Below are 57671 nucleotides of genomic sequence, written 5' to 3'. Positions count from 1 at the left end.
ATGGGCTTGCGCTTGGGGCTCTCAATCGTACCAAGCTGGAATTGAAATATCGACCCGGTTCGGGGATATCGGGTGCAGAACGGTCTCTCAATCGTACCAAGCTGGAATTGAAATGGACATACGCCAGCTACTAAAAGAGCCTGACAGACCTCTCAATCGTACCAAGCTGGAATTGAAATATCTTCTTTAGTCATAACTTAACTGGGTTTAGCGCTCTCAATCGTACCAAGCTGGAATTGAAATAACATTGCCTTTTCGGAGATGAAGTCTTTGGGCGCTCTCAATCGTACCAAGCTGGAATTGAAATATATCAGCAAAATCCTTCTTGGTCCGTTGAGCATCTCTCTCAATCGTACCAAGCTGGAATTGAAATAACGTTCGACCTGTATGTCCTGTAAAGGGGTGCTGTCTCTCAATCGTACCAAGCTGGAATTGAAATGTCCACATAATCTTCTACACTATTTAATCCAATGTACTCTCAATCGTACCAAGCTGGAATTGAAATATATCAATGGCAACCTTACGGGCCATTTGCGGATCTCTCAATCGTACCAAGCTGGAATTGAAATATGGTTGCATGAGTTGTATCCATCTCGACATATTGCCTCTCAATCGTACCAAGCTGGAATTGAAATTTCCAGAAGGAACAAGAACATCAACGGCAGTGGACTCTCAATCGTACCAAGCTGGAATTGAAATCACTGTTACAGGCGATATAGTTACCTGGGCGAAAGCTCTCAATCGTACCAAGCTGGAATTGAAATGTGCGAGGGCAGCAATAATAACTAAGATTGTTTTTCCTCTCAATCGTACCAAGCTGGAATTGAAATGGCTTTGGCATCTAGTCAATAAAAAGAAAAGTTGATCCTCTCAATCGTACCAAGCTGGAATTGAAATTATTTAAAGTTGTTATCTGTTGCTAAATCATACCCTCTCAATCGTACCAAGCTGGAATTGAAATGATTTAGATCATAAATTCCAACCTGTAATTGGTAAACTCTCAATCGTACCAAGCTGGAATTGAAATAGCAAATAACGGGGCTTATTTGGCAATCATTACCCTCTCAATCGTACCAAGCTGGAATTGAAATTCTTTTGCGCTGATGCTGCGTATATTTTCAATCAACTCTCAATCGTACCAAGCTGGAATTGAAATTCGTTAACTCCGGTACTGCCTGAAATCGGAATTTCGACTCTCAATCGTACCAAGCTGGAATTGAAATTTTTTTTGAAAGGTCGCCGCCGGCGTCCCAAATCTCACTCTCAATCGTACCAAGCTGGAATTGAAATGTGCGATGACGTTACGGGTTCGAAGGCGCTGGGTGCTCTCAATCGTACCAAGCTGGAATTGAAATTGATTTCCTTTTCGCGGTCAGATAGCGAAGCGTTGCTCTCAATCGTACCAAGCTGGAATTGAAATTAATTTGCCGTCACAAAAAACCTTTTCACCTTTTACTCTCAATCGTACCAAGCTGGAATTGAAATAGATTATCAACATGCTCGTCGTGTGCTGCTTTCGCTCTCAATCGTACCAAGCTGGAATTGAAATATCATCGCAACGGTTAATATCGAAGTCGGAGAATTCTCTCAATCGTACCAAGCTGGAATTGAAATGTGTACGGGCTACTGCGCTTTGCGAGTAGAGTTTACTCTCAATCGTACCAAGCTGGAATTGAAATTTCAGATGAGCGATTATGCTGCACTCGAAAAATCGACTCTCAATCGTACCAAGCTGGAATTGAAATATTACCTGGACGTAGGCAAACGCAAAATTTTCAACTCTCAATCGTACCAAGCTGGAATTGAAATTTGTAGCAAACACCCCCGCATTGCTTTGCCAGCGGCTCTCAATCGTACCAAGCTGGAATTGAAATGTTGATCGATGCGCTCTTCCAGTTCGCGCTTTCGCTCGCAATCGTACCAAGCTGGAATTGAAATTCAAATACAAGTGCAAAGCATGATATTACAGGTAGAGACTCGCAATCGTACCAAGCTGGAATTGAAACTTATTAACTATCAATATTGCAACGCTTGATCCTACCTCGCAATCGTACCAAGCTGGAATTGAAACATTTTAACCCGGCTGAATTGCTTTGTTTCTTTTTCAACTCGCAATCGTACCAAGCTGGAATTGAAACTTGTAAAAAACAATCCGTTATCACATACGTGATCCTCGCAATCGTACCAAGCTGGAATTGAAACACGCAAAAAAGAAACAAAAAAACATTTACCAAAACTCGCAATCGTACCAAGCTGGAATTGAAATTTAATATGACTTTCTGTGTTGCATACTCATAGTCCTCGCAATCGTACCAAGCTGGAATTGAAATGCGGATAGCCGTTGTCACTTTGCTGAATGGTAGAACTCGCAATCGTACCAAGCTGGAATTGAAATGTCAGCGATAACCGGGAAGCGCTTTAGAAATTCCACTCGCAATCGTACCAAGCTGGAATTGAAATATTGAATTGCCTTTAAATCCTGTCAAAGTTACTTCGCCGTCCGGAAAAGTCAATGGCGGCTGAAATTGTCCATTTTTAGCCAGCCGCCCTTCGGGTGCGTTCAGTTTTGTGTTTCGTTAACTCCACAAAAAACAGACATGCACCATTGACAAGAATCCATCCGGCTCAATGGCCTGCGCCAAAATTTAATGGCGTGCCAGTAGCTGAAAAAAATCCCAAGGGCATGGGTGGATTCAATGAGTAAATTTGATATTTACGAAACAGTAACTAATCTGATTGTAGAACGCCTGGAAGCAGGTGTTGTACCGTGGCATATGCCTTGGAAAACAGCAAGTGCTATTCCTCGTAACATGGTCTCTAAAAAGCCTTACCGGGGATTTAACTTCTGGTACCTGCTTAGCTTTGGTTTCGAACGTCCCTATTTCCTTACTTTCAAACAGGTTCAGGATCTTGGTGGAAAGATCAAGAAAGGAGCTTCCTCGTTCATGGTTGTATTCTGGAAAATGGTGGAATACGAAAAAGATGATGAAACCAAGGAAATTCCTATGCTTCGTTATTACCGGATATTCCATATTGATGATGTGGAAGGTATTGATCCAGATAAAATTCCTGCAAATACAGCTCATGATCAAGATTTTGATCCGATTGCTTCCTGTGAGCAAATCATTCGATTCTGGTCAGATTCACCTGTAATAAAGCTTGACCAGCAAAAAGCCTGTTATATTCCTTCCTTGGATGAAGTCCACATGCCTGGAGCAAGAACCTTTTTTCAGGATGAAGAATATTATTCCACGATTTTCCATGAGTTGGTTCATTCTACAGGCCACCGTAAACGTTTAAATCGACATGAACGGTTTTCTAACCTGAATTTCGCGAGTAACGATTATTCGCAAGAAGAGCTCGTAGCTGAAATGGGATCTGCTTTCCTATGTGGCTTCTGCGGAATCGAAAACGTGACGATTGATAACAGTGCTGCTTACATTCAGGGTTGGCTCAAAAAGCTAAAAAGCGATAATAAGTTTATTGTAATGGCTTCCGGATTGGCTCAGAAAGCTGTTGATTATATTCTGGATCATCAGGATTCAAATCTGAAACCGGTTCTTCCTGAACCTAAAAAGAAGAAAAGTAAATCAGCTTCTCTTTCAATGAAATTCTGATTATACAGCCAATGAAGCCCCCAGATTTATTTTATACTTTTCGCAGTTGATGCATATTGAAAGTTGCAAATATTTTACAAGAATAAAAACATAATAACACTCTACAATTCTGATCAAAAATACTTAAATTAGAGGATACATTATGGGAAATTTCAGAGAGTGACTAAATCGAGACCTGTAATACTTGGTGGTTATAAGTGGCAGTAAATGAATTGGTTGTCAAAAATATTCGAATCCCGTCCGGGGTACTAAAAGGTCTGTAAATACAGGCCTTTTTCTTTTTTGGGGTGGTTGGTCCCGGGTAATCAGAGAGTAAGCGGTTTTAAAATGAAACAAAAAGTAATGCCTCCAGTAAAGTAAAAACTTCCCGAAAAACTATTTCAATTTATCCTTAGAGTTTTGTTTTGAACTTGTCGGAGTTGGCTCTTGTCGTTTGTTTCTATCATCCAAAATATTCATTATATAAAACATTCGTATTTTCAATGTTTAAAAAAAGAATAGTTTTGTGTTTGGGGATTGGTTTTGAATAATATGCAAAAGAATTTCGATTATGAAATATGGCAACGGTTTAGAAAAGGGGATGAGAAAGCATTCTCATACATTTTCGATACTTATCACTTGCAGTTGTTTGAATATGGACAACGGTTTACGAGGAATGAAAACCTGGTTCGCGACAGTATCCAGGATTTGTTCTTCGAACTAGCCCGAAAAAAAGAGCGTCTTTCTCCCACGGATAATATTTCGTTTTACCTGCTGAAGTCACTTCGTATCCGAATTTTTGGAAATATGCGAAAAGAAAAAAATCGTGGAGAGGAAATAAAAGCAGAAATCCCAGACGAATTTTTTTTGACTTATTCAACTGATGTTGATGAGATTGAGAAAGAACTTAAGCTGGATTTATTGGCCGATGCCGTGAATAAACTGCCGGCTCGTCAAAAAGAGACTGTTTATTTGAAGTTCTACAAAAATCTTTCAAATACAGAAGTGGCTGAAATAATGCAGGTAAACTATCAGTCAGTAGGCAATAATATCCAAAAAGCTATCCACAAATTAAAGTCGATCCTTCAATCAGATTCAGACACTGTCATTTTGTTTCTTTTGGAAATGTCCTCCCGGAAACTCTAGTTGTGTTATACAGCATGTTTTTAAGGAGGGTATATTTTCCTGTTTTTTACTTTTAAGAGTAGAATGCAATATTCCAGGAAATGAAAAAGACAACTTCTGATTACTTATTCGATCCGAAATTCAAAAAGCGAATTTCGAAAGATTCCTTAAGCGGGATAAAGTCGGATAAGCATGAGCCCCAATTAAAATTAGCATGGATTATTGGATATGTGCTCAATTTCAAGAGAAATGAGTTTTTGGCAGGATCAAAACCTGATTTTGAAGAAATACGCGACGAATCGCTTGAAATATTCCGGCAGAACAAACCCGGTAAGTATTTAGACTTCAATGTTAAAAGAATGGCAGTTGCAGTATCTGTCTTAATACTCGTCGGATTGGGGGGATATTGGTTCGGACAGGCCGGTTTCTTTACAACTTCCGAAATGCAATCTGAGGTTATTGAATTTACGACACCCAGGGAACAACAGTCGGAATTGACTTTACCCGATGGAACTTTTGTTGCGCTGAATTACGATTCTAAACTGAGATATCGTCTAAGTAGTGATAAAAGCATACAGGAAGTTGAGCTGGAAGGTGAAGCATTTTTTCATGTTGCCAAGAATAAATCCCGAACGTTTCGTGTAATTACACGTGATATGAATGTGAATGTTTTAGGAACCCAGTTTGATGTTCGTGCCTATGCAAACGATTCGTACACCGAAACGACGTTGTTGGAAGGGAGTGTTGAAATCAGGGACAATCTCGGTCAGGAACAATCCGTTTTGTTGAAACCGGGACAGAAATGGTTGTATAGTAAAACTGACCGTCAGCAAAAGGTTGTTGCAGTTGACCCGAAGCTCTCAACATTATGGCGTTCAGGCGAATATTACTTTGATAAGCTACGGCTGGTCGAACTGTCTAAAACACTTGAACGTATGTACAACGTGAGCATTCATTTTCAGGATTCCAGTCTTGAAAATGAAGTGTATTCCGGAAGTGTATTCCAGAATGAGGAGATAGGTAAACTATTTGAAATCATCGCTTTGACAATTCCAATTGATGTCAGAACAGAAGGGCGGGATATTTGGATAACAAGAAAATAAAAGAAAAACCCGGGAAATGTTCCAGCATTGCCCGGGAATAATCAATGTAACGAATAGTTGACGCTATTCATTAGTAATTAATTAAGCATTACAAATTTATGAAAAAAAAGGTGAAATGTTATGACCTTCCATGGGAGGACATAAGTAAACTGTGGCGAATTATGCGACTAACTTTCTTCATTTTCCTGATAAGTTTGATAAACGTGTCGGGAAGCGTATTTTCTCAACAAAGTAAAATGAGTTTAAAGTACTCCAATCTGAAGATGAAAGAGGCTTTTCAGGTGATTGAAGACAACTCAAATTATGTTTTCTTTTACAACGCTCAGCAAATCAAACTGGATGAAAAAGTCAGTCTGAACATTGAAAACAAGGGTATCGAAGATATTCTGGATGAGTTGTTTTTGGATAAACCAATAAGCTATAAAGTTATTGATCGCAGGATTGTTCTCTATCCAAAGTCGAATGATGATGTTCCGGCTAGGCAACAAAAATTGCATCCGGTGAAAGGAAAAGTTACAAGTGATGCGGGAGAACCCATTCCCGGAACAACTGTACGGATAAAAGGAGAAATGATTGGTACGGTTACAGATATGGATGGGAATTATAACCTGACGGATGTTAATGAGAAATCAATTCTTGTGTTTTCATTCGTGGGAATGCGTACAGTGGAAATTCCGGTGAATGGCCGATTGAGTATCGATGTGAAAATGCAGATAGATGCGGTTGGTTTGGAAGAAGTAATCGCCATTGGTTATGGTTCGCAAAAAAAACGTGACCTAACAGGTTCGGTGGCGAGTATAAATGCTGATGATTTGCAGTCTGTGTCGGTTCCCAGTGTTGGCGATGCTTTGCAAGGGCGCGCTGCCGGTGTACAGGTTATTGCCAATGGAACCCCTGGAAGCGACCCTACTTTTAGGATTCGTGGGATGGGGACGGTTAACAACAATGACCCGCTTTTAGTTATTGATGGAGTCCCAACAGAATCAGGGCTGAATCAATTGAACATGGATGATGTGGAGAATATACAGGTTCTAAAAGATGCGTCAGCCACAGCTATTTATGGTTCGAGGGGTGCAAACGGTGTGGTAATTATTACCACAAAAAAAGGAACCACAGGTAAAGGACAGATTAATTTCAGTGCTTATTATGGGGTTCAGGAAACAACTAGTTTAATCGATATGCTTGATGGCTCGCAGTTTGCCGCGATGCACAATGAGATGATGGATAACGCTGGTATGGTCAAAAATCCGGCATACGGCGACCCAGAATCTTTAGGACGAGGGACAGATTGGGTCGGAGCTTTGCTCTCAACCGCACCAATGCAGAATTATTCACTGTCTTATTCGGGAGGAACAGAAAAGAACACCTATTATGTATCAGCCAATTATTTCGATCAGGAGGGGATTGTATTAAATACGGGGTTCAAACGTTACGCCTTGAAATTCAACGCTGAAACACAGGTTTTAGACAAAGTGAAGTTTGGAAATATGATTACCCTTAATCACGACGATAAGTACAGTGGCGATTATAGTATTTTGAATACCATGCGCGCACTACCTACTCAACCAGTGTATAATAGTGATGGAACTTATGCGGGACCAGAAGGAATTCCTTCGTGGGTGGGAGATGTGACTAACCCGATTGGTAAGGCCAGCCTGGTAGATAATTCCACTTTGGGATACAACCTTTTGGGGTCGGTTTATGTGGATGTTGAATTGATGAAGGGACTCTCGATTCGTTCCAGTGCCGGTTTGAAAGCCAACTTCTGGCAGCAACGTACTTGGTCGCCGAAATACGACTGGCAACCAACACCGCAGGAGCAATCGTATTTGGGACAGGCTTCTTATAAATCGATTACCTGGAACTGGGATAATTTGCTGACTTACCAAACAACGATTGGAGCAGATCATCGCTTAACGGTTATGGCTGGTACCAGCGCGCAAGAGAATAAATATGATTTAATAAGCGGATCGATACAGGAATTTGCCAGCGACCTTACCCAGCAACTGGACAATGGCTTAAGCCAGAAAAACGTTGGCGGAAATGGGAGTTCATGGGCATTGATGTCGTATATGGGCCGTATAAATTATTCGTATGCCGATAAGTACCTGGTAACAGCAACCGTACGTCGTGATGGTTCTTCACGCTTTGGGGCAAATAATAAATGGGGGATTTTTCCATCAGGTTCATTCGCGTGGCGAATCTCGGAGGAAGAATTTTTACAGAACGTTAGTTTCATCGACGATTTAAAAGTGCGTGCCGGGTTTGGTGTAACCGGTAATCAGGAGATTGGAAATTACTCGTTTGCGTCGGAATTAAGTACAATCAAGTATAATTTCAATAACAACCTGGTTAATGGAGTTGTGACATCGAAAATGCCAAACCCAAATGTACAGTGGGAATCGCAGCAACAAATGAATATTGGTTTTGATGCGACCATACTGGATCAGCGTATTAACCTGACCGTTGATGCCTATCAGAAAAATACCAAAGACATGCTTGTCCCCATGGCAGTTCCAATTACCACGGGATATTCTGATGTGGATGTTCCGTACATAAACGCAGGAGAAGTTGTGAATAAGGGAATTGAAATCAGTGTGAACTCGAGGAACCTGACCGGCGATTTTAAATGGGACACCAACTTCAATATTTCCTTTAACAAAAACGAGGTAAAAAGTTTGAACGACACCATTCCGATAAGCCGTGGCGATGTGGGGCTGAATCAAAAAATCGGACGTATCGAGACAGGAAAAGCAATTGATATTTTTTATGGTTATGTAACCGATGGTATTTTTCAAACTCAGGCCGAAGTTGATGCGCACGCATTGCAGGTGCCTGGCGAGGATATTTATGCCCGCACCTCGGCCGGAGACTTTCGCTTCAGAGACTTGAACAGCGATGGGGTGATTGATGACAGCGACCGCACTTACATTGGCAACCCGAATCCTGATTTCATTTTTGCATTGAGCAACCGGTTTGCTTACAAAGGGTTTGATATGACTCTTTTTATTCAAGGTGTTTACGGCAACGAAATTTACAACGCCAACCGCATATGGAGCGAAGGTATGGCTGTCGCCTACAATCAGAGTACAGCAACCTTGAATCGATGGAAAGGAGAAGGAACCAGCAATAACCTGCCTCGTGCAGTCTTTAATGATCCCAATAAAAATGTACGGCCATCGAACCGTTTTGTTGAAGATGGCTCATACCTACGCTTGAAAAACGTGATTTTGGGATATACATTCCCCAAACGCCTGGTCGAGAAAGTGAAAATGAGTTATGCCCGTTTGTATGTTTCCGGCACAAACCTGTTAACCTTTTCTGACTATTCCGGATTCGATCCGGAAGTTGGCGCAAGCGGGATCGATATCAACACCTATCCTGTAACAAGAACATACAGTGTTGGGGTAAACGTTAGTTTCTAATCGTTAAAATCTTTGATGAAAATGAAAATTTTGAATTATATACCGATACTTTTGATTGTTGTGGTGCTTACCTCTTGTGGCGAAGATTTTTTGGATAAATCGCCTCTGGATACAATCAATACCGAGAATTTTTACCAAACCGAATCGGATGCAATAGCGGCAATTAACGGTGCCTACCAGCCTTTACAATGGCCAAAATTGTATAACATGCGTATGTGGACTTCAGATATCATGGCTGGCAATAGCATAGTTGGCGCCGGTGGGGGTGACGATGGTCGTGAAACACAGGATATGGCCAACTTTGTAACCACTACCGACAATGAAGGTGTACTGGATCTTTTCCGCGGACCTTCTCCGGGTATTTTGAGATGCAATGTTGTTTTGCAGAAAGTTCCGGCCATTGTTATGAACGAAGATGTGAAAAACAGGGTGCTGGGTGAAGCTCATTTCCTGAGAGGATTGTACTATTTTATTTTGGTTCGCTATTTTGGTGATGTTCCTTTGATTATTGATCCCCAGGAACCCGGAGATGATTTAAAGCCGCAACGTGTGGATAAATCCAGGGTTTATGAGCTGATTATTGAAGATCTTAGTAAGGCTAAGGATATGTTGCCGGTTAAATCAACTTACTCGTCCTCCGATTTGGGGCGCGCAACAAAAGGAGCTGCAGCCGGACTGCTGGCTAAAGTTTATCTAACCCGGGGTGAATACGATAAGGTTATAACCCTGGCCAATGAAGTTGCCACATTAGGGTACGATTTAAATCCGAATTATGAGGATAACTTCGATGCAACGAATGAGAATTCGATCGAATCACTCTTTGAAATTCAATATGCCAGTGATGCAGGTGAAAACTTCTGGTCAAATGAAAACCAGGCTTCTTGGTTAAGTACTTTCACGGGCCCTCGTAATTCCGATATGGTTGCCGGAGGTTGGGGATGGAATCAACCAACGCAGGAATTTATTGACGCATACGAAGAGGGGGATTTGCGCAAAGATGTTACTGTATTTTACGATGGTTGCCCGTCGTTCGACGGAAAGGATTACGATCCGGCTTACTCAACAACTGGCTACAACCTTCGTAAATTTTTGGTGAGCAAAAATGTGTCGGCAACTTACGATAACAGCCCCTTAAACTTTCCGGTTTTACGTTATGCCGATGTGTTGCTGATGAAAGCTGAAGCACTTAATAGTTTGAACAGAACAACCGAGGCAGAGGCGCCCCTTAACCTGGTACGTGCCCGTGCCGGTTTGTTACCTGTAACCGGAAAGTCTCAACCCGAAATGAAAGAGATCATCCTGCACGAACGCCGCATGGAACTTGCTTTTGAAGGTCAGCGCTGGTTCGATCTGGTTCGTGTGGACAATGGGCAGTGGGGACTTGATTTTCTTCATTCAATAGGTAAGGTGAATGCTACCCAGAAGCATTTATTGTTTCCGATTCCGCTAAAGGAAATTGAATCAAACCCGAATTTATTGCCGAATAACCCGGGCTACTAAGCGGGTATTATTTCTCATTTTAATATAAATTATTAAACCGAAGAAAATGAAACACAATAGATTTCAACTGAAATACATCCAGGCAGCCAAGATGCTTGGAACAACAATTATGTTTATTACTTTGACTTTCTGCTTTGGGGGTTTCCTGAATTCCTGTCAGCAGGACGAAGATATTGTTATTTTGAAGGGCGACCCCGTAAGCTTATCGCTTTCTGCAAACGAGCTGGTGTTATCACAGGAAGCTTATGCCAACACATCGCTTGTTATTTCGTGGAGCAGGGGAAGTAACCAGGGGACAGGAAGTTCAATTTCGTATATTCTGGAGGTTGATAAAGCCGGAAACAACTTTGCCAGCGCCAAAACCTATGATTTAGGAAAAGGAGTTTATGAAAAAAGCTTCACCGTGTCAGGTTTAAACGACCTGATCCTAAACTTTTGGGACATTCAGGCCGGAACTACTGCTGAGTTTGAGGTAAAAGTAACAGCCAATGTTACCAACGAGGACGTTGAAGATGGCGTTACAGAAATAAAAAGCTTCACTGTAACTACTTATAAACCGGTAAGTCCGGAGTTATACATTGTAGGCGATGCAACGCCAAACGGTTGGGATATTACTGGTGCAACACCTTTAACTGCATCAACATCGAAGCCCTGGCTGTTTACTTACCAGGGGCAATTGACGACCGGGAATTTTAAATTTGCTGTGAGTCAGGATGAGTGCGGGTGCCAGGATTTTTACACACAAGATCCCGCATACGAAGGAAGGTTGGTATACAACGAAGGCGGAAGCGGGGATGATGTGCAATGGCAAATAAGCGAAAGTGGCAATTACAAGCTAACCGTTAACCTGGTTGATTTAACGATTGATGTTGAAAAACTGGCTGGTCCGGCTTTCTTAAATCTTTACATTATTGGCGATGCCTCTCCAAGTGGGTGGAATATTGGAAATCCCGAAGCTTTTACACGCGATGGTGATGACCCTTTTGTTTTTACCTATGAAGCAACACTAAGCCCCGGAGATTTTAAAATATCAACTTTTAAAGGGGATTGGTGCGATGGCGAATGGTTGAATGCCACGCAGAGCGATCAGGTTTTAACCGCCACCGATTATATTGTAACACAAGGTTGTGAAGGGCCGGATAACAAATGGCATGTTACAGAAGAAACCCAGGGGCGTTATAACATAACGGTCAACCTGTATTCGGGGACTATCGAAATAGAGCCTGTCATGCTTTATCTGATTGGCGACGGAGGACCGAATGGATGGGACATTGGGGCCCCCGAGCCGATGATCTATGCCAACGGCATTTATACTTTCACCGGGGCGTTGGGTGCTGACAATCCTACCGGCGAGTTTAAGTTCTCTAAATACCAGGGAGATTGGTGCGATGGCGATTGGCTGATTGCTGCAACACCAAATCAATCGGTAACCAATGGAAGTTACAAGATACGCCATGGGTGCGAAGGTGACGATAATAAATGGAAGCTGCAGGACGGCGATGCCGGAAATTACACAATTACGATTGACCTTGACAGTGAAAATATAACAATCATCAAACAATAGTTTAGTTAGATCAGTCCACGGGAAAGTCTTACTCTTCCCGTGGACTTCTAGGTCAAAAGAATTAACAGAGAAAAATTAATGAGGCAGTTTACGAAAATAGTAATCAGTTTAGTGTTTGCCGGATGGGTTATTGCTTGTGGAAAATCGGATGATGAGATAACTCTTGATCCCAATCTCGAAATCCCGGAAAATCCGGTAACTCCCAACTACTTAAATGTAAGTTTAGTAACAGATAAAGCAGCTTATGCCCCCGGAAGCATCGTGGTTTTTACAATTGACAATTCAAAATTACCAGGATCGGCACAGGTGCGTTATAAATACCTGGATGAGATTATTGATGAAACTTCGATATCAGGCTCCAGCTGGAATTGGCAAACTCCAACCATCGATTTTCGTGGTTATGCCGTTGAGGTTTACAGCAGAAGTGGGGAAGTAGAAACCATCTATGCCACTGTTGGCGTTGATGTATCATCTGATTGGACAAGATTTCCCCGTTATGGTTTCCTCTCCCGGTTTTCCCAGTTAACCGATGCTCAAATGGACGCTGTGATTGATAATCTTGCCAAGTATCATATCAACGGACTCCAGTTTTACGACTGGCAAAACAAGCATCACATGCCACTTCCAGTTGAGCAAGGAGTACCTGCCGGTAGTTGGAAAGACATTATTAACCGCGATATTTCATTCAGTACGGTAGAAAGCTACATTGAAAAAGCAAAGAGTAGAAACATAAAAACAATGTTCTACAACTTGGTCTACGGAGCGTGGGGCGAAGCAGAAGCCGATGGCGTTCAAAAAGAATGGTATGTATTTACAGATAATGGGCATCGCAATCGGGACTTTCATCCTTTATCGTCTCCTTTTTTAAGCAATATTTACCTGCTTGATCCTTCTAACACAGACTGGCAGCAGTACATTGCAGACGAGAATCAAACAGTTTACCAGTTTCTCGATTTCGATGGGTATCATATGGATCAACTGGGTGACCGGGGAACTCGCTATAAATACGATGGTTCTGTGTTGGATCTTTCACAAACTTACAAACCTTTTATTGAGGCGATGAAAGCCGGGCAACCTTCAAAAAATATTGTAATGAATGCGGTAAATCAATACGGACAGAAAGGAATTGCGCAATCTTCTGCTGATTTTCTGTACACTGAAGTTTGGTCGCCGAACGATACTTACAATGATCTGTCCTATATCATTCAGCAGAACAACACCTATAGCAATAACACCAAAAATACAGTGCTGGCAGCCTACATGAACTACAATTTGGCAAACAACCAGGGGTATTTTAATACGCCTGCTGTGTTAATGACTGATGCCGTTATTTTTGCTTTTGGGGGCTCGCATCTCGAATTGGGAGAACACATGTTGGGGAAAGAGTATTTTCCGAATAGTAATCTGCAAATGAAAGCTGATTTAATGGCAGCTTTGCCGGATTATTACGACTTTCTGGTGGCTTATCAAAACCTGCTGCGTGATGGCGGAATTTTTAATATGGCAACTGTAACGTCGGTTGATGGCAAAATGAAAATAGCCAATTGGCCGGCAAGCCAAGGGGAAGTGGCAACAGTTTGTAAGAAAGTTGATAACAGGCAGGTGGTTCACTTGATCAATTTTACAGATTCGAAAAGTCAGCAGTGGAGAGACAATGACGGAAACCAGGCAAGTCCAACCCTTATAAAAGATGCTCCTCTTTCTGTTGCATCGGCTCAAACAGTAAAAAAAGTGTGGGTGGCATCACCCGACATTATAGGGGGTGCTTCGCGTGCACTCGATTTTTTCCAAAGCAACGACCGTGTTGTTTTTACACTGCCTGAGCTGAAATACTGGACAACGATCGTGTTGGAGTTCGAATAGTCCCAAAAGTCATATTACTGTGTAAGCAGATAGAGCACTTTAGTGCTTTAGGCTCTAAATCAATAAGCTATGATTTTGTTTGTCAAAATCATTTAGCCGAACTCCTGTCCGTCTGGCAGGGATCTAGAGCTGTCTACTAACGGAGAGGAAACCCATTGGGTTGTATTCCTCGCACCTTGGTTTGAATAAAACAATGGTTGCCCAATTTGACAACCCGTCAGCTTGCTTCGAGGAGTTTAATTGGAGCCACTCCGACCTTCATTATAAAAGGTGAAATTTTAAAAATTAATGAATAGTACAAATACAAAGGCATGAAGAAATATTTTTTAAGACTAATTTTCCTTTCCCTTTTTGGGGGAATCATAATGCCGGTGCAGGCCGAAAATGTAAAGCCAGGCACCTGTCATTCTTATAAGATACAAGGCAATAAAGTAATCTTTGATTGTGAATATAATATTCAGGTTCAAATAGAAGATGTCGGTTCAGGCATTTTAAAAATATGGTACGATACCGATGGTTTTAAAAGAAACAATGAGTCATTTGCCGTGATAAAAAAAGGCGATGGGAACTCACACCTAAATATTTCGGAGCAACCGGGCAGTTACGAAATATATACCGGAGAACTGATCGTTCGGATTGAAAAATCACCTTTTCAAATAAGGGTTTACGACAAATACCAGAAATTGCTGATGGAGGATTTCCTGGACATGGGGTTTGTGGTCGATTCAACTCAAATGTCAAGTTATAAGACATTGAAGCCGGGAGAACATATTTATGGCTTGGGTGAAAAAAACGGACCGTTGGATCGTGTTGGAAGCCGGTTAAAAATGTGGAACAGTGACAAACCATGCTATTCTGTAAATGAAGATCCGCTCTACAAAAGCATTCCTTTTTTTATGAGTAGTTCCGGTTACGGGATTTTCTTCGATAATACCTATAAAACAACTTATGATTTTGGGGTAGAGTCGGATAACTATTATTCATTTTCTACTCCCGGAGGAGAAATGGAATATTACTTTATATATGGGCCAACCTATAAGCAAATTATCAGTGGTTATACAAAGCTGACTGGCCAGCCGATTATGCCGCCGGCCTGGGCACTGGGCTTTGCCCAATGCAGGGGAATGCTTACCAACGAACAGCTTACCCGTGAAATAGCAAAGGGATATCGCGACCGGGAGATTCCATGCGACATTATTTATCAGGATATTGGCTGGACACAGAACTTGCAGGATTTTGAATGGCGAGACGGAAATTACGAAAATCCGGCAAAAATGCTGTCCGATTTGGAGTCTGAAGGTTTTAAAGTAATTGTATCTCAAAACCCGATAATTTCGCAAACAAATAAAAGCCAGTGGCACGAAGCTGATTCTCTGGGTTATTTTGCAACTGATGTTCGGTCTGGTAAAACGTACGATATGCCCTGGCCTTGGGGTGGAAATTGTGGTGTGGTTGATTTTTCGAATCCGGAGGTAGCCGATTGGTGGGGGAATTATCAACAAAAGGTATTAGATGTGGGGGTACGGGGGTTTTGGACAGACATGGGTGAACCTGCCTGGAGTAACGAAGAAAGCTTCGACCGGTTGTCCATGAAACATCACCTTGGGATGCACGATGAAATTCATAATGTTTACGGATTGATCTGGGACAAAATTGTAACTCAACAATTTGAGAAACACAATCCAAATACCCGAATTTTTCAGATGACTCGCGCTGCTTTTGCCGGTATGCAACGCTATACTTTTGGTTGGTCGGGCGATGCGGGTAATGGCAACGACGTTACCGATGGGTGGAATCAATTGGCCGCTCAGCTGCCCATAGCGTTATCTGCCGGAATGGGCGGTATTCCATTTTGGGCAACCGATATTTCCGGGTACTGCGGCGATATTACCGATTACGGTGCAATGCGTGAATTATATGTTCGCTGGCTTCAGTTTGGTGCGTTTAACCCGCTCAGTCGCATTCATCACGAAGGTAACAATGCCGTAGAGCCCTGGTTGTTTGGGGAGGAAGCTGAACAAATTGCAAAAACAACCATTGAGTTGAAGTACCAGCTGTTCCCTTACATTTATACGTACGCACGGGAAGCACATGATACCGGACTTCCTTTGATGCGTGCGTTGATGCTGGAATATCCGGATGATCCTGAAGCTGCGAATCTTGATTCTGAATTTATGTTTGGAGAAGAGTTGCTGGTGGCCCCGGTTATGGAAGAGGGGGCAGCTTTCAAAAGAATCTATCTGCCGGAAGGAGAGTGGTTAGATTTCAATGATCCAGCGAATGCGTTTACTGGCAATCAATGGATTGAATATCCGGTTGAGCTTGAAACCATCCCAATGTTTGTGAAAAGAGGTTCGATTATTCCACAAATGCCAGTGATGCAATTTATAGGCGAAAAGGCTGATTATCCGCTTTTATTGAGTGTATTTCCCGCCGGTATCAATAAATCGGCAAAATTTGAAGTTTATGAAGACGATGGTGAGACGAATAACTATAAGTCGGACATATTCGTAAAGCGTAAAATTCAGTGCCTGGCAAAAAGAACAGGCTTGGAGATTGGTTTCAAGGCAATCGATTCAAATGGGTTTAGAGTCCGGAGCCGAGACTTGGTTTACCAGGTTTACATGGAACGAAAGCCGACATCGGTTCATTTATCAGATAAAAAATTAAAAACCTTCAAGGTTAAAAAATCGGAGAATATTTTACCTGATACCATTGAAAAAGCGGAATGGAGCTGGGATGAAGTCTCAGGAGCATGCTTAATCCGGATTCCTGCTTCCCTGGTAGGAGAACCGATAGTTATTGAAAAATAAATTGCAAATGTGTGGAAAGAGTTGGGTTTTGAATGGGAGTTTGTTAGCTGGTGTTAATTGTATCTAAACATTTGTGAAAAATACAGATTCCATTAGAGAAATCAACCTGATTTGCTTTCGTTTCAAGCAGTATGCGCCTTCCTTTTGGAGAATTAAAGCTAGTTGTAAATAATCCGCAGCACCATTCCTATACAAGACACAACAAAAAAAGCCGCTTCCGAAAACGGAGAGCGGCCTTTTTATATAGTAAGGTTTTTTTTATGCCTCTACTTCAGCTTCTGGCTGCGAGAAATCCATGGCTGCCAGTCGTTTGTACGAGTTGTGACGCCATTTTGCGTTGTCTTCAGCTGCCGAGAAAAGTTCGTCGGCTACTGCCGGGAACGATTTTTTCAGTGAAGTATAACGTACTTCGCCGTTTAGGAAGTCCTGGAATTTGTTCCAATCCGGCTCTTTTGAATCAAGCTGGAACGGGTTTTTACCTTCTGCTTCCAACAGTGGGTTGTAACGGTACAGCGACCAGTAACCTGCTTCCACTGCTTTTTTCTCTTCTTCCTGGGTACGTCCCATGCTGGCACGCAATCCGTGGTTGATACATGGAGAGTAAGCAATGATCAGCGATGGTCCGGGATAAGCTTCTGCTTCTCTCAGTGCTTTGAAGTACTGCGACTGGTTAGCGCCCATAGCCACTTGTGCTACGTACACATAGCCATAGCTCATCATCATAGCACCCAGGTCTTTTTTGCGAACGCGTTTACCGGCAGCGGCAAATTTAGCCACAGCACCCACCGGAGTTGCTTTTGACGACTGTCCACCGGTGTTTGAATATACTTCGGTATCCATTACCAGTACGTTTACGTCTTCTCCGCTGGCCATCACATGGTCGAGACCACCGTAACCGATGTCGTATGCCCAACCGTCGCCACCAAATACCCAGATTGATTTTTTTACCAGGTACTGTTTCAGATTTTTGATTTCGCTAGCGTATTCGCTGTTGCTGTTTTCGATTACTTCGAGCACTTTTTTAGATGCAACTACCGAACCTTCACCATCATTCTTCTGAGCGATCCATTCAGCAAAAACTTCTTTTTCTGCCTCTGAAGCACCGTTTGAAAGCGCAGTGTTCATGATGTCTTCAAGACGGTTGCGTTGAGCTGAAACACCTTCAGAAAAACCAAAACCGTATTCGGCGTTGTCTTCGAACAGTGAGTTTGCCCATGCCGGACCGTGACCCGATTCCTTGTGTTTACAGTAAGGAGTTGACGGAGCCGAACCACCATAGATAGAAGAACATCCGGTAGCGTTGGCCACCATCATGCGCTCGCCGTACAATTGGGTGATCAGTTTAATGTAGGGAGTTTCACCACAACCCGCACAAGCTCCCGAGAACTCGAACAATGGCTGTGCAAACTGTGAGTTTTTAACCGATTTGGTTTTGTCAACCACGTTTTCTTTCACGGTTACTTTGCCGTCCATGTAGTTCCAGCGTTCCACTTCGGCCTGCTGTGTTCCCAGCGGCTTCATGATCAAGGCTTTTTCTTTTGAAGGACAAACGTCGGCACAGTTACCACAACCTGTACAGTCAAGCGGTGATACCTGGATGCGGAAGTTCAGCCCGCCAAACATTTTGGAAGGAGTAGCCGTTTTTACTTCAGTTCCTGCAGGAGCTGCGTCTACTTCTGCTTCATCCATCAGGAACGGACGAATAGCAGCGTGAGGACAAACGTACGCACACTGGTTACACTGGATACAGTTGTCAGCCTGCCATTCGGGTACGTTTACTGCGATACCGCGTTTTTCGAAAGCTGCTGTTCCGAGCGGGAACTGTCCGTCTTCCGAACCAACAAAAGTAGAAACAGGAAGATCATCACCACGCTGACCGTTGATTACATCAACCACCTTGCGGATGTATGCCGGGCGTACTGATTCTTCTTCTTCGCTTTTCAGCACAATGTCTTTCCATTCTGCCGGTACTTCTACCTGTACCACGTTTTTACCACCGGCGTCAACTGCGGCGTAGTTCATGTTTACAATGTGCTCGCCTTTTTTGCCGTATGATTTAACAATGGCTTTCTTCATTTCTTCCACCGCCATTTCGTAAGGAATTACACCGGTGATTTTGAAGAATGCCGACTGCATGATGGTATTGGTACGGGTTCCCAGGCCAAGTTCTTCACCCAGTTTGGTACCGTTGATGATGTAGAAGCTGATATCGTTGGCTGCCATGTATTTTTTCATACTGTCGGGCAGCTGATTTTTTGTTTCTTCTTCGTCCCAGATTGAGTTCAGCAGGAAAGAACCTCCTTTTTTCAAACCTTTCAGTACATCGTACAAATGCAGGTAAGCCGGAACGTGGCAGGCCACAAAGTCAGGAGTGGTTACCAGGTAAGTCGAGCGGATTGGTTTGTCGCCAAAACGCAGGTGCGAACAGGTAAAACCGCCTGATTTTTTTGAGTCGTACTGGAAGTATCCCTGGCACGATTTATCGGTGGCGTCGCCAATAATTTTGATCGAGTTTTTGTTGGCACCCACAGTACCGTCAGAACCCAAACCGTAGAATTTGGCCTGGTAAGTACCCGCAGGTGTAATATTGATTTCCTCTTTCATCGGGAGCGATGTAAAGGTAACATCGTCAACAATACCGATGGTGAAGGCATTTTTCGGCTCCTTCATTTCCAGGTTTTCGTAAACCGAAAGAATCTGGGCCGGAGTGGTATCTTTTGATCCTAAACCGAAGCGTCCGCCAACGATTTCAGGAGCATTTTCTTTTCCGTAGAAATGTGAACGGATGTCGAGGTACAGCGGTTCGCCGGCAGCTCCCGGTTCTTTGGCACGGTCGAGAACAGCAATTCTCTTAACAGTTGAAGGAAGTGCTTCAACAAAATGTTTGGCCGAGAACGGACGGAACAAGTGAACCGAAACCAAACCAACTTTTTTGCCCTGAGAAGCCAGGTAGTCGATGGTTTCTTTGATGGTTTCTGTTACCGAACCCATAGCGATGATGATGTTTTCAGCATCCGGAGCTCCGTAATAAGTAAACGGACGGTATTTGCGACCGGTTAGTTCGCTGATTTGATCCATGTAATCGGCTACGATATCCGGAACGGCATCGTAAAATTTGTTGGCCGATTCTTTTGCCTGGAAGAAAATATCCGGGTTCTGAGCTGTACCACGGGTTACCGGATTTTCAGGATTCAGTGCCCTGTTACGGAATTCCTGCAAAGCTGTTTGGTCAACCAGCGGAACGATGTCTTCCATTGCAATGGCTTCAATCTTCTGGATTTCGTGCGATGTGCGGAAACCGTCGAAGAAAGCCAGGAACGGAATTCTTGACTTGATGGTGGCCAGGTGGGCAACACCTGCAAGGTCCATTTCTTCCTGAACAGAACCTGCTCCCAACATTGCAAAACCGGTTTGACGGGCAGCGTAAATATCGCTGTGGTCGCCGAAGATTGACAATGCATGACCGGCAAGCGCACGGGCACTTACGTGGAATACGGTAGGCAGAAGCTCGCCCGCAATTTTATACATATTCGGGATCATCAGCAGCAATCCCTGAGAAGCTGTATAAGTGGAAGTAAGCGCTCCCGACTGCAATGAGCCGTGAACGGCACCTGCTGCACCTGCTTCACTCTGCATTTCTGCCAGGCGAACAGGACGTCCGAACATATTTTTCTTACCAAAAGCAGCCCATTCATCCACATACTCAGCCATAGTTGAAGACGGTGTAATAGGATAGATGCAGGCAACTTCACTAAACATGTAACTCATGTACGCCGCAGCGTAGTTACCGTCACATGTGATGAATTTTTTTTGTTTTGCCATTTTATTTGCGTTTTTAATCTATTTAATTATTTGATTTTTGATTCTCGTTATTTGATTCCGGATACTCGATACTCGATACTCGATACTCGATCGTATTATGAATATTCTTCTTCTGGTTCTGTTACTATATTGTGTTTCTGTTGTACTGAGCGAATGAAGCTGTTTAATTTTTTTCCAAGTTTTTCTGTTAGCTCAAAAAGTTCTTTGTAAACCTCTTCTTCTTTTAGTGATTTGGTATTCCAAAGATTTTCAAGATGATCCGACGTTTCGTCATTTGATGCCTGTGCGTTGGTCAGAAACCGAAGAAAGTCCTGTTTGTAGGCCCGTCTTCCGTATCCTTCAACGATCAATGACTTTGCAGATTTTGATGAACGTCTTATCTGGCTCCCTTCTTCATACATTTCGAATGCAGGAAGAAGCTCAAGTGTCATCTTGTGTATTTTGATGACCAGTTCATTTGCTATCTGCCATATTTCAAGTCGTTTATAAGACATCCGTTATTATTGCTTTTTTAAATTCAATATCCAGTATCCAATATCTGGCATCTTGTATCCAGTATCGGGTATTTCGTATCTAATACAAAAATCCAAACAGCCAGAGTGGGATCTTTTTGCCTTGTCCGATTTCAATAACGTCAGACGCCGCGTAAATATCTCCTTCGGCTAGCAGTTTACGGCCACCCACGTTAAACTGGTATTTGCCATCGACACAAAAGTCGGCTATCGGCGATTTTGAAAGTTTTCGTTTGTACCCAACCTGGTTGTAAAAAAAGGTCTGGCGCATCGTCAGATTGTCGGTATTATCCGGCGCAATAGCGTGCAGCAGGTTGGTGTTGTGCATGTATACCTTGTCCGGTTTTTTCATCTGGTCGTCGTCGCCGCCACCGTTGGTATATAGCAGGTTGATCAGTTTGGCATTTTTCAGGTACTTCAGGTAATTCATTACCGTGGCACGCGAAGTCTCGATCGAACCGGCCAGTTTGCTCACATTGGGTGTAAAAGGTGTTTCTGATGCCAGCAAATGCAACAGCTTCCTCAGTTTCGACAGGTATTTAAATTCTATCTGGTTGATGTACGGAACATCAATTTCCAGGGCCAGATTTATATTCTTCAGTAATCGGTTTGTATAAAAGTTCGGATCATCCATGTAATAGGGGAAGTATCCGTTTTTTAAATATTCGTCGAAAAAAGCCAACGGGCGAACCTCCGCAACAATCTCCTGTGCTATGGAAATATGATCCGAAAGAATCTCCTCGAAGCTGTAGGTTCTAAAGTTCTTTCCAGCCAGGTGGTTCAGGTATTCGCGGAACGAAAGCCCTTCGAGGTGGTAGATTTTTGCAATCCCTTCCAGGTCAGGGTTACCCTCGGTAATTCTTAAAACCGGTGACGATGAAAATATGATCTGAATCTCCGGAATTTCATCGACACACTTTCTAAGGTCTTCCGACCAGTCGGGGTATTTCTGAATCTGATCCAATATCAGGATTTTTCCGCCCCGTTTGGCAAACTCGTCGGCAAACGAACTTATTTTCCGTTTGGTGAAATAAAAGTTATTCAGGTTGATGTAAAGTACGTCGTTGCTTTCGGGGTGGTATTTCCGGATGTAATCCAGCAGAAAAGTCGTTTTCCCAACTCCTCTGAATCCTTTGATACAGATGAGTCGCTGGCTCCAGTCAATTTGGTCCATCAACTCCCGCTTAATGGTCTCTTTCGGACTAATGAGCAATGATTTATGTATCTGCTGAAAAAATTCCAAGGTATTTACTTTTTTATGAGTTTGTTGAAATTGCTATCTATACATAGCAAAATTAGCATTTAAATGTCATTTAGAGAAGTTGAAATGATCCGTTTTCCTTTTTATTTAGCTAATTAATGTAGATTTAAACTTATACCAAACCCGAGAATCCCATAAAGGCCATTGCCAGAATTCCGGCGGTTATCAAAGCGATCGGAGTGCCTTTTAATCCTTTGGGTACATTCTGCAAATCAAGGTGTTCGCGAATGCCGGCAAAAATGATCAAAGCAAGTCCAAAACCGATGGCATTCGAGATCGCGTAAACGACTCCTTCGAGCAGGTTGAATTCTTTTTGGATGGTCAGAATTGCCACACCCAGGATTGCACAGTTGGTAGTAATCAGCGGAAGAAATATACCCAATGCTTGGTAAAGCGGCGGGCTTACTTTCTTCAGAATAATTTCGACCAGCTGAACCAGCGAGGCTATTACCAGGATAAATGCAATGGTTTGTAAAAAGGCCAGCCCAAATTTGTTGAGCACGTAGTTTTGAATAAGGTAGGTAACAATGGTTGCCAAAACCATTACAAAAGCTACGGCACCTGTCATTCCGATTGCGGTGGAGATACGCTTGGAAACCCCCAGAAAAGGGCAGATTCCCAAAAACTGCATTAACACAATGTTGTTAACCAGTATCGCGCCCAGTATAATTACAAAGTAACTCATATCCTTTCCTCCTTAATTCTTTTTAATGCGGTTAATAATGGCAATCAGGTAGCCCAAAACGATAAACGCTCCGGGTGCCAGAACAAACAGTAGTGTTACGAAATTCTCGGAATACAAAGTGATGTTGAAAAGCTTGCCGCTTCCCAGCACTTCGCGGATACCGCCCAGCAAAACCAGGGCAAAAGTAAATCCGAGTCCGATTCCAATTCCGTCAATGGCCGACGACAAAGGATTGTTTTTTGATGCAAAGGCTTCAGCACGGCCGAGCACGATACAGTTTACCACAATCAAGGGAATAAACAGCCCCAGGCTTTTGTACAAGGCAGGAACAAACGCCTGCATCAGTAACTGAACAACGGTAACAAAAGCTGCAATGATCACAATAAAAGCCGGGATTCTTACTTTATCCGGAATAACGTCTTTTACCAATGAAATAACAATGTTCGACATAAGCAGAACAAAGGTGGTGGCCAGGCCCATTCCCAGACCGTTTATCGCAGAAGAAGTAACCCCGAGAGTAGGACACATACCAAGTACCAATACAAATACCGGGTTTTCTTTTATAAATCCTTTCGAAAAATTTTTCCACTGATTCATATTTCTTTTGTTTAGAGTTTAGCGTTCAGTGTTCAGAGTTGAGAGTCGCTACTCCGAACAACTAAATCTGCAAAACTTATACTTGTTTACTTTTTATATTTATCACCTTTTAATTCACTTTCCTTTAAATGGCTAATCAAGCCTCGGTCTAATTTTCCGACTTCATCGGCTAAATTATATGCCTTTTGGAACTCGTCCGGGCTAATATATCCATTGTCCAAGGCACGATAAAGTTGAGAACGGACTTCTCCTGCTGAACCTTTTGAAATAAACAGAAACTGAATGAACTCTTTATTTCCACCTCTTTCAAAACCTTCGGCAATATTATCCATGGCTGAACCAGACGAACCTTTTATTTGACTCACAAGTTTAAAGTCCTTTGAAAAAGCATGGTAGCCAGTGTAAACGTTTATAAGTTTACAAAGCTCTCTGGCTTTTTGCCAGGCAATTATATCTTCGAACGTATTAAATGTTGCCATACTCTAAACTCTGAACTTTAAACTCTGAACTATTTCTTCTCTGAACTCTGAACTATTTCTTCGTTTCGTAAGCCGTATAGCCTCTGCGCAAAGCATCAAGGAAAGCGCGTGAGGTGATGGTCGAAGCCGTGATGGCATCAATGTCACCACCGTCTTTTGATACGGTAAAGTTCGTGGTATTCGGGTTTTTCCCGATTACATTCTGATTGGGTTTGGAAGCGTTGTTAAACCAGGTGTCCATTTTAGAACCCAAACCCGGTGTTTCAGCATGGTCCAACACCGAATAACCGGAGATGTTTCCATCCTTGTCAATTCCGGCCATAATGGAAATGTAACCGCTAAAACCAGTGCGGGTGTATGTTTTTATCGCAGTTCCGGCCAGTTCGCCGCCTTTGAATGCGGGAAACAGCTCAATGCTGTCGCCACCTGCTTCGCTCGGAACTTTATAGCTGGTTCCCAGTTCATCAAATTCGGGAAGAACCTGGGTGATCGCTTCGGTTTGTGCTTTAATTTTTGCTGCCTCGATGGGGGCTTTGGTAAAGTCGTACACAAAACCCAGTGCAGCTGCGGCAATTCCGGTAACCAAAACCAGGGTTGCCACCATACTTGTAAAAGTCGATTCTTTCTTTGCCATTTTATTGTCCTCCGAATCGTTTGGGTTTAATGTAGTAGTTGAGTAAAGGTGTCACCGCATTCATAATCAGAATGGCAAATGAAATACCTTCGGGGTAAGCGCCAAACATACGAATGCTGATGGTTATCAAGCCGATTCCGATTCCGTAGATGATCTGTGCTTTCGGGTTCATGGGTGAAGTCACCATGTCGGTGGCCATAAAAATAGCACCGAGCATTAACCCCCCTGTCATAATGTGGAAAGCCGGGTTTACATACATTTCAGGATTGATTCCCCAGAAGATACCCGAGAATACAAATACTGTTGCAAGAATGGAAACCGGAATATGCCAGGTAATTACTTTTTTCCAGATCATATAAATTCCGCCCAACACCAGCAGCAAGGCTGAAACTTCCCCCAGCGAACCGGCATTCATCCCGATGGCCAGATCAGTTAGATCGGGCAAACCCTGAACTTTTGCAATCGGAATGCCGTTTTTCACGCTTTCCTTGATCAATGCCAGCGGAGTAGCCGTTGACACTGCATCAACCGCTGCCATTTTAATTCCGGGCCACGAAGTCATCTGAACCGGGAACGACAACAGCAAAAACACACGACCTACCAAAGCCGGGTTAAAAATGTTGCTTCCGAGGCCGCCAAATGAAAGTTTACCAATTCCCATGGCCGCCATTGCACCGATTAGGATGATCCACCACGGCAGGCTCGACGGAACGTTAAACGCCAGTAATATACCTGTAATGATGGCAGAACCATCGGTAACCGACGGGGTAACTTTCATCAGGTATTTTTGAATAAGGTATTCGAAAGCCACACAGGCAGCAACCGCTATCAGGGTTACACGCAAGGCATCGATCCCGAACATAAACACCGACCAGATCAGTGCCGGAACCATGGCGTAAATCACCCGGTACATAATTTTCTGTGTCGAGTCGCTTGAATGTACGTGCGGCGAAGGCGAAACTGTTAATAATTTACTCATTATGCAGTTTTTGATTTATTTTTTTCTTGAACGAATGATTTGACCAACTTTTCCCTTTCCAAAGCGGATGTAGTCCAGCAATGGCCGGTTGGAGGGACAGGTATAACTGCACGAACCACATTCAATGCAATCCATCACCCTTTCACTTTCGGCGCGGTCATAAATTTGTTTTTCTCCCAAAGTCATCAGCAGGTAGGGTTCCAGTCCCATCGGACAAACCGATACACAGCGGGAACAACGAATACAGGCGATTATTTCCTCCCGCTTCGATTCTTCTTCCTTCATCAGCAAAATGCCCGAGGTTCCTTTGGTAACCGGAATATCCAGCGAGCTGATAGCGCGTCCCATCATGGGGCCGCCGCTAATGATTTTGCCCGTGTTTTCGGGTAGTCCGCCTGCTGCTGCCACCAGTTCTGAAGTAGCTGTTCCGACTCTTACCAGGAAGTTCGAAGGCTTGGATACCCCTTTCCCGGTAACGGTAACTACACGCTCAAACAGTGGTTTATTTTTTTGAATGGCTTCGTAAACCGCAAAGGCAGTTCCCACGTTGCTCACCACGGCACCCACTGCAATGGGCAATGCTCCCGACGGAACTTCGCGGCCCGTAACTGCATTGATCAGCTGTTTTTCTCCTCCCTGCGGGTATTGAACTTTCAGTGCAACCACGCTAACTCCGGCAACTGATTTGCATTTCTCGGAGAGAAGCTGAATCGCGTCCGGTTTATTGTTTTCGATACCGATTACTGCCTTGTCAACATTCATGGCTTTCATCAGCAGCTGAATACCCACCAAAATTTCATCTGCTTTTTCCAGCATCAGCCGGTGGTCGGAAGTCAGGTAAGGCTCACATTCCACGCCGTTGATCAGCAGAACTTCGGCTTTCATGCCCTTTGGCGGAACCAGTTTTACATGCGTTGGGAAGGTAGCTCCCCCCAAACCTACGATTCCGCATTCCTGGATCTTTTTGACGATTTCAGCGCCGTCAACCGAGATATCTTTTACCAGTGTTTCGGAACGGTCGATGTCTTCCATCCACTCGTCACCTTCCACATCAATAAAAATTCCTTGTTTGGGATAGCCTGAGCTATCGGCCGAGAAATCAACTTTTTTAACTGTTCCTGAAACGGAAGAATGAATGTTGGTGGAAACAAAACTGCTGCTTTGCGCAATTACCTGTCCCACTTTTACCTTGTCGCCTTTTTTAACAACCGGTGTTGACGGTGCTCCGATGTGCTGTGCCACCGGAATAAAAACAGCCGACGGAATCGAAAGAACTTCGATTTTCCGGTCTTTCGACAATTTATTTTCGGGAGGATGTACTCCGCCTATTTTGAACGTTTTTAACATCCTGAATTATTTAGCTATTGGTTTCAACTTCTACTTCGGGTTTCACTTTTCGCGGTGGAAAGTTCAGCTCGATAATGGCATTGGTTGGGCACACCGGCACACATTTGCGACACAGTTTGCATTTGTCTGAGTCGATAAATGCCAGGTTGTTCTCCATGGTGATGGCGTCGAACGGACATTCTTTAAAACACTTGCTGCAACCAATACAAGCTACGCTACAAGCTTTTTTCGCCACGGCGCCTTTGTCCATGTTCCGGCAGGCCACCACTACTTTGCGGTCTTTAGGCATGCGTTTGCGTAACTCAATCAGGTCTTTCGGACAAGCGTCCACACAGGCTCCGCACGCCACACATTTGTCGTCGAGGACAAGCGGAACGCCCATTCCGGCACGCAGGTCGATGGCGTCGAATTCGCAGGCGTCGTAACAATCGCCGTAACCCAAACAGCCGAACTGGCAATCGGATTCGCCACTGTAAACAGACGAGGCGATGGCACAGGTTGTTGCGCCGTCGAACTGGCTTGTTTTCGGACGGTGGTCGCAGGTTCCGTTACAACGGATAAACGCCACACGCGGGTCTTTTGCAACGGCCTCCAATCCTAAAATGGTTGCCACCTGCCCCATGGTGTCGTTTCCGCCTACCGGGCAGTTCAGGTCGCCCAGGTCAGACGCTTTAACACATGCTTCGGCAAAGGCCCTGCAGCCTGCAAAGCCACATCCGCCACAATTGGCTCCCGGAAGCGATCCTTCCACATCGTCGATGCGCGGGTCTTCCACGACCTTGAATTTTTGCGCCACAAAGTAGAGGATTACAGCCGCAGTTGCTCCAATCACTGCCAGTGTGACAATCGTATATACAACGGTGATACTCATTTGTTAATCAGTTTCTTCAAGTTCGAATTTGAATATTTTTTTTAATAAATGCCTAAAAAAATATAATGTTATATAGTAGGGTATCAGAATCGCCAGCGATACCAGCCCCGATTGCAACTCGTTACCGGTAAGCGACTGCATAACGATCAATGTGAGCAATACCAGTAAAAAGGGAACAACGTAGCCCCAAAGCAGCGCCGTAAAACCTTTTGATTCTTTGAAAAGAATGGTGACTTCCTGACCGGGTTTGTAAGCGCCTTTAAAATCGGTGATTTCAATTTCCTTGTCCTGGTAATCGGCCACCGTACAGGCTCCTTTTGCATGGCACGAAGAACATGCAGACTGGTTGATGATGGTAACAATCAGTGAGTTGTTGTTTACCTCCTTTACAAAACCTTTATGTCGGATATCTGTAGTCGTAGCTTTCAATTTTGCTATTTAGAGATTGCAAATGTAGGTATTGATTTGAATCTACAAATGACAAAAAAGCAATTTTTCTGAAATCCGGGAAATTTAGAAATAGTCTAATTTAGCTTTTGGAGTTCAGAGTTCAGAGTTCAGGGTTCAGGGTTCAGAGTTCAGTGGATGGGGATCCAATATCGGGGTTCTGTAAATTCTGTGCTACCGGCTTCTGTAGTCTTTCGGGGAGGAGAGAACGTTTTTCAATGGGGACCGGAAGCTTTTCTATGAATATAAAATGTGTTTCGATGTAGATAGAACTTTCTTCGATAGGGATAAAACAAGCTTCAATGAAGATAGAATTGCTTTCAATGAAGATAAAATGGAATTCTGTGATGATAGAAACAGTTTCGAGCTTGACAGGTACAGTTTCGATGTTGATAGAATTCGTTTCGATGAAGATAAAACTGTTTTCGATGTTGTACAGTAAGGCTTCTAACTCAATAGATCTCAGACCTTGAAGGTTTTCAAAACCTTCAAGGTCTGGCAAGCAGTTTTTTTATTCAAGCGGTTCTTCGGGTTCCTGTATTTTTTTACCACCGGCATTCATATTGGCCACTACGCGGCTAAAGGTAAACTGTGCTTTTAAAATTTCGTCGTGCTGGTAGTAGGCCGAGGCAATTTTGCAGATACCGATTATTTCGTTGTAGATTTCGTTAAGAGCGGCAACCGCCGTTTCCGACACCGATTTTGTTGTCGACTTTAAACTTTCCTGTGCCAGGTTTGCCTCGCTGAGCTGGGTGGCGTACCCGATTACGTTGTCGATAAGTGCCGGGTTGGTGCCTTTGGCCACCATATCGTCTTTAAGCGCGTTGGTCATTCCTTTTTTGAAGGCAAACAGCAACTGGATCAATGCTTCCTGGTCGCCGGCACGTGCCGCTTTCAGGTATTTGTCGTAGCCCAGTGTTTTAACGATTTCGTTGGCATCTTCGCCAAAATCCACTTCAATCTGGGTTTTCAGAAATTGGAGGGCCTGCAAAGCGGGCGCCTGTATTTCGGTAAGGGCAGCCGTGGCATCACGCAGGGCTTTCTTTTTGTCGAGGCCCAGGTAGTCTTCCATGGCAGTGTCGATTTTGGTGTGCAGGGCCTGGGCGTATTCGGGTGTCCAGTTGCTGCGCACCATCGAAAGATCGGGCAATTGGTTGCTTAGCGAAGTGGCAATTACTTTGCTTGCCATTAGCATGTCGCTGTCTTTGCTTACGTAAACTCTTGTTTGTGTCATGGTTAAAAATTTAGGTTAATAAATAATTGTTTTAAAACTGCTCGCCCTTTTCCGGCACGGGTTGCAAACCCGCACCAGCCGGGTTACTTTTTTATAAATTTGAATGAAGACCGTTCCTCAGAAGTAGTGATTGTGACATAATAAACACCGGATGGCAAATTCCCAACGAAAAGCCTTTTCGCAGTGTGCCCGGTTTTGAGCAATGAGCCATTTATATTCCTGATTTCAACCTGAACGTCTCCGTGAGCCCGGGCATCCGGAAACTGAAGGTTCAGGTAATCTTCTACCGGATTGGGGAAATATCGAATCCGGCTGTCTTCTCTGTCAGTAACTGCGGTGTAGTTAAACAGAGCGTCGCAATTGTACTCCGATTTATCCCAACGCGTGGATTTATAATTTCCCAGAAAACTATCGCTGTAGCATCTTAATGGCCCCAGGTGGCTGGGGATATCAAGTACACACTCCAAAGCTTGTGGCAGCATATGGGTAAGGCAACCCACCTGTTCAATTATTACATCATTAAAACCCCAGTTAGACGAAGCAGCAGGCGAAGTGTAGAGTAGTTTGAGCTCTTTGTCGTTGATGGTAATGTTTTTAACCGAATCAACCACAATTTCCCCCAAGGGATCATAATTGCAGAAATCCCCCAGGTTGTCATTCCCATAGATCGTCCAGCTATCTCCGGCCCGGGCATTGAAATCATACAAGGTAAAAAACTGATCGTTCTTTAAATAAAATACCTTGTTGTTTTCCTGGTACATGTATTCGTTTCCCAGGTCAGAAACATCAATACCATTCGAATGGTAGTATGTTTTGCTGATAAGCCGTACTGTTTTTTCCTGAATCAGGGTATCTTTTACCGATTCGTACAATACATATCCTTCGTTTGTCGGCATGGTTCCTTCATTTCTGGAATAATGCCATTTGGCACCAACCGGAGCCCACTCGGTTTGTGAACTAACTCCATTGTATAGCATCAGAAGTACGATCATTAACTTTATTTTCAGGATGATCGGTTTGCCGGGATGAACTAACGCGTGGCTGGCTGCGTTGTTTTTTCTTTTCGAAATAGAAAACAACGGGACGGAGGCGAATCTGAGAGGGTGTTTGTTGTAAATCCGGAGTTTCATTGCGTTGCTTTTTGGGTGGCTCACAAAAATATTCGGGAGCTGTATTTAATGCTCTGAAAATAGTGATTTTCAACCAAAAAACCGTCTCTACGCAATAATATTCAGTATGTTATCGAACAGTTATGTATCGTTTTCGGAAGGCGTGTTTTGTTGCTTTTGCAGTGCTTCTTCTTTCAATGTATCCACATCCCAGGCACATTCCGATTCGTGGATCAGGTAGTCTTTCTCGGCTTGCAAAGTTTCTGAAACCTGTTCCGAGAAGCGTCGTGTTTCCTCGATAAAACGGTTGTGGTCTTCGAGCCAGTGCTCGTACAGCTCGTCGGTTATCTGGTTTTCGTGGTGTTTAAAGGTACGTGCCGTGCGATAGGCTTCGTACCTGCTAAACCCGAGTTCGGTAAGGGCGGTGGCGCCCATTTCGTTGGCCGAGTCAAACATTTCGCGCTGAACCGAGCGAACATTCAGTTTGTAAAATTCGAAGGTGTGAAAGATGTCTTTTGCGCGCGCCAGTATTTTTACATGCGGGTATTTTTCGCGTACATATTTGGCCACCTTTAACGCATCGTCGTGTTCGGCCATGCTGAGTATCAGCATACGGGCTTTCTGAATGCCGGCTTTTTCGAGCATTTGCGGCCGGGTTACATCGCCAAAATACAGTTTGAACCCGTACCGGCGCAGTACCTCCACGTTGGTGGGGTTGTTGTCGAGAATGGTCACTTTAATGTTGTTGGCCAGCAGCATACGCCCGATAACCAGCCCAAAGCGGCCAAAACCCGCTAAAATCACCGGGTTTTCGGGTTCGTCCATCTCGTCGTATTCGGGTTTGTTGTAGCGGCGCGCCATGATCGGAGTTACCGCTTTGTCATTAAAAATAAGCAGCAGAGGCGAAACAGCCATCGAGAGGGTTACAATCATCAGCAGCATGGAAGAAGTTTTTTCGTCGAACAACTGGTTTTGTTTCGAGAAAGAGATCAGTACAAAACTGAATTCGCTGGACTGCGCCAGTAAAAAGGCAAACAGGAAATCGAAGCCTTTGCGCAGTCTGAAAATCCGCCCCAAAATCAGAAGAACTATAAATTTGATGACAATGAGTAAAAGCACAAAAAAGAAGATCATTCCGGGATTCTGGATGAGCAGGTTAAAGTTGATGCCCGCGCCCACCGATATAAAAAACAGTCCCAGCAGCAAGCCTTTAAACGGATCGATGGTGGTTTCCAGTTCGTGGCGGTATTCGCTGTCGGCCAGCACCACACCGGCGATAAAGGTCCCGAGTGCGGGCGATAGGCCTAATTTATCCATTCCCAGCGCAATGCCAATTACCATCAGCAAAGCCAGTGCAACAAACACCTCGTGGAGGCCGGTTTCGGCAATCAGCCGGAACACGTAGCGCGCCATAAAACGGCCGATAAAAACCACTGCAGCTATTGCCCCGATGATGATCAGCAATTGAATCCATCCCGGAAGTTGGGCCATGCCGCCGATCTTGCTCAGGGTAGATTCGGATAAGGTGGCCGGTTGCCCAAGTGTGGCAATAAGGGGCAACAGCGCTAAAATGGGGATGACCGCCATGTCTTGGAAAAGCAGTACCGAAAAGGCCGATTTACCGGCAATGTTTCGCATCAGTCCTTTTTCCGATAGCGTTTGAAGTACGATGGCCGTTGACGACAATGCAAATATCAGCCCGATGGCCAGGGCGCGGTTTATCTGGAACTTGAAAGCCAGCGCAACAAAGGTGATGACAATGGCAGTAATAAGAACCTGCAGGCCGCCCAGCCCAAAAATGGATCTTCGCATTTTCCACAGCAGGGAAGGTTCCAGCTCCAACCCGATGATAAAAAGCATGAGCACCACGCCAAACTCTGCAAAGTGCATTACTTCGCCGGCTTCTTTCCCGACAAGGCCCAGCACAAACGGCCCGATAAGAATTCCTGCCAGCAGGTAGCCCAAAACAGAGCCCAGCCCCAGTTTTTTGGCCAGAGGAACCGAAACAACCGTTGCTCCCAGGTAAATAAGCGCTTGTAAGAAAAAATCCTGATTATGCATTTGTCAGCGTTAAGTGGTTGGAATATTCGATGTTTTCAAAATCCTTTTCAGTGTACTTACCATCCCGCAGGCCGGTGATAAGCTCGCGGTAATGCGCTGCCTGCCTTTCTATTTCAGCTTGGGTGATGGTGTGTGCGCCGTGGGTTACAAAAGGAGGCAGGTAACGCATGCGGCAAAGGGTGGCAGATTGGTTGAAAGGCGCCAGAAACTGATTTACGCTAAAGTGGTTGGCCCCGGTAGCGGTGTAAACTTCCTGCCGCCCGCCGGTTGAAACGGCCGACATGGCCCATTTTCCCTGCAGGGCAAACCCGTTTCTTCCGTACGCAAATCCGTGCTGGAGAACCAGGTCCATCCACTCTTTTATAATGGCCGGGGCACTGTACCAGTAAAACGGGTGGTGCCACACAATTACATCGTGTTCCTGTAGCAGTTTCTTCTCTTTTTCCACATCAATGAAAAAGTCCGGGTAATTCTCGTACAATTCATTAATGGTAACATTTTCCAGTCCTCGTACAGCATCGAGCAAAGCCCGGTTGATAATCGATTTATGAAAAGCCGGATGGGCAAATAAGATCAATATTTTCATTTCGTCTGTCATTGTTTGTTTTAATGGTCCGTCAGCTGACGGATGTAACTCGCCCGGGAGTCATCTTCCTGTGTGGTAAAATTTACCATGCTCGTTTCTTCATAATTTATCGATAGTATCTTGCGTTAAAGCATAAGACCAACTAATAAGTGGTAAAGTAATCATTTTGAAAAAGACCTCAACGCGATTCTTTAAAAAGCTTAATTTTTTTTTGGAATTGAATTTGCAGACCGGGGGCAAGTCAAACAAATTAGCTAATTTTAAATGCCGAAAATTTAACAATAACATATAAAAAACAGCCTGTGTTTATCCCGGGCACGTTTTTCTCTCGAAATTCTGAAAAAGTACAAACAATTATAGCCCAATGAAAAAGTTAATTTTCCCCATTGCCATTTTGTTTCTAATGGCTGTTTCATGTTCAAAAAGCGAAAAGAAAGCCGTAACCACCGACGTTGCTTTTGCGCGTTATGTGCAGGCCTTTACCAGCGGAGTGATCTCGAACGAATCCAGCATTTCGGTGTATATGACCCAGCCTGTTGAGGGCGACGTGAATACCGAAGAACTGTTTCGGTTTGAACCCGAGGTGAAAGGAAAAACAGTGTTGGTGGGAGGCCGTGTTTTTGAATTCAGGCCCGAAAAGCCGCTAAAGCCCGGAACTACTTACAAAGCCGTGTTTGCTTTGGGGAAGGTACTGACGGTTGACAGCAAACTTCAGACTATGCCTTTTGAGTTTGCCACTGTAAAACAAACGTATTCCATAACCGTCGAGGGCTTGAAAAACTACGAGGGGCTGAATTCCACCCAAATGCAGTTAACGGGGTATGTTTTAACCGCCGATGTAGCCGATTCGGAGCCAATTGAAAAAATTGTTACGGTTACGGCAAACGGAAAGGAACTGCCTGTGTTATGGAGCCACGACAGCGGACGCCGCAAACACTTTTTTACGGTCGACAGCCTTGCCCGTATGCAGGACGATGCCGGGAAGGTGATCGTAACATGGGAGGGGAGTGCACTCAATACCGATGTTTCGGGAACAAAAGAACTGGAAATACCGGCATTGAGTACTTTCAAAATTCTGGATGCCACGGTTGTTCAGCAGCCTGAACAATGCATTAACGTTCGTTTTTCCGATCCGCTGCTTAAAACGCAGGACCTGGAAGGTTTGATTGAACTGGACAACTCAAAAGACCTGCGCCTCGAAGTGGATGGCAATGTGGTGAAAGTGTGGACCAGTAAACGTGTGTCGGGCACGCAAACCCTGCATGTTTACGAAGGAATAAAAAGCGCCAACTACGCACGCCTGAAATCGGGCGAGAATTTTCTGCTTCAATTTACCAATGCCGAGCCGGCACTTCGGCTGATCGGCAAAGGCGTGATTGTTCCGCAAACCGATCATCTGGAGTTTCCTTTTGAAGCGATTAGCCTGAATGCAGTCGATGTTCGTTTAATTGAAATTTACAAAGACAATATTGCGCAGTTTTTACAGGAAAACCGTTTGAGCGGAAGCTCTGACCTGAAACGTGTCGGAAGGCCGGTTTACGAAGGAAAAGTGGACCTGATTTCCACCAACCCGGTGAATTATAATCAATGGAACACTTTTAAGATAGACCTGGCCAAACTGGTGAAACTTCAGCAGGGAGCGGTTTATCGTGTCGAACTTCGTTTTCGGAAAGACTATTCGCTTTACATCTGCCCGGAGGATTCGGCCCAAACCGAAGTTCCCGATATTGATTTGTCAAGCGGTGAAGACTACAGCACCGAGTGGGACACGCCGAGCTGGTACAGCGATTATTATTATCCCGAAGGATACGAATGGGAGGAGCGCGATAATCCCTGTCATGTGGCGTATTACAACTCCGATCGTTTTGTGAGCCGGAACATTATGGCTTCGCAACTGGGGATTGTTGCCAAGGAAGGCCGCGACCAACGCATGTTGTTTGCCGTGTCGAACCTGGTTTCAACACTGCCGGAAGCCGATGTGGAACTTCAGCTTTACAACTACCAGAACCAGTTGATTGAAACGATAAAAACCGATGCGCAGGGGTTTGCTCGGGTTGACCTGAAAAAGAAGCCTTTCCTGCTGGTGGCTAAAAAAGGCACTCAGTTTGGCTACTTGAGGTTAGATGACGGAACCTCGCTTTCGGTAAGTAATTTCAATGTGGCCGGACAGGAGATCACCGATGGAATGAAAGGTTTTATTTACGGTGAACGCGATGTATGGCGCCCGGGCGACACCTTGTTCCTGAATTTTATTTTGGAAACGGCCTCGGATGATCCCGGGAATCACCCCGTGATTTTTAGCCTGATCAATCCAAAAGAACAGGTGGTTGAACGCCGCGTTGTAACCAGTAATGAAAACGGTTTTTACCTGCTTTCCACACAAACCAAAAGAGATGCCCCCACCGGAAACTGGAGGGCCCAGGTGCAGGTGGGGAACAGCTTTTTCTCGAAGCGGGTGAAAATAGAAACCATCAAACCCAATCGATTGAAGATTGAACTTGGTTTGCCAGGCGATAAGTTACTGGGGATTGATGACAAGAGCTTGCCCATAAGCGCCTCGTGGTTACACGGGAGTCCGGCGAAGTCGTTAAAAGCAAAGGTGGAGGTGCTGTTTACAAAAAGCGCAACGCAGTTTCCGAATTTTCAGAGCTATACTTTTACCGATCCTGCTTCCCGCTTTTCGGGTAAGGAAGAAACCATTTTCGATGCGCAACTGGACGAAGCCGGAAAAGGAAGCATCCCTTTAAAACTGGAAGGTTTGGACAATGCGCCGGGAATGCTGAACGCGTGGTTCACCTCGCGTGTATTTGAAACCGGTGGCGATTTCAGTACTTCCATTACGAAGGCCCGCTACTCGCCTTATTCTACCTATGTGGGGCTGCGCATGCCCGAGTCGGAAGACAATTGGTACAAAACCGATACGGATTATTTACCGGAAATTGTACTGGTGGATAAAAACGGAAAAGCTGCTTCGGGCAACGACCTGGAGGTTCGCCTCTACAAAGTAAACTGGCGCTGGTGGTGGGAATCGGGCTCTGAAAGCCTGGCTCATTACGTTTCCGGAAGCTATTACCAGCCGGTTGATTCGTGGGTAATCAACAAGGCTGAGCATAAATCGCAGATCCGCCTGAATGTAAAATACAGCAACTGGCAAGACAATGGCCGTTATTTCCTGTGGGTAAAAGACAATACTTCGGGACATTCTTCGGGTATAACCTTTTACATGTCGAAATGGGGCGGCTGGCGCTCCGACGGAATGGCGGAAGGCGCTACCATGTTGAGCATTCGTACCGGCAAGGAAAAATACAATGTGGGGGAAGACATTGAAGTGGTCATTCCTTCTTCCAAAACCGGAAAAGCTTTGGTGAGCCTCGAAAACGGAACCAAAGTGCTGGACATGTTTTGGGTGGAAACGGCCGATAAGCAAACCCGCTTTTCAATCAAGGCAAAACCGGAAATGGCACCTAATTTCTATGTACATGTTAGTTTGATTCAGCCTTTTGGTCGCACCGAAAATGATGCGCCGCTGAGGTTGTACGGGGTGATTCCGGTGGAAGTGGAAAACCCGGAAACGATTTTGAAGCCCTTGATCAAAGCTCCGGCAGAGATTGAACCGGAAACGGATTATTCGGTAGAAATTTCAGAATCCAACAACAAGAGAATGACCTATACCCTGGCCATTGTTGATGAAGGATTGTTGGGATTGACCAATTATACGACGCCCAACCCGCATGCTACTTTTTACCAGCGCGAAGCCTTGGGTGTAAAAACCTGGGATTTGTATGATTATGTGGCGGGAGCTTACGGTGCACGGCTCGAAAAAGCTTTTGCTGTAGGGGGCGATGGTGAGATGGTCGATTCTGAAAAGAAAGAGGCCAACCGCTTTAAGCCCGTGGTGCAGTTTGCCGGTCCCTTCACGCTCGAACCCGGAAAGAAACAAAAGCACACCTTCAAAATGCCAAATTATGTGGGCGCTGTGCGTATGATGGTGGTAGCCGGAAATAGGGGCGCTTACGGTGCCGAAGAAGTTTCGGTTCCGGTTCGGAAAGGCTTGATGTTGCTGGCAACCGTTCCGCGTGTGCTGGCCCCGCTGGAAACATTTGATTTGCCGGTGTCGGTTTTTGCCATGAAAGACAATGTAAAAGATGTTTCGATCGCGGTAAAAGCTAACGAACTGTTTGAGGTTGTCGGCGATCAGGAGAACAAACTTCAGTTTACTGAAACCGGTGAGAAAATGAGTTATTTCAAGTTGAAAGTAAAAGCTCAGAGCGGTGTCGGTAAAATTGTGGTGGAAGCAAAATCGGGCAAAGAAACGGCCAGTTACGAAGTGGAAGTTCAGGTGCGCAATCCAAACCAGGCGGTAACGGTTCAGCAATCCAAACTGGTGAAAGGTGGTGAAAACTGGAACACCGAACTACAGAACCCGGGAGAACCGGGCAGCAACGAGGCATGGGTGGAAATATCGGGCTTCCCGCCATTGAACCTGGGCAAATACATCGATTACCTGATTCAATATCCGCACGGCTGTGTGGAACAGATAACGTCGGCTGTTTTTCCACAATTGTTCCTGGAAAATCTGACGGAAGTTGATGCTGATCAGAAACTGGAGATTGAAACCAATGTTCGCCAGGCTTTGGTGAAATTGCAGGCGTACCAGTTGGGAAGCGGTGGGTTTAGCTACTGGCCGGGATCGTCGTATGCCAACGAGTGGGGGACCAATTACGTTGGGCATTTCCTTGTTTGTGCTGAAAAAGCCGGTTATTCGTTGCCTTACGGAATGAAGGACAAATGGGTGCGTTACCAGAAATCGGCTGCCCGAAACTGGAAAAAATCACAAAGCGATACCGATATTTATTATTACCGGAATTACGACCTGAACCAGGCGTATCGTTTGTACACGCTGGCGTTGGCCGGAAATGCGGATTTGGGAGCCATGAACCGCCTGCGCGAGAAAACTACCAAATTGCAGGACGTGCTTTGGCGCCTGGCTTCGGCCTATGTGCTGGCAGGTAAAAAGGAAGTGGCACAGCAACTGGTGGCCAATTTATCGACAGAGGTAGAAGAATACAACGAATTCAGCGGAACATTTGGCTCTTCGTTGCGTGACAAGGCCATGATTCTGGAGTCGCTCGTTTTGCTTGATGAGCAGGAGAACGCTTTCGGTATGTTGCAGGAAATTTCCGAAGACATCAATAAAAGTAGCTGGTTAAGCACACAAACAGCGGCGTGGAGTCTGTTCTCGGCGGCTCAGTTTTCAGAGAAGTTCTATAAAAACGGCAACGAAACCGGTTATGAACTGACCGCGAATGGTGAAAAAGCCGACGCCCGTACCAAAATTCCTGTAGTTAAAGTTCCGGTAAAAAATAACAATACCCGGCAGGTTGCCTTGGAGTACAAGAATACTGGCGCAAATGCCACTTTTGTCAGGCTGGTTACCCGGGGAATTCCTGCGGGTGTAGATTCTACTTCTGCTGCCAGTAATTTAGCGCTGGAGTTAAAATACCTTGATGCGGCCGGTAAAACGATCGATCCAACTTCTGTTTTGCAGGGAACGGATATCAAAATGGAAGTAACTGTGAAACATCCGGGCAAAAAGGTGAACTACGAAGAAATGGTGCTATCGGTACTGGTTCCTTCGGGTTGGGAAATCCTCAACAAGCGATTAAGCGATGCACCGCAAAGCGATGCAAATTATGAGTACCAGGACATTCGTGACGACCGGATTTACACCTATTTTGATCTGGACATGGGGAAACAAAAAACATTCACTTTTTACCTGAATGCTGCGTACAAAGGGGAATTCTACCTTCCGCCGGTAAGCTGCGAAGCCATGTACGACAATAGCGTGAATGCCCGCAGGGGTGGGAAGATGGTGATTGTGAAGTAGAAGGATTATTTCTGTGCGTAAAAGGAAAATGAATATAAAAAAAGCAAGAAGAACAGTTTTGATCTTCTTGCTTTTATTGTTGGTATTGTTCTTTATCGGAGGCTGGTTGGTACCGCGTCCGCTTTTCAATACTTCGTACTCCACCGTTTTGGAAAGCAGTGAAGGCGAATTGCTGGGCGCCCGTATTTCGGACGATGAGCAATGGCGTTTCCCTCCGGTGGATTCGGTTCCGGAGAAATACGAAAAATGTGTATTAAATTTTGAAGACAAGTATTTCTATCTCCATCCCGGAATCAATTTGGTTTCCATGGCCCGCGCTTTGGTTCAAAATATCAGGGCAGGTAGAATTGTGAGCGGAGGCAGTACGATTACGATGCAGGTTTGCCGTTTGGCTCGCAGCCAGAAAGAACGATCGCTAAAAAATAAGTTGATCGAAATGTTCTGGGCGCTTCATGTGGAGCTGCGTTATTCAAAATCTGAAATTTTGGAGCTGTATGCCTCGCATGCACCGTTTGGCGGAAATGTGGTGGGCTTGGATGCTGCGGCATGGCGTTACTTTGGCCGTGATCCCGGTGAGTTGTCGTGGGCCGAGGCGGCTACTTTGGCGGTTTTACCCAATGCCCCTTCGCTGATTTACCCGGGGAGGCTTGATTTGCGGCTGAAACAAAAGCGCGATTTTTTGCTGAACCAGTTACTGCTTGCCAGCGAAATTGACAGCATCACCTATGAACTGGCCATCTCAGAACCTTTGCCCGAAAAAGTGAATGCTTTGCCTGATATTGCTTTTCACATCACAGAAAAAGCCAATGCCGAGAAACATGGACAGCGCGTTAATTCCACCATCCGGTATCAACTTCAGGAGCGGACGAATGAAATTGTTGCCCGGCATCAGCAACGCTTGAAATCGAATTTTATTCACAACATGGCGGTGCTGGTCGTAGAAATTCCGTCGAAAAAAGTGTTGGCTTATGTGGGAAATACCAGCAATGCAGATAGTACCGCTCACGGGAACCAGGTGGATATTGTGCAGGCTCCGCGCAGTTCGGGGAGTATTTTGAAACCCTTTCTGTATACCAAAATGCTGGATGAAGGGTTGCTTCTTCCATCGATGCTGACACCTGATATTCCGATTCGTTTTGGTGGTTTTACCCCGATGAATTTCGACCGGGAATACAACGGCGCTGTTCCGGCCGAAGAAGCACTGGCGCGTTCGCTGAATATTCCGGCCGTGCATTTGCTGAAAGACTACGGAGTGGGGCCTTTTTATTCTTTTCTGAAAAAAACAGGCATGACCACGCTGAATAAACAACCCGAACATTACGGACTGTCGCTGATTTTGGGGGGCGCTGAAGTTAAACTGTGGGACCTGGCCGGAATGTATGCCTCGTTAGGAAGCATCCTGAAATGCTACAACGAAGAGGATGGCTTTTATTCCTCTCAACCTTTTAGCCCGTTGGTGTGGGAAGATGATGTGGAACATAGTGAAGAGGCCGGAACCCAGCCTTCTGTGCGGGCATCGGCAGTTTATGCTACGCTCGACGCTTTGTTAAAAGTAAAACGTCCGGAAAGCGAGGCTGGTTGGGAGCATTTTGCGCACACCCGGAAAATTGCCTGGAAAACCGGAACCAGTTTTGGTTTCAGAGATGCCTGGGCAGTGGGAGTAACTTCGCAGTTTGTGGTGGCCGTTTGGTGCGGGAATGCCGATGGAGAAGGGCGGGCAGGGCTCACCGGCATATCGGCTGCAGCACCGGTAATGTTCGATGTGTTCTCCGTTCTTCCGTATTCTGAATGGTTTCAAATTCCTACAGATGAAATGACGAACATTGAAGTTTGTGCGCAGAGTGGTTACCGCCCCGGAGAATTTTGCACTGAACGGAAAGAGATCATGGTTCCTGCCGGCAATAAAGTGGGAGTATGTCCGTGGCACCGGCGCATTCATTTAAACAAAGAAGGAAGCTATCGTGTTAATGCCGCTTGCTACCCGGTTTCGAAAATGCAGCATCAAAACTGGCTGGTGCTGCCTCCGGCAATGGAATACTACTACAAACGTCAGAATGTTTTGTATGCCACTTTGCCGCCGCTTATGCCGGGTTGTTCCGAAACAGAACAACAACTGGAGTTTATTTATCCGCGTGAATGGAACCGGCTGTTTATTCCGGTTGACCTCGATGGAACACCGGGGAAGATTATTTTTGATCTGGCGCATCGTTCAAATAATGTCACCGTTTTCTGGTATCTCGACAATCGCTTTCTGGGTACCACCCAAAATGTACACCAGCTCGAATTACGTCCCGATGAGGGCTGGCACAGTATTACCGTTACAGATAATTTGGGAAATTCGATGACCAAACGCTTTAAGGTGGTAAACCGGTAAGCACTTCAATGCAAAATGATGTAAGTGTTATGTATAAGGCATCGGAACCCTGCTTCTAACTTAAATCATGAATTGATTTCGTAAAAGTTTGTAATTTTGCCCCTGATTTTACAGATAGGTATGACAGACATCAAGCTTAATACAATACCCGAAGCCATTGCTGCCATTAAGAAAGGCGAAATGATTATTGTGGTAGACGATGAAGACAGAGAGAATGAAGGGGATTTAATTGTCGCTTCGGAACTGATAACAACCGAGATCGTTAATTTCATGGCCAGCCAGGCAAGAGGCCTGATTTGCGTGGCGTTAACCGAGAAAAGATGTGACGAGTTAAGTCTCGATTTGATGGTGGGAAAAAACACATCATCGAATGAAACCAATTTCACGGTGTCTGTGGATGCTATTCACCCGGAAGTTACAACCGGTATTTCGGCTGCTGACCGGGCCATCACCATTCAGATGCTGGTAGATGAAAAAACCAGGCCCGAGCAATTAGGGCGTCCCGGGCACATTTTCCCGTTAAAAGCCAAAGACCGTGGTGTTCTTCGCCGAAGCGGCCACACTGAAGCGGCGGTTGACCTGACGCGTTTGGCGGGCTTAAAACCTTCGGGAGTTTTGGTGGAAATAATGAACGAAGACGGAACAATGGCAAGGTTGCCGCAGCTCTACGAGTTCGCGCAGAAACATAATCTGAAAATTGTTACCATAAAAGACCTGATTTCTTTTCTATTTCAGAGCGAAAGCCTGATTGAAAGGGGAGAGGAAGTTGATTTGCCAACGCAATACGGCGATTTCAGAATTGTTCCGTTTCGTCAGAAATCAAATGGCGCAGAGCACATTGCTCTGATAAAAGGAACCTGGGAACCCAATGAACCGATTTTGGCGCGGGTTCATTCGTCGTGTATGACGGGTGATATTTTTGGCTCAATGCGTTGCGAATGTGGCGACCAGCTGCACAAAGCCATGGAAATGATCGATAAAGCCGGGAAAGGTGTGATCGTTTACATGATGCAGGAAGGTCGCGGAATTGGCCTGTTGAATAAAATTGCCGCCTATAAACTGCAGGACCAGGGACTGGATACGGTGGAAGCCAATCTTCACCTTGGTTTTAAAGCCGATGAACGTGATTACGGGGTGGGAGCGCAAATTCTTTCCAATTTAGGGGTGACCAAAATGCGTTTGATGACCAATAACCCTGTTAAAAGGGTTGGCCTGGAAGGCTACGGGTTGGAAGTAACCGAAATTGTTCCGGTTGAAATTCCGCCCAACGAACACAACCAAAGGTACATGAAAACAAAGCGCGACAGAATGGGACATCACCTAAAAGGCTTTAATTACGATAAGTAGTACCCTTGTTCGCTACTGTTTCTTTGTTAAAATTACCTGGAGGTCTTTTTTTGAACTCCGTGTACGTTGTTGAATTAGAATGGTGTATGCTTTGGGCATAGTAAACGTATGAGGGAAAGTCAGTTTCCCTTTTGTTAAATACCATTTTTATTCCGTACATTAGTCGAAATTTAAATCTCAAAAACAATGGATGGAAAAACTAAAGCAATTGTAGCGCACATCTACTGGATTGGTTGGGTGATTGCTCTCATTTTGAATTCAAGTGACAAGGATGAACTTACGAGTTTCTATATTCGGCAATTACTTGGATTGTTTTTACTTAGTTTAGTTTTAATGTTTATTCCAATTATTGGTTGGTTAGCCAATATTATAATTTTTGTTTTTTGGATTATAAGCTTAATTGGTGCAATCAACGGAGAACAGAAACTTGTTCCTGTAGTTGGGAAATTATTTCAGGATTGGTTTAAAGGCCTGTAGTAACATTATAATCTGCTGATTTGATTGAAATAAATCAGCGGTTGTAGCAAAAAGGGTTAAAATCGGATTTTAACCCTTTTTAGTTTTTGGGATTATGTTAATGGCATAATCTTTGACCGAACTCAAACTCATATGAATCATAAAACATCTTTAACCTATTCGTTATGATCCGCCGAATATCCATCATTACAATTTTAGTTGTATTGGCTGTAATCACGGTAGTGTTCGCACTTAAACCATCGCATGACGATGAAGTCATGTTGACAGCCACCGCTCAAAAAGGAAAATTTGAGTCAATGGTTTACTCCTCCGGACAACTGGAGTCGCAGGAAGCCGATTACATTACTGTTCCCGCAGTGTTCAGAGACAACCGCTTAAGGATTTGGGAAATAACCATTGCCGATATGATTGAAGAAGGCTCCCGCGTTGATTCGGGAGATTATGTGGCAACCATTGACCATTCAGCCGTGGATGAGCAGTACAAGACCGCCATGGACGAACTCGACCAACGCTTTACCGAGTACGAGGACAGCAAAATCGATTCGAACTTAACCCTCAGTAATCAACGCGATCAAATCGTAAATGCGCAACTCGATCTGGAGGAAAGACAGATCATTATCAAAGAATCAATTTACGAGGCACCTTCAGTAAAAAGAAAAGCTGAGATGGATCTTGAAAAAGCCGAACGTAAATACGAGCAAATGAAGCAGGCTTATGTGCTGAAGCAACAGCAGGAAGCCAACAAAGTAGACCGGCGATTTATTAATTATAAGCAGGCAAAAGAGCGCGTCGACCTGCTGCAAAGCGTTTACGACGCGTTAACAATCCGCTCGCCCAAATCGGGCATTATCGGTTATTACCGTTACTCGGGCAGAGGAGCAGCTGTTAAGGCTAACTCCACAATTTCTACGCGTAGCCCGGCCATTGCTACTTTTCCGAAAATGAACACGCTTATATCTACTACCTATATTAACGAGATTGATATTTCCAGAATCAAAGCCGGGCAGAAAGTAGCGATAGGCATCGATGCCTTTCCGGAGAAAATGCTGGAAGGTGAAGTTAGTTCGATTGCCAACGTAGGGCAGTTGCTTCCGCGAAGCGATGCCAAAGTTTTTGAAGTAAAAATTAAAGTGATTGGCGACGATGAAGAGTTGAAACCTTCAATGACTACCAGTAATGTTATCCAAACCGGTTATGCTGAAGAGGCTGTTTTTGTGCCGCTGGAGTCGGTTTTTACAAACGACAGTCTTAGTTATGTCTATTTGTCGGAGAAAGACGGTCGAAAAATTCAAAAACAAGTGGTAGAAACTGGTATTCAGAATGAAAACTTTGTGGTGGCACTCCAGGGAGTAAAGGAAGGAGATCGCGTGCTGCTCTCAGAACCTGAAAATGCCGAATCACTGACATTCGAGGGCATGGACATTTATCAGTCGATAAAAGATGATGCGGATCAGGCAGCCGGGGAGAATTCCCAGGAAGCAGCTTTGGTACAACCGAAAGAGTTCACCTCCAAATAATAGGGTCTCATGTTTATAAAACGTTATCTACACGACATTAGCATTGCCGTAGAGGCGATTATTGCCAACAAGGTAAAATCGATGCTTACGGCGCTCGGTATTATTTTCGGAGTAGCGGCGGTTATCAGTATGATGGCCATCGGAAACGGAGCCGAGCAGGAGATTCTGGACCAGATAAAACTGGTGGGCGTAAATAACATTATTATTACGCCAAGCACATTAACCATTGAAGGAGGCAGCGGAGGCGACGGCGGCGATGAAAAAGCCGGAGCCAATAAGTTTTCGAAAGGCTTAACGCTTATGGATGCGGAAGCCATTCGTAAAATTATTCCTTCCGTTCAGCAGCTTTCGCCGGTAATATCATTTAATTATTCTGCCTTGCTCGATGCGCACAGTAAACCGGTGGTACTCGAAGGCGTCAATAACAGCTATTTCAACCTGTTTAATATTCGACTAAGCGAAGGGACACTTTTTAGCGATCAGCAAAATGAAAATGGTTACCCGGTATGCATTATCGGGGATAATATTAAAACCGAGTTTTTCAGAGGAAGAGAAGCTGTGGGCGAGCTGATTAAATGTGGTCAGATTTGGCTCAAGGTGATCGGAGTGGTGGAACGCCGCGATTTTACAGCCTCGGCTTCTGATGAAATGGGAATCAGTAGTTCCGACAATAAGATTTTTATCCCGGTGCAAACCATGCTCCTGCGTTTTAAAAACCGTTCGCTGGTAAGGGCCGACGAGGTCGCAAAAGCCAACAAGGGAAACGGCCCCGGTGGAGGCGGTATGGTGGTTTTCAGGATGGGAGAAGAACCTGCGCAGGAAGATAATGATGAAACGGATTCGAACCTGAACCAGCTCGACAAGATTGTTGTACAGGTGAAAGAAACCGAACAACTGAATGCTACTGCATCATTGATAAAGCGGATGCTTTTAAGACGTCATTCTGAATTGTACGATTTCGAAGTAACCATTCCGGAGTTGCTTTTAAAACAGCAGCAGAAAACCCGCAACATCTTTAATATTGTACTGGGAGTTATTGCCGGTATTTCTCTGATTGTAGGCGGAATTGGTATCATGAATATTATGTTGGCTTCGGTGATGGAACGTATTCGTGAGATCGGTGTCAGACAGGCGGTTGGTGCCAAAAAGAAAGACATCATTGCCCAGTTTCTGGCCGAATCGACGCTTATCAGTCTTACGGGTGGATTAATCGGAATTATTCTGGGTATTGTTCTCTCGAAGATCATTACAGGAATGTTCGAGATTAAAACCATCGTTTCTTTTTTCAGTGTGTTCATTGCCTTTGGAGTTTCGGTATTGGTGGGAGTTACCTTTGGATACCTGCCGGCTAAACGTGCTTCCGACAATGACCCGGTTGAATCATTACGTCAGTAAAAAACAAGCTTATGAGACATTTAATATTAATGCTGTTCATTGTTGGCAGTACAATCGTTCCAGGCTTTTCGCAGGGACCAACACTTCGTTTAACATTGCCTGAAGTAATCGATCTGGCAACAGAGCAGTCGATCGATGCTTTCAGAAATAAAAATATGTACCTGGCCCGTTACTGGGAGTTCCGTTATTACAAAGCGGAACGTTTACCCGGGTTGTCACTTAGTTCGTCACCGGTTGATTTTAACCGGTACAGCAGGAAGGAATACAATTTTGAAACCAACCAGGACGAGTACCGCATGCGTGAGTATTTTAACTCCGATGTATCGTTGTCACTGGTTCAGAATGTCGCTCAAACAGGTGGACAGATTTTTCTTCAGTCGGGGCTGGGAATGGTGAAAAACCTTGGCGACGATGGAAGTACATCGTATACCGCAACGCCTATTAGTATTGGTTACTCGCAGGAATTGAACGGGTATAACGCCTTGAAATGGAAGGCGAAAATAGAACCGTTGAAATACGAAAAGGCGAAAAAGCAGTTGATTGAGAATAATGAAACCCTCAAGCAAAGAGCGGTTTCCGTATTTTTTAACCTGGCGCGTGCGCAAATACAAAAATCGATTGCCGAAACCAACCATGCCAATGCAGATACCCTTTATAAAATAGGGCAGGGACGCTACCAGGTAGGGACGGTTACACAGGATGAATTACTGAAACTGGAACTAAGCCTGCTGAATGCCAGCCAGGCGCTAAACCAGGCAAATGTGAATGTTAAACGCTTGCAGTCGTCGTTCAACTCATTCCTGGCACTGGAAAAGGAAACAACAGTAGAATGCATTATGCCGGATGTTATTCCTGATTTTAAAGTCGAAGCCAACGAGGCCATTTCTTTTGCAGTTGAAAACAATCCGGCCATCATTGATCATGAGCAGCGTGTTTTGGAAGCCGATCGGGCAGTGGCTTCTGCCAAGTCTGAAACCGGCCTAAATACGAGTGTTTTTGCTTTGTACGGATTGAATCAGGACTCAAAAGATTTTGCAGATGTTTATGGGAAGCAAAACAAAAGCCAGCGTTTAAATCTAGGTGTAAATATACCCATTGTAGATTGGGGGCGTAGAAAAGGACGTTTTGAGATGGCCAAATCCAACAGGGAAGTGTCTCTGGCTGAGATCAGGCAGGAACGAATCGATTTCGAACAAGAAGTTTACCAGCGAGTACTGGAATTCAACCTTCAGGGGGGACAAGTTTACAATGCCGCAAAGGCTGACACGGTAGCAAAAATGGGATACGATGTAACATTTCAGCGTTTTCTTATCGGAAAGATTGATGTGGTAGTATTGAATATTGCCAGCACTGATCAGGAGAACGCCCGTATGCAATACGTGGATGCGTTAAACCAGTTTTGGACGAAATATTACCAGCTCAGAAGCTTGACGCTGTTTGACTTCGAAAATAAAAAACAGCTTGTTGCAGAATACGATAAAATCCTCCAAAAACAATGATATGAGTAAAAAGCGAATTATTACAGCCGCTATAATACTGGTTGCCATTGTTGCCATAGCTCTGATTTTTAAAGAAGAGGTTTCCAGTGAGCCCAAAGGAATTTATACCGTGCGAAGTGGAAGTTTTGAAGAAGTGATCAAGTGTAAGGGCGAGATCAACAGTGCCGACGTAGTAGAGATCAAAATTCCAAAGACTCTGGATGATTACACTTTACGGGTTTGGTCGTACCGCATTATGGATATTGTGGATGAGGGCAAAGAAGTAAAAAAAGGTGACTTTATTGCACAGTTGGACCAGAGCCAGCTAACGACCCGCATGCGTGAGGTGACGCAGGATCTGGAGCGACTCACCGCAGATTTGAAAAACGCAGTCATCGACAGTACGGTAATTCTTACGCAGCTTCGGGAAGAGATCAAGGATGCTCAGCTTGATTTGGAATACAATAAAATCGACCTCGAACAATCGGTTTTTGAGTCGGAAGCCTATCAGCGAAAGGTACAGATGAATTATCAGAAAGCGGAGATTGGAATTGAGAATAAGAAACGCAACTACCAGCTGGAAATCAACAAACGTAAAGTAGGGATTAAGCGTCTTGAAAATTACGTTGAAGACCGGAAAGAATCAGTGGCGAAAATTCAAAAGGCCATTGCTGCCTGCCGGATTACTTCGCCCGACAATGGAATTGTAATGCTGGCCAAAAGTCCTTTTGAAGGGAAGAAATACAAAAGAAATGATAACTGTCACCCGTTCATGCCGGTTCTTGCTGTTCTCCCGAATCTGGATCAAGCTAATTCTGAAGTTTATGTGAAAGAAATTGACATTTCAAAAGTGGCAGTGGGCGACAGCGCCCGTGTTTCTTTCGATGCCCTGGAGGGCGTAACTCTAAAAGGGAAGGTTGTTTGGATTGCCTCGATGGGAGAAGATCATAAAGATTTCGACATGAAGGTTTTTAAGGTTCTCATTCGTTTGGAGGAAACAGATCCGGGCTTGAAACCGGCGATGACCAGTAACAGTGAAATTATTGTCAGCAACCTCGAAAATGTACTTTCAGTGCCTGTTCGCTCGGTATTTTCCGGCGACAGTGGAAAGTTTGTTTGGCTGAAACAGGGAAGTAAACTGGTGCAGCAGCCCGTTACCACAGGACCTGAAAACGAAGAATCTATCGTGATTACCCAGGGCATACAGGAAGGAGACCGGATTGCTACTGAAGCGCCAGCTGTTATGTAAAAGATATTATCTCAGACACACATGCACAAAAAAACCGGGAAGCTCCCCGGTTTTTTTTTATGTTTTTACAAAACAGTTTTTCTGAGATTAATTGGTCAGTTTGATTTCTCCGTAACGGCTTCTTACAAATACTTTGCCTCCTTCGCCCGAACCAACTTTTCCTTTTACTGTCTGCGAGTTGTTTTCGCGAATGCGGTTTCCTTCAAAACTTTCCTGCGGGTAAGAAATTCCGCAATAATCACAACTGGCATCGATCGAGTAATTGGCATTGTTTAAGCCCAGCGATATTTGCCCGTAGCTGTTGGTAATATCAATAAAGTCGAAAGCCGGGTTAATGGTGCCCACTTTTACACCTCCATAGCCCGATTCAATTTTAATGCTTTTTGAAAGTTCATCGATACTTACCTGGCTGTATTTGGTTGTCGCAGTAACACTTTCTACCTTGCCAAAGCGGAATTTATCGTATTTCGATTCAATCTGAATATCCTTGCCTTCTCCCAATTCGAATGAGGAGTATTTTGATTCGAGTTTCAATGATTTCAGCGTTTCAACGGTCATAGGAGAGTAGGCTACCTGAACATTCATATTGGTGGCTTCTCCAATACTTGCGTTTCCGTATGCGAGGTTTACGTTTAAGCTGCCGCTTTCGGGAGTTAGCAGTTCGTTGGCGCTGAGGTTTCCGTATTTGATCTGAAAATCGCCGTTTGCTTCCAGCCGGTTCACCAAAGTGTTGCCGTATTTGTTCTCAATCATCAGGTTTTTATCCGAAGGGATATTTACCGTATAATCGATGCTAAAACGTTTCTGGCTTTTGAATTCATTCGCAATCTTAGTTTCAGCCTTAATGGTTTTGCCACTTTTTTGGAACTGTACGTCGATCAGGTCGAGCAACTCGTTTGTTTTTTTCTCGTTGGCGGCTTCTACCGTAACTTTTACTTCAATGGTAACTTCGCTGCCACCGTCGTTGTTGATTTTTATTTCACCAAATTTATTGATGATCTGCAGTGTTGAAACATCCGAAACCGCCCAGGATTCTTTGTACTCTTTTGATTTTTCTTCTGCTTTTGCTGTAATGCCGGCTGTCAATAGCCCGGCTAACAGACACACTGTTATCCATTTAAAGGTTTTCATAACTTGTATTTTTTTGTTGTTTTACTTCTTCTAATTTGTTTACGATCATGTTGATTAAACTCAATTTTACCTGGTAATATTCGAGCATTGCGTTAATTACTCTTTCGTCGTTCGGATTGGCGGCTAAATCTTTTTGCAGGGTTTTATACCGCGATTCAAACTCATTGAGTTCCTCGTGCATCATGGTTTGTTCTTCTTCCGATACAAAGCCTTCGCGGGTAAGCTCGTCCCACTGGTTCAGCCCCGAGCGAATAGAAGTTTGATAGTAAAATTCGGTTTCTTCGTATTCAGGAGAAACAGAAGCCAGGGTAAATTCCGAATTTTCTCCTGAGTGGCGAATCAAGCCCTGCTGGTTGGGCGAGAAATAAATAAAAGCCTGGTTGGTAGCCAGCAAGACAAATACAACAGCTGCTGCAACTTTCCCTACCAGCGACCAGCTAAAACGGTACTTACTGTTTTGCTTTTTTAGCCTGTCTTCAAACCTGTTGAAATGCCCGTCTTCGGGTTCGTTGTCATTCAACGCCTCCAGGTTTTTTAAAATCAAATCTTCTATGTAATCTTTTTCTTTCATGGCTTTCTTAATTGTACGAGAATACTTCTTTTCCTTTTAACAATTCGCGCAGCTTGTTTTTGGCCCTTAACAACTGTGTTCTCGACGATGAGTTCGAGATGCCCAGTATTTCACTGATTTCTTCGTGATCGTAGCCTTCTATCAGAAATAAACTGAGAACCACCCGGTAGCCGTCCGGAAGTTGTTGAATAGCTTCCTGCAAAACCCTTACATCCACTTCGTGGGTGGGCATTTGGTAATCGGCAATTTCGGTGGTGCGTTCGTTTACTTCTTCAAACTTTACCTTGTTCTTTTTTAAATAATCCAATGAACGGTTTACCACAATCTTTTTCAGCCAGGCTCCAAAACTTACTTCGCCTTTGTAAGTGTCCATCTTTCTGAATGCGCTTAAAAATGCTTCCTGCATCACATCTTCGGCTTCCATCGCGTCGTTTACCATTCGCAGACTCACACTGAACATGGCTTTGTAATAAAGCTTGTACAAGCTGAACTGTGCTTTTTGATCGCCTGCCCGGCACTGGTCGATGAGCTCCTGATGGATGTTTTTGTAAAGCGTATTCACACTCTTGTTTTTCTGATTCAATGACGAAAGCAAAAATGCAATGTTGCACCTGTTGCAAAATTATTTTTCTCTTTTAAATAATTTATCAGAAAAAGTACAATGATCGGTGGAGAAAGGCTTGTTTTTGACTGATTTGAGTGCATTGGCTATTCGGTAGAAAGATGTTGCTTTTTAAAAGGAGGATTTCACCCAAAATTGCAAAAGAAGAAACGGTAATGAAAGTCGAGGATGTTACAACGAGTTGTAGTATTCTACCAGCGATTTTAGTGCATCTTCTTTTGCCGGATTTATTTTATTCTTTTTTACAAAAGCTTCCAATTCTTTTTGATGATTAGGGAATGTTTCAATTAAATCTTTCTTGTTATCGATTCGTTGTGCTGCCGCAGTTTCGATACGAATGTAGTAGGCATCGCTTCTGCGTTCAAACTTTGCAGGTTCCGGCTCTTTGTAGGCACCGGCTTCGGTAGGTTTTTGGTAAAAAACTTCAGGTTTGGCATACAAACTAGCTTTACCTTTGGTGATAAGCAACATATATCCGTTTCGAGCTTTTTTAACGTTTGTGTATGGAACATATTCGATCGTGTAATCTCCAAACGTAATTTTATCGATGGTTTCGGGTGCTGCGATGGCCAGTATTTTGTTTTCAGGAGTCTTAAATTCAATGTTGTCGTTGAAGATATTATAGCGAAGTGGTATATCGGCATATTGAAATTTGTTGGTGGTATAAACCGAACCATTTATGAATTCCTGGTTGAGAAAAGGTGAACCTTGGATGTCTTTTTCAGTGAGTTCACTGTAATATTCTCCCGAGGCTATTTTATAGGTTCTTACAAAGTCTACTGCCGAGCTAAGTTGGTAATTTACCTGTGCGAAGGAAGTAACAGCCAGTAATAAGAAGGCGACAATAATCAGTCTTTTCATTTTTATTGGTTTTTGTAGCAAAATGCTTGTTAATGCTTCTGCTAAAGTTAGTTAAAATAGAAAAAAGAGCCTCAAAAATTACGCCATTAATCAAAGTTGTTTAGGAAGTGATCAAAAAAAAGCAAGCCTTGTGAGCTTGCTTTTTATATTGCTTTTTGATGACTTTTTATCCGTCGTTCATTGATGCGAGGAACTCTTCCAAACTTGCTGCACGCATAAGTCTGGTTTTCATGAATTCCATGGCTTCCAGTGAGTTCATATCTCCCAGGTAATTGCGGAGGATCCAAAGTTTGTCGAGCACATCTTTCGAGAACAATAAATCTTCCCGACGGGTACTTGAAGTAGGAATATCCACAGAAGGGAAAATACGTTTGTTCGATAATTTCCGGTCGAGCTGAAGTTCCATGTTACCGGTCCCTTTAAATTCTTCGAAGATCACTTCGTCCATTTTCGAACCGGTTTCGGTAAGTGCTGTTGCCAGAATGGTTAATGAACCACCTTCCTCTATGTTACGGGCTGCTCCAAAGAAACGTTTGGGCTTGTGCAGTGCGTTGGCATCCACACCACCCGACAATACTTTACCCGAAGCCGGCTGAACCGTATTGTAGGCACGGGCCAAACGGGTAATTGAATCGAGCAGGATTACCACATCGTGCCCGCATTCTACCAAACGTTTAGCTTTTTCCAGTACAATGTTGGCCACTTTTACGTGTTTTTCTGCCGGCTCATCAAAAGTCGATGAAATTACTTCGGCATTAACGCTGCGTGCCATATCAGTCACCTCTTCGGGACGTTCATCGATCAACAGAACGATCATGTACACCTCGGGGTGATTGGCCGCAATGGCGTTGGCTATTTCTTTTAACAGGACGGTTTTACCAGTTTTGGGCTGGGCAACAATCAAACCACGCTGGCCTTTTCCAATTGGAGCAAACATGTCTACAACACGTGTAGAAATATTGTCGTGTCCGTTTCCGGTTAACTGGAACTTGGCATCAGGGAAAAGCGGTGTTAAATGATCGAAAGGAACACGGTCGCGAATGTATTCCGGACTGCGTCCGTTGATCTCCAGTACTTTAATTAGCGGGAAATATTTTTCTCCTTCCTTTGGAGGACGAACCGTACCTTTTACGGTGTCACCGGTTTTCAATCCAAACAATTTGATTTGTGATTGCGAAACATAAATATCATCCGGAGAGTTCAGGTAGTTATAATCAGATGAACGAAGGAAACCGTATCCATCCTGCAGAATTTCCAGCACACCTATGTTGGTAATGATTCCATCAAATTCAAATTGCTTTTGTTTCTGACGAACACTTTGATTTTGGTTCTGGTTTTGCCCCTGATTATAATTATCAGACTTTTGATGTTTTGGCTTATTATCGTTTCTTGGCTGCTCCTGTTTTTGCTCAGCCTCTTTACGCGCAGGTTGGTTGGCCTGTTGCATATTTTGCTGTGGTGCGTTTTGCTGTGGCGCATTTGGCTGTTGCCTTTCTTCTTTTGGCTGAGGCTTTGCCTGGAATTCCTTTTTCTCAAATTCCTTTTTTTCAGCTACAGGAGCTTCCTGTTTTATGTTCTCCTGTTTATCCGGTACTGGCTGTTCTGCCGGTTTTTGAGCCGGAGTGGCCGGCGCCTTTTCTTTGTTAAAGCCTTTTATAATGGCTTTAATTTGTTCCTGGCGCGAAGAATTATCAGACTCTTGTTGTTTAACCGGTTCTGCTTTTTTCTGGTCGCCTTTCTTTTTAGGCCCTGATCCTACTTTTTCCCGTTTCACGGTTTCAATTCTATGGCGTGGCCGCTTACCCCGGCGGTCGTCATCCTGTGCCTGTTCTTCCGGAGCAGGGGGCGGAGGAGATGATTTCTTTAGGAAGCCTCCCAAAATGCCACCTTTCTGTTCTTTTGGGGCAGGTTTGGTTTTCTTTTCTGCCTCCATAATGGCCTGCGTGTCAAGGATTTTATATATCAAATCCTGTTTCTTAAAAGACTCGACACGTTTGACGTTTAATTCTTTAGCTATCTCCTTTAGCTCAGGCAGAAGCTTTTTATTCAATTCTAAAATGTCGTACATAGACTGTGCTTAATTCGTTTTCCCGATTAATAATTGTTTGATAAAACTATTGGAACAATATACGAGGGGAGTGATTTCAACGGAAATCGTGTGCAATTATAAAGAATTACTGTTTACAAAACAAAATTCTATAACGCTTTTTTCAAATTTCCCCCTAATTCAAAAGTTTTTTAGTGTTTTCGTAAAGTAGGACTGCTATAATTACCTTTCTTATAGTAATTTATTGACTTGTTTGCAACGTATAATGCTATACGTTTGAACAGGGCAAAAGGTTCATTTAATTTTGCCGAACAGTTCCTTCGTATTTTTCAAACGCGTGTCTGTTGCTGTTATTATTCTTCAGAAATTACTTTTTGCCAATTGCCCGAATTACTGATGCAAGTCCCTGATGAAAAGGTCCTTCGTCTAAAATGGTATTGGTTTCTTCCATGCGCAAGGAAGATAGATCCCGGAAATCATTTCTTAATTCTTCGGCAGAAAAAAGCATTTCCCGGTCTCTTGGGCCTCCTGATTTGTAATTGATTTGTTCTTTGCTGAATCCTTCGAGAATAATGGTTCCGCCCGGCTTTAAAAATTCCAAAAGGTGTAGGTGGTTTTTCTGTCTTATGGCTGCAGGCATATGAGCAAAAATTAAAACAATGCAATCAAAACTTTCGGGTAGAAAGCCGATTTGTTCATAGCTTTCAATCCGGTAGTCAATTTCAACTTCATGTTTTTTAGCCAATTGCAGTGCTTTTTCCCGACCTTCGGTACTGGTGTCAAAAGCGCTTACCTGCCATCCTAAGGTTGCAGCATAAATGGCGTTTCTTCCTTCTCCTTCGGCCGGAAATAGTATGCTTCCCTGTTTTAGCTTTGAGATTTCTTCTTTAAAAAAACGATTGGGCTTTTCGCCGTATGCATATTCTGTTGTACTGTATCGTTCGTTCCAAAAATTATTCATGTTTTCTGAAAGTTTGTAGAAAGAACATTTGGAACGCAAATTAGTTGAAGATTGTTTTAATTGCTAGTGGTGCAGTACTGAACATTTAATTGAATTACATAATAAGGGTAATAAGCGGAGGTGATATAGAAATCATCGTACAGCTGTTCAAGGGGGCCAGATTCTAATTCGGTTAACTCTCCTCCCGGTGTATCGCATCCGAAAAGGCTTGCGATGGGAGTATTGCCAAAAAATGACCAATCCTGCGAGAAATTGAAAATGATTTTTCCTTCTTCGTAACGGACACTGCCAATCAGCTCTTCATTATCAGCTGTAATATGTTGCGTGTTTTCTTCCAGTGTATTGTCGAAATAGTAATTTCCGTTCGATTCCGGGCCGCAAAATGCAAGGTGGGGAAAACAACCGCCACCGCCTGTCGGAATGCAGGGATAATATTCGGTATACGAAGCTCCACTTTTGGTATTCAAAAGTTGCCCGCAGCTCCAGGCCGATTTTTTTTCTCCGGTTTGCTTATCAATTGCTTCGGCATGGGCTATTATGTATAGTTTTTTCCCTTCCGGAAAATAATAATTAGGGCCAATCATGTTTTGATCGATTATCAGGTGGTATGCATCCTGTTTTGCCATTTTATAAGGAAATTGACCCGGCAATGGCTGGTCGTTTTTGTTGGCCGGAAGCAGGGAAAACTTGTTACCTGCCCATAGTTGTATGCTTTCAATTTCGAACTGATCATTTCCCTTTAATTCGATGAAAAGTTGTGACTGACTGTTTGAAAGAATCATTGCTCCAACTTCCAGCTGATCTTTGTGTAGCAGTGGAATCCAGACTGGTTCGCACATCGATCCGGGAAGTATTTCAGCGCTCTTCAACCCTGTTTCATTTGTTTGAAGCATTTCCGAAGATGCCAAAAGTTCTTCGTTTTGAGGCAACAAATAGCTATCGTAGTTACAGCTGGTGAAACAGCTTAACAAAACTACCAAAGTGGTGATTAACAAAATTGTCTTCATAATATCCCATTTAAGTTATTATCCTGTAAACCGAAGGGCAGAAAGCCATATGATTCACTTTGCTATTAATAATTTGTAGGGAATGTAAAAGACATGCAATCTCTTCGGCGCATAACTCTGATTTGGTTTAAAACCGGAGTACCTAAGGAGCGCCTGAAAAGAGATCCAATAGACTTCTGCAATGAATAATTGATTTCTCTTCAAGATAAGCTATTTTTTAATGATTTGTATTACAGCGAAATGGAAAGTTTTTAACGGGCAAAGATGAAAGAGGGTAGTCGGTTGTGGACAACTTTTTGAGAATAATCTTTGACAGGTGGGGTTCGAACAAATCAACACGACCGACAGAGACAAAAAAAAACCGGCAGTAAAAGTACTGCCGGTTCAACCATGCTTTGATTTATTCTGTTCGCGCAAGAACAGTTCTACTGCTCTTGTTTATTCTCTTTTGTAAATGAGTTTGCCATTGAAAACTGAGTCTCCAACTTTCATTTTGTAGAAGTACATCCCGCTCACTTGGTTTTCGGGTTTAAATTCGGCATTGTAAACCGTATTCTCTTCCACGAAGCCATCGTAAATGGTTTGAACCATCCGGCCTGCCATGTCGTAAACATCGATTCTGGCCTGCGCAGCTACCGGCGAAACAAATTCGAAACGTGCCTGTTCGCTAAACGGATTCGGATAAACGCTCAACTGTGTTTCGGTAACGATGGTTTGACTGGAGGTGGCTATCTCTGCAGATTTGTTTTTACCAGGCTTGGGTGTACTTTCACCCGAGGTAGTTCCATCTGTCTTAACTTCAATTGTACCAACGTTTAGAAACTGTTCTTTCGTAATTTCATTGCCATCAAGACTGTAATTGCTAGAGAACCAGATGCCTCCGGCACTGTTAAAGTAGGTAATTCCTATCATCTCATCACCTGCGTCTATTTCCCCGAAATCAGGATCAGTCATTGTTACATGAAGAGGAGAGTTACCATCGACTCCAACATACACCCCATCAATAAGTTCTGATAGATTTGCTTTGGCATCGAAAATTGCTTTTCCTGCGTCTAATTTGCCGTAAGTTGGGTCTTGGTCACCACTTAGTACCATTAAGTTGATGGCATTGGTTTTTAGTTGATATTCATGGAT

40 protein-coding genes and 1 CRISPR repeat array (2 of these 41 cut by a window edge) are annotated in these 57671 nt (G+C 44.0%); of the genes, 16 read left to right on the top strand and 24 right to left on the bottom strand.

Features of this window, described 5'->3' with window-relative positions; translation table 11 throughout:
* Positions 1-2460: a CRISPR direct-repeat array (repeat unit 30 nt; unit sequence CTCGCAATCGTACCAAGCTGGAATTGAAAT); it reaches 4543 nt to the left of the window's first position.
* Between the two features lie 236 nt (positions 2461-2696).
* From D1614_RS15950 to D1614_RS15915, 8 genes are all read left to right on the top strand, one after another.
* Entirely contained in the window at positions 2697-3617 is a 921-nt protein-coding gene (locus D1614_RS15950) for an ArdC family protein (RefSeq protein WP_119438960.1), read from the top strand.
* 531 nt (positions 3618-4148) lie between these two features.
* A complete protein-coding gene (locus D1614_RS15945; protein WP_119438959.1) occupies positions 4149-4742 on the top strand; it encodes an RNA polymerase sigma factor in 594 nt (197 codons plus the stop codon).
* Between the two features lie 80 nt (positions 4743-4822).
* Complete coding sequence (locus tag D1614_RS15940) at positions 4823-5824, top strand: FecR family protein (protein WP_119438958.1); 1002 nt, start codon at positions 4823-4825, stop codon at positions 5822-5824.
* A gap of 236 nt (positions 5825-6060) precedes the next feature.
* Complete coding sequence (locus D1614_RS15935) at positions 6061-9249, top strand: TonB-dependent receptor (RefSeq protein WP_241558121.1); 3189 nt, start codon at positions 6061-6063, stop codon at positions 9247-9249.
* Between the two features lie 21 nt (positions 9250-9270).
* On the top strand, positions 9271-10749 hold the full coding sequence (locus tag D1614_RS15930) for a RagB/SusD family nutrient uptake outer membrane protein (protein WP_119438988.1): 1479 nt from the start codon (positions 9271-9273) through the stop codon (positions 10747-10749).
* A gap of 46 nt (positions 10750-10795) precedes the next feature.
* On the top strand, positions 10796-12313 hold the full coding sequence (locus D1614_RS15925) for a SusE domain-containing protein (protein WP_119438956.1): 1518 nt from the start codon (positions 10796-10798) through the stop codon (positions 12311-12313).
* A 78-nt stretch (positions 12314-12391) separates the two neighbouring features.
* Positions 12392-14176: an endo-dextranase gene (locus D1614_RS15920; protein WP_119438955.1), complete on the top strand. Its 1785-nt coding sequence runs from the start codon at positions 12392-12394 to the stop codon at positions 14174-14176.
* Between the two features lie 311 nt (positions 14177-14487).
* The gene (locus tag D1614_RS15915; protein WP_119438954.1) at positions 14488-16989 is read left to right on the top strand and encodes a glycoside hydrolase family 31 protein; all 2502 of its coding nucleotides are present in this window, start codon (positions 14488-14490) and stop codon (positions 16987-16989) included.
* A 258-nt stretch (positions 16990-17247) separates the two neighbouring features.
* Here D1614_RS15915 and nifJ read toward each other — a convergent pair whose 3' ends face one another.
* The 16 genes from nifJ to kefF form a co-directional block, all read right to left on the bottom strand.
* The gene (gene nifJ / locus D1614_RS15910) at positions 17248-20811 is read right to left on the bottom strand and encodes a pyruvate:ferredoxin (flavodoxin) oxidoreductase (RefSeq protein ID WP_119438953.1); all 3564 of its coding nucleotides are present in this window, start codon (positions 20809-20811) and stop codon (positions 17248-17250) included.
* A gap of 95 nt (positions 20812-20906) precedes the next feature.
* Positions 20907-21305 (bottom strand): four helix bundle protein, encoded by a 399-nt coding sequence (locus tag D1614_RS15905; protein ID WP_119438952.1) that lies wholly within the window; start codon positions 21303-21305, stop codon positions 20907-20909.
* Between the two features lie 79 nt (positions 21306-21384).
* Complete coding sequence (locus D1614_RS15900) at positions 21385-22566, bottom strand: ATP-binding protein (protein ID WP_241558119.1); 1182 nt, start codon at positions 22564-22566, stop codon at positions 21385-21387.
* Positions 22567-22696: 130 nt separating this feature from the next.
* Positions 22697-23269, bottom strand: a complete 573-nt coding sequence (rsxA, locus tag D1614_RS15895) for an electron transport complex subunit RsxA (protein ID WP_119438951.1) — start codon at positions 23267-23269, stop codon at positions 22697-22699.
* 12 nt (positions 23270-23281) lie between these two features.
* Positions 23282-23866 (bottom strand): electron transport complex subunit RsxE, encoded by a 585-nt coding sequence (gene rsxE / locus D1614_RS15890; protein ID WP_119438950.1) that lies wholly within the window; start codon positions 23864-23866, stop codon positions 23282-23284.
* Between the two features lie 86 nt (positions 23867-23952).
* On the bottom strand, positions 23953-24345 hold the full coding sequence (locus D1614_RS15885) for a four helix bundle protein (RefSeq protein WP_119438949.1): 393 nt from the start codon (positions 24343-24345) through the stop codon (positions 23953-23955).
* Between the two features lie 52 nt (positions 24346-24397).
* Positions 24398-24979 carry an RnfABCDGE type electron transport complex subunit G gene (locus D1614_RS15880; RefSeq protein ID WP_119438948.1) on the bottom strand — a complete coding sequence of 194 codons (582 nt, stop codon included), beginning with the start codon at positions 24977-24979 and terminating at the stop codon, positions 24398-24400.
* 1 nt (position 24980) lies between these two features.
* A complete protein-coding gene (locus D1614_RS15875) occupies positions 24981-25958 on the bottom strand; it encodes an RnfABCDGE type electron transport complex subunit D (RefSeq protein ID WP_119438947.1) in 978 nt (325 codons plus the stop codon).
* A gap of 15 nt (positions 25959-25973) precedes the next feature.
* A complete protein-coding gene (gene rsxC, locus D1614_RS15870; protein ID WP_119438946.1) occupies positions 25974-27305 on the bottom strand; it encodes an electron transport complex subunit RsxC in 1332 nt (443 codons plus the stop codon).
* A gap of 10 nt (positions 27306-27315) precedes the next feature.
* Positions 27316-28176 carry a Fe-S cluster domain-containing protein gene (locus tag D1614_RS15865; RefSeq protein WP_119438945.1) on the bottom strand — a complete coding sequence of 287 codons (861 nt, stop codon included), beginning with the start codon at positions 28174-28176 and terminating at the stop codon, positions 27316-27318.
* A 3-nt stretch (positions 28177-28179) separates the two neighbouring features.
* Positions 28180-28605: a SoxR reducing system RseC family protein gene (locus D1614_RS15860; RefSeq protein ID WP_162304526.1), complete on the bottom strand. Its 426-nt coding sequence runs from the start codon at positions 28603-28605 to the stop codon at positions 28180-28182.
* A 142-nt stretch (positions 28606-28747) separates the two neighbouring features.
* Positions 28748-29125 (bottom strand): hypothetical protein, encoded by a 378-nt coding sequence (locus tag D1614_RS25585; protein WP_147384264.1) that lies wholly within the window; start codon positions 29123-29125, stop codon positions 28748-28750.
* A gap of 9 nt (positions 29126-29134) precedes the next feature.
* Positions 29135-29857, bottom strand: a complete 723-nt coding sequence (locus D1614_RS15850; protein WP_119438942.1) for a hypothetical protein — start codon at positions 29855-29857, stop codon at positions 29135-29137.
* Between the two features lie 83 nt (positions 29858-29940).
* A complete protein-coding gene (locus tag D1614_RS15845; RefSeq protein WP_119438941.1) occupies positions 29941-30987 on the bottom strand; it encodes a T9SS type A sorting domain-containing protein in 1047 nt (348 codons plus the stop codon).
* Positions 30988-31107: 120 nt separating this feature from the next.
* Entirely contained in the window at positions 31108-33027 is a 1920-nt protein-coding gene (locus D1614_RS15840) for a monovalent cation:proton antiporter-2 (CPA2) family protein (RefSeq protein ID WP_119438940.1), read from the bottom strand.
* A complete protein-coding gene (gene kefF / locus D1614_RS15835) occupies positions 33020-33625 on the bottom strand; it encodes a glutathione-regulated potassium-efflux system oxidoreductase KefF (RefSeq protein ID WP_119438939.1) in 606 nt (201 codons plus the stop codon). Before kefF ends, D1614_RS15840 begins: the two co-directional genes overlap by 8 nt.
* 352 nt (positions 33626-33977) lie before the next feature.
* Between kefF and D1614_RS15830 the strand changes: the two genes are divergently transcribed.
* The 8 genes from D1614_RS15830 (at position 33978) to D1614_RS15795 (ending at position 49337) form a co-directional block, all read left to right on the top strand.
* Positions 33978-39500, top strand: coding sequence for an alpha-2-macroglobulin family protein (locus D1614_RS15830; RefSeq protein ID WP_119438938.1), 5523 nt, complete (start codon positions 33978-33980; stop codon positions 39498-39500).
* 28 nt (positions 39501-39528) lie between these two features.
* Positions 39529-41874, top strand: coding sequence for a penicillin-binding protein 1C (gene pbpC, locus D1614_RS15825; protein WP_119438937.1), 2346 nt, complete (start codon positions 39529-39531; stop codon positions 41872-41874).
* A gap of 120 nt (positions 41875-41994) precedes the next feature.
* A complete protein-coding gene (locus D1614_RS15820) occupies positions 41995-43221 on the top strand; it encodes a bifunctional 3,4-dihydroxy-2-butanone-4-phosphate synthase/GTP cyclohydrolase II (RefSeq protein WP_119438936.1) in 1227 nt (408 codons plus the stop codon).
* Positions 43222-43407: 186 nt separating this feature from the next.
* A complete protein-coding gene (locus D1614_RS15815) occupies positions 43408-43698 on the top strand; it encodes a YtxH domain-containing protein (protein ID WP_119438935.1) in 291 nt (96 codons plus the stop codon).
* A 164-nt stretch (positions 43699-43862) separates the two neighbouring features.
* Positions 43863-45215: an efflux RND transporter periplasmic adaptor subunit gene (locus D1614_RS15810; protein ID WP_119438934.1), complete on the top strand. Its 1353-nt coding sequence runs from the start codon at positions 43863-43865 to the stop codon at positions 45213-45215.
* Between the two features lie 9 nt (positions 45216-45224).
* Entirely contained in the window at positions 45225-46610 is a 1386-nt protein-coding gene (locus tag D1614_RS15805) for an ABC transporter permease (RefSeq protein ID WP_119438933.1), read from the top strand.
* Positions 46611-46621: 11 nt separating this feature from the next.
* On the top strand, positions 46622-48109 hold the full coding sequence (locus D1614_RS15800) for a TolC family protein (RefSeq protein WP_119438932.1): 1488 nt from the start codon (positions 46622-46624) through the stop codon (positions 48107-48109).
* Between the two features lies 1 nt (position 48110).
* The gene (locus tag D1614_RS15795; protein ID WP_147384262.1) at positions 48111-49337 is read left to right on the top strand and encodes an efflux RND transporter periplasmic adaptor subunit; all 1227 of its coding nucleotides are present in this window, start codon (positions 48111-48113) and stop codon (positions 49335-49337) included.
* Positions 49338-49424: 87 nt separating this feature from the next.
* On the opposite strand, the gene D1614_RS15790 is transcribed toward D1614_RS15795, so the two are convergent.
* From D1614_RS15790 to D1614_RS15755, 8 genes are all read right to left on the bottom strand, one after another.
* Positions 49425-50468 carry a DUF4097 family beta strand repeat-containing protein gene (locus D1614_RS15790; protein WP_119438930.1) on the bottom strand — a complete coding sequence of 348 codons (1044 nt, stop codon included), beginning with the start codon at positions 50466-50468 and terminating at the stop codon, positions 49425-49427.
* Positions 50455-51039 carry a hypothetical protein gene (locus tag D1614_RS15785; protein WP_119438929.1) on the bottom strand — a complete coding sequence of 195 codons (585 nt, stop codon included), beginning with the start codon at positions 51037-51039 and terminating at the stop codon, positions 50455-50457. The genes D1614_RS15790 and D1614_RS15785 overlap by 14 nt, the downstream gene beginning before the upstream one ends.
* 7 nt (positions 51040-51046) lie before the next feature.
* Positions 51047-51601 carry an RNA polymerase sigma factor gene (locus D1614_RS15780; protein ID WP_119438986.1) on the bottom strand — a complete coding sequence of 185 codons (555 nt, stop codon included), beginning with the start codon at positions 51599-51601 and terminating at the stop codon, positions 51047-51049.
* 231 nt (positions 51602-51832) lie between these two features.
* Positions 51833-52522: a hypothetical protein gene (locus tag D1614_RS15775; protein WP_119438928.1), complete on the bottom strand. Its 690-nt coding sequence runs from the start codon at positions 52520-52522 to the stop codon at positions 51833-51835.
* Positions 52523-52688: 166 nt separating this feature from the next.
* Positions 52689-54590, bottom strand: a complete 1902-nt coding sequence (rho, locus tag D1614_RS15770) for a transcription termination factor Rho (RefSeq protein WP_119438927.1) — start codon at positions 54588-54590, stop codon at positions 52689-52691.
* Positions 54591-54936: 346 nt separating this feature from the next.
* The gene (locus D1614_RS15765; protein ID WP_119438926.1) at positions 54937-55530 is read right to left on the bottom strand and encodes a class I SAM-dependent methyltransferase; all 594 of its coding nucleotides are present in this window, start codon (positions 55528-55530) and stop codon (positions 54937-54939) included.
* A gap of 56 nt (positions 55531-55586) precedes the next feature.
* Positions 55587-56537 (bottom strand): hypothetical protein, encoded by a 951-nt coding sequence (locus D1614_RS15760; RefSeq protein ID WP_119438925.1) that lies wholly within the window; start codon positions 56535-56537, stop codon positions 55587-55589.
* A gap of 438 nt (positions 56538-56975) precedes the next feature.
* Positions 56976-57671, bottom strand: partial view of a T9SS type A sorting domain-containing protein gene (locus D1614_RS15755; RefSeq protein ID WP_119438924.1) — the 3' end only. The gene runs 3000 nt beyond the window's last position; 696 of the gene's 3696 nt are visible here — the last part of the coding sequence; its start codon lies off the right edge, out of view; the stop codon is at positions 56976-56978.

The sequence above is a fragment of the Maribellus luteus genome, from assembly GCF_003576475.1.
In the GTDB taxonomy this organism is placed as follows: Bacteria; Bacteroidota; Bacteroidia; order Bacteroidales; family Prolixibacteraceae; genus Draconibacterium; species Draconibacterium luteum.
Note: the sequence above shows the minus strand (reverse complement) of the source record. Positions and strands in the feature narration are given on the sequence as shown.

Coding starts and splice junctions, on each gene's coding strand:
- D1614_RS15950 (WP_119438960.1), top strand. CDS start 2,697: ATGAGTAAATTTGATATTTACGAAACAGTAACTAATCTGATTGTAGAA.
- D1614_RS15945 (WP_119438959.1), top strand. CDS start 4,149: ATGCAAAAGAATTTCGATTATGAAATATGGCAACGGTTTAGAAAAGGG.
- D1614_RS15940 (WP_119438958.1), top strand. CDS start 4,823: ATGAAAAAGACAACTTCTGATTACTTATTCGATCCGAAATTCAAAAAG.
- D1614_RS15935 (WP_241558121.1), top strand. CDS start 6,061: ATGAGTTTAAAGTACTCCAATCTGAAGATGAAAGAGGCTTTTCAGGTG.
- D1614_RS15930 (WP_119438988.1), top strand. CDS start 9,271: ATGAAAATTTTGAATTATATACCGATACTTTTGATTGTTGTGGTGCTT.
- D1614_RS15925 (WP_119438956.1), top strand. CDS start 10,796: ATGAAACACAATAGATTTCAACTGAAATACATCCAGGCAGCCAAGATG.
- D1614_RS15920 (WP_119438955.1), top strand. CDS start 12,392: ATGAGGCAGTTTACGAAAATAGTAATCAGTTTAGTGTTTGCCGGATGG.
- D1614_RS15915 (WP_119438954.1), top strand. CDS start 14,488: ATGAAGAAATATTTTTTAAGACTAATTTTCCTTTCCCTTTTTGGGGGA.
- nifJ (WP_119438953.1), bottom strand. CDS start 20,811: ATGGCAAAACAAAAAAAATTCATCACATGTGACGGTAACTACGCTGCG.
- D1614_RS15905 (WP_119438952.1), bottom strand. CDS start 21,305: ATGTCTTATAAACGACTTGAAATATGGCAGATAGCAAATGAACTGGTC.
- rsxA (WP_119438951.1), bottom strand. CDS start 23,269: ATGAGTTACTTTGTAATTATACTGGGCGCGATACTGGTTAACAACATT.
- rsxE (WP_119438950.1), bottom strand. CDS start 23,866: ATGAATCAGTGGAAAAATTTTTCGAAAGGATTTATAAAAGAAAACCCG.
- D1614_RS15885 (WP_119438949.1), bottom strand. CDS start 24,345: ATGGCAACATTTAATACGTTCGAAGATATAATTGCCTGGCAAAAAGCC.
- D1614_RS15880 (WP_119438948.1), bottom strand. CDS start 24,979: ATGGCAAAGAAAGAATCGACTTTTACAAGTATGGTGGCAACCCTGGTT.
- D1614_RS15875 (WP_119438947.1), bottom strand. CDS start 25,958: ATGAGTAAATTATTAACAGTTTCGCCTTCGCCGCACGTACATTCAAGC.
- rsxC (WP_119438946.1), bottom strand. CDS start 27,305: ATGTTAAAAACGTTCAAAATAGGCGGAGTACATCCTCCCGAAAATAAA.
- D1614_RS15865 (WP_119438945.1), bottom strand. CDS start 28,176: ATGAGTATCACCGTTGTATATACGATTGTCACACTGGCAGTGATTGGA.
- D1614_RS15850 (WP_119438942.1), bottom strand. CDS start 29,857: ATGACACAAACAAGAGTTTACGTAAGCAAAGACAGCGACATGCTAATG.
- D1614_RS15845 (WP_119438941.1), bottom strand. CDS start 30,987: ATGAAACTCCGGATTTACAACAAACACCCTCTCAGATTCGCCTCCGTC.
- D1614_RS15840 (WP_119438940.1), bottom strand. CDS start 33,027: ATGCATAATCAGGATTTTTTCTTACAAGCGCTTATTTACCTGGGAGCA.
- kefF (WP_119438939.1), bottom strand. CDS start 33,625: ATGACAGACGAAATGAAAATATTGATCTTATTTGCCCATCCGGCTTTT.
- D1614_RS15830 (WP_119438938.1), top strand. CDS start 33,978: ATGAAAAAGTTAATTTTCCCCATTGCCATTTTGTTTCTAATGGCTGTT.
- pbpC (WP_119438937.1), top strand. CDS start 39,529: ATGAATATAAAAAAAGCAAGAAGAACAGTTTTGATCTTCTTGCTTTTA.
- D1614_RS15820 (WP_119438936.1), top strand. CDS start 41,995: ATGACAGACATCAAGCTTAATACAATACCCGAAGCCATTGCTGCCATT.
- D1614_RS15815 (WP_119438935.1), top strand. CDS start 43,408: ATGGATGGAAAAACTAAAGCAATTGTAGCGCACATCTACTGGATTGGT.
- D1614_RS15810 (WP_119438934.1), top strand. CDS start 43,863: ATGATCCGCCGAATATCCATCATTACAATTTTAGTTGTATTGGCTGTA.
- D1614_RS15805 (WP_119438933.1), top strand. CDS start 45,225: ATGTTTATAAAACGTTATCTACACGACATTAGCATTGCCGTAGAGGCG.
- D1614_RS15800 (WP_119438932.1), top strand. CDS start 46,622: ATGAGACATTTAATATTAATGCTGTTCATTGTTGGCAGTACAATCGTT.
- D1614_RS15795 (WP_147384262.1), top strand. CDS start 48,111: ATGAGTAAAAAGCGAATTATTACAGCCGCTATAATACTGGTTGCCATT.
- D1614_RS15790 (WP_119438930.1), bottom strand. CDS start 50,468: ATGAAAACCTTTAAATGGATAACAGTGTGTCTGTTAGCCGGGCTATTG.
- D1614_RS15785 (WP_119438929.1), bottom strand. CDS start 51,039: ATGAAAGAAAAAGATTACATAGAAGATTTGATTTTAAAAAACCTGGAG.
- D1614_RS15775 (WP_119438928.1), bottom strand. CDS start 52,522: ATGAAAAGACTGATTATTGTCGCCTTCTTATTACTGGCTGTTACTTCC.
- rho (WP_119438927.1), bottom strand. CDS start 54,590: ATGTACGACATTTTAGAATTGAATAAAAAGCTTCTGCCTGAGCTAAAG.
- D1614_RS15765 (WP_119438926.1), bottom strand. CDS start 55,530: ATGAATAATTTTTGGAACGAACGATACAGTACAACAGAATATGCATAC.
- D1614_RS15760 (WP_119438925.1), bottom strand. CDS start 56,537: ATGAAGACAATTTTGTTAATCACCACTTTGGTAGTTTTGTTAAGCTGT.